This window comes from Streptomyces sp. NPDC006687, assembly GCF_040636215.1.
In the GTDB taxonomy this organism is placed as follows: Bacteria; Actinomycetota; Actinomycetes; order Streptomycetales; family Streptomycetaceae; genus Streptomyces.
Genome location: NZ_JBEYJJ010000024.1, coordinates 1 through 55221 on the forward strand (window position 1 = coordinate 1; position 55221 = coordinate 55221).

At 74.2% G+C, this 55221-nt stretch carries 51 protein-coding genes and 2 tRNA genes (1 of these 53 only partly in view); 23 read left to right on the plus strand and 30 right to left on the minus strand.

What is annotated here, in order from left to right; translation table 11 throughout:
• Positions 1-163: 163 nt before the first annotated feature.
• From mshC to ABZ716_RS23200, 4 genes are all read right to left on the minus strand, one after another.
• A complete protein-coding gene (gene mshC, locus ABZ716_RS23185) occupies positions 164-1393 on the minus strand; it encodes a cysteine--1-D-myo-inosityl 2-amino-2-deoxy-alpha-D-glucopyranoside ligase (protein ID WP_351892273.1) in 1230 nt (409 codons plus the stop codon).
• Positions 1394-1513: 120 nt separating this feature from the next.
• The gene (locus ABZ716_RS23190) at positions 1514-2299 is read right to left on the minus strand and encodes an SCO1664 family protein (RefSeq protein WP_358813747.1); all 786 of its coding nucleotides are present in this window, start codon (positions 2297-2299) and stop codon (positions 1514-1516) included.
• Between the two features lie 14 nt (positions 2300-2313).
• Complete coding sequence (locus ABZ716_RS23195) at positions 2314-2904, minus strand: DUF3090 domain-containing protein (protein WP_351892274.1); 591 nt, start codon at positions 2902-2904, stop codon at positions 2314-2316.
• A gap of 75 nt (positions 2905-2979) precedes the next feature.
• Positions 2980-3687 carry a histidine phosphatase family protein gene (locus tag ABZ716_RS23200; RefSeq protein ID WP_358813737.1) on the minus strand — a complete coding sequence of 236 codons (708 nt, stop codon included), beginning with the start codon at positions 3685-3687 and terminating at the stop codon, positions 2980-2982.
• 54 nt (positions 3688-3741) lie between these two features.
• On the opposite strand from ABZ716_RS23200, the gene corA reads away from it, so the two are divergent.
• Positions 3742-4734, plus strand: a complete 993-nt coding sequence (gene corA / locus ABZ716_RS23205; RefSeq protein ID WP_358961376.1) for a magnesium/cobalt transporter CorA — start codon at positions 3742-3744, stop codon at positions 4732-4734.
• Positions 4735-4743: 9 nt separating this feature from the next.
• On the opposite strand, the gene ABZ716_RS23210 is transcribed toward corA, so the two are convergent.
• The gene (locus ABZ716_RS23210; protein ID WP_358961378.1) at positions 4744-5532 is read right to left on the minus strand and encodes a ferritin-like domain-containing protein; all 789 of its coding nucleotides are present in this window, start codon (positions 5530-5532) and stop codon (positions 4744-4746) included.
• A 195-nt stretch (positions 5533-5727) separates the two neighbouring features.
• Positions 5728-6777, minus strand: a complete 1050-nt coding sequence (locus ABZ716_RS23215) for an LLM class F420-dependent oxidoreductase (protein WP_358961381.1) — start codon at positions 6775-6777, stop codon at positions 5728-5730.
• 109 nt (positions 6778-6886) lie between these two features.
• Between ABZ716_RS23215 and ABZ716_RS23220 the strand changes: the two genes are divergently transcribed.
• Entirely contained in the window at positions 6887-7870 is a 984-nt protein-coding gene (locus tag ABZ716_RS23220; protein WP_358961384.1) for an aldo/keto reductase, read from the plus strand.
• Positions 7867-10065: an ATP-binding domain-containing protein gene (locus tag ABZ716_RS23225; protein WP_358961387.1), complete on the plus strand. Its 2199-nt coding sequence runs from the start codon at positions 7867-7869 to the stop codon at positions 10063-10065. The genes ABZ716_RS23220 and ABZ716_RS23225 overlap by 4 nt, the downstream gene beginning before the upstream one ends.
• Positions 10066-10118: 53 nt before the next feature.
• Here the strand turns inward: ABZ716_RS23225 and ABZ716_RS23230 are convergent, their stop codons facing one another.
• Positions 10119-10796 carry a hypothetical protein gene (locus ABZ716_RS23230; protein WP_358961390.1) on the minus strand — a complete coding sequence of 226 codons (678 nt, stop codon included), beginning with the start codon at positions 10794-10796 and terminating at the stop codon, positions 10119-10121.
• 47 nt (positions 10797-10843) lie between these two features.
• On the opposite strand from ABZ716_RS23230, the gene ABZ716_RS23235 reads away from it, so the two are divergent.
• Positions 10844-11032, plus strand: a complete 189-nt coding sequence (locus tag ABZ716_RS23235) for a DUF5703 family protein (protein ID WP_045950166.1) — start codon at positions 10844-10846, stop codon at positions 11030-11032.
• Positions 11033-11095: 63 nt separating this feature from the next.
• Here ABZ716_RS23235 and ABZ716_RS23240 read toward each other — a convergent pair whose 3' ends face one another.
• The 3 genes from ABZ716_RS23240 to ABZ716_RS23250 all read right to left on the minus strand — a co-directional run bounded on the left by ABZ716_RS23240 (position 11096) and on the right by ABZ716_RS23250 (position 13701).
• On the minus strand, positions 11096-11839 hold the full coding sequence (locus tag ABZ716_RS23240) for a chaplin family protein (protein ID WP_358961392.1): 744 nt from the start codon (positions 11837-11839) through the stop codon (positions 11096-11098).
• A 150-nt stretch (positions 11840-11989) separates the two neighbouring features.
• Entirely contained in the window at positions 11990-12223 is a 234-nt protein-coding gene (locus ABZ716_RS23245) for a chaplin (RefSeq protein WP_351892296.1), read from the minus strand.
• A gap of 137 nt (positions 12224-12360) precedes the next feature.
• Entirely contained in the window at positions 12361-13701 is a 1341-nt protein-coding gene (locus ABZ716_RS23250) for a M20/M25/M40 family metallo-hydrolase (RefSeq protein WP_358813730.1), read from the minus strand.
• 161 nt (positions 13702-13862) lie between these two features.
• Here ABZ716_RS23250 and ABZ716_RS23255 point away from each other — a divergent pair.
• Together ABZ716_RS23255 and ABZ716_RS23260 are read left to right on the plus strand one after the other, a co-directional pair.
• Positions 13863-13947, plus strand: a tRNA-Leu gene (locus ABZ716_RS23255).
• A 161-nt stretch (positions 13948-14108) separates the two neighbouring features.
• A tRNA-Leu gene (locus tag ABZ716_RS23260) sits at positions 14109-14193 on the plus strand.
• A 117-nt stretch (positions 14194-14310) separates the two neighbouring features.
• Here ABZ716_RS23260 and ABZ716_RS23265 read toward each other — a convergent pair.
• The 4 genes from ABZ716_RS23265 to ABZ716_RS23280 all read right to left on the minus strand — a co-directional run bounded on the left by ABZ716_RS23265 (position 14311) and on the right by ABZ716_RS23280 (position 20607).
• A complete protein-coding gene (locus tag ABZ716_RS23265; protein WP_358813729.1) occupies positions 14311-15750 on the minus strand; it encodes an amino acid permease in 1440 nt (479 codons plus the stop codon).
• A gap of 262 nt (positions 15751-16012) precedes the next feature.
• Positions 16013-17563, minus strand: coding sequence for an APC family permease (locus tag ABZ716_RS23270; protein WP_358961394.1), 1551 nt, complete (start codon positions 17561-17563; stop codon positions 16013-16015).
• Between the two features lie 54 nt (positions 17564-17617).
• Positions 17618-18565: a hypothetical protein gene (locus tag ABZ716_RS23275; RefSeq protein ID WP_358961397.1), complete on the minus strand. Its 948-nt coding sequence runs from the start codon at positions 18563-18565 to the stop codon at positions 17618-17620.
• Positions 18566-18951: 386 nt separating this feature from the next.
• Entirely contained in the window at positions 18952-20607 is a 1656-nt protein-coding gene (locus ABZ716_RS23280; RefSeq protein ID WP_358813726.1) for an FAD-binding dehydrogenase, read from the minus strand.
• An 85-nt stretch (positions 20608-20692) separates the two neighbouring features.
• Between ABZ716_RS23280 and ABZ716_RS23285 the strand changes: the two genes are divergently transcribed.
• The 6 genes from ABZ716_RS23285 (at position 20693) to ABZ716_RS23310 (ending at position 25353) form a co-directional block, all read left to right on the plus strand.
• Positions 20693-21235 carry an NUDIX domain-containing protein gene (locus ABZ716_RS23285; RefSeq protein ID WP_358813725.1) on the plus strand — a complete coding sequence of 181 codons (543 nt, stop codon included), beginning with the start codon at positions 20693-20695 and terminating at the stop codon, positions 21233-21235.
• 20 nt (positions 21236-21255) lie between these two features.
• Positions 21256-21654 (plus strand): DUF202 domain-containing protein, encoded by a 399-nt coding sequence (locus tag ABZ716_RS23290; RefSeq protein ID WP_358961399.1) that lies wholly within the window; start codon positions 21256-21258, stop codon positions 21652-21654.
• Complete coding sequence (locus ABZ716_RS23295) at positions 21651-21956, plus strand: DUF202 domain-containing protein (protein WP_358961402.1); 306 nt, start codon at positions 21651-21653, stop codon at positions 21954-21956. The genes ABZ716_RS23290 and ABZ716_RS23295 overlap by 4 nt, the downstream gene beginning before the upstream one ends.
• 88 nt (positions 21957-22044) lie before the next feature.
• Entirely contained in the window at positions 22045-22953 is a 909-nt protein-coding gene (locus ABZ716_RS23300) for an MBL fold metallo-hydrolase (RefSeq protein WP_358961404.1), read from the plus strand.
• Positions 22954-23082: 129 nt separating this feature from the next.
• Complete coding sequence (locus ABZ716_RS23305) at positions 23083-24108, plus strand: phosphotransferase family protein (RefSeq protein WP_358961406.1); 1026 nt, start codon at positions 23083-23085, stop codon at positions 24106-24108.
• Between the two features lie 12 nt (positions 24109-24120).
• Positions 24121-25353 carry an acyl-CoA dehydrogenase family protein gene (locus tag ABZ716_RS23310; protein WP_358961409.1) on the plus strand — a complete coding sequence of 411 codons (1233 nt, stop codon included), beginning with the start codon at positions 24121-24123 and terminating at the stop codon, positions 25351-25353.
• 25 nt (positions 25354-25378) lie between these two features.
• Here ABZ716_RS23310 and ABZ716_RS23315 read toward each other — a convergent pair whose 3' ends face one another.
• From ABZ716_RS23315 to ABZ716_RS23325, 3 genes are read right to left on the minus strand one after another with little or no spacing between them, the layout of a single operon-like run.
• Complete coding sequence (locus ABZ716_RS23315; protein ID WP_358813720.1) at positions 25379-25990, minus strand: TetR/AcrR family transcriptional regulator; 612 nt, start codon at positions 25988-25990, stop codon at positions 25379-25381.
• Positions 25991-26026: 36 nt separating this feature from the next.
• On the minus strand, positions 26027-27790 hold the full coding sequence (locus tag ABZ716_RS23320; protein ID WP_358961412.1) for an AMP-binding protein: 1764 nt from the start codon (positions 27788-27790) through the stop codon (positions 26027-26029).
• Positions 27787-28551, minus strand: coding sequence for an SDR family oxidoreductase (locus tag ABZ716_RS23325; protein WP_358961415.1), 765 nt, complete (start codon positions 28549-28551; stop codon positions 27787-27789). Before ABZ716_RS23325 ends, ABZ716_RS23320 begins: the two co-directional genes overlap by 4 nt.
• Positions 28552-28664: 113 nt before the next feature.
• Between ABZ716_RS23325 and ABZ716_RS23330 the strand changes: the two genes are divergently transcribed.
• The 4 genes from ABZ716_RS23330 to ABZ716_RS23345 all read left to right on the plus strand — a co-directional run bounded on the left by ABZ716_RS23330 (position 28665) and on the right by ABZ716_RS23345 (position 32917).
• Complete coding sequence (locus tag ABZ716_RS23330; RefSeq protein WP_358961418.1) at positions 28665-29915, plus strand: DUF1343 domain-containing protein; 1251 nt, start codon at positions 28665-28667, stop codon at positions 29913-29915.
• A 109-nt stretch (positions 29916-30024) separates the two neighbouring features.
• A complete protein-coding gene (locus ABZ716_RS23335) occupies positions 30025-31323 on the plus strand; it encodes a serine-threonine protein kinase (protein ID WP_358961421.1) in 1299 nt (432 codons plus the stop codon).
• A gap of 158 nt (positions 31324-31481) precedes the next feature.
• Positions 31482-32081, plus strand: coding sequence for a hypothetical protein (locus ABZ716_RS23340; RefSeq protein ID WP_358813715.1), 600 nt, complete (start codon positions 31482-31484; stop codon positions 32079-32081).
• A 107-nt stretch (positions 32082-32188) separates the two neighbouring features.
• A complete protein-coding gene (locus tag ABZ716_RS23345; RefSeq protein ID WP_358961423.1) occupies positions 32189-32917 on the plus strand; it encodes a 3-keto-5-aminohexanoate cleavage protein in 729 nt (242 codons plus the stop codon).
• Here the strand turns inward: ABZ716_RS23345 and soxR are convergent.
• Complete coding sequence (gene soxR / locus ABZ716_RS23350) at positions 32892-33341, minus strand: redox-sensitive transcriptional activator SoxR (RefSeq protein ID WP_358961426.1); 450 nt, start codon at positions 33339-33341, stop codon at positions 32892-32894. The genes ABZ716_RS23345 and soxR overlap by 26 nt on opposite strands.
• Positions 33342-33436: 95 nt before the next feature.
• Here soxR and ABZ716_RS23355 point away from each other — a divergent pair, with 95 nt between their 5' ends.
• A complete protein-coding gene (locus ABZ716_RS23355) occupies positions 33437-33898 on the plus strand; it encodes a MaoC family dehydratase (RefSeq protein ID WP_351885839.1) in 462 nt (153 codons plus the stop codon).
• Here the strand turns inward: ABZ716_RS23355 and ABZ716_RS23360 are convergent.
• Together ABZ716_RS23360 and ABZ716_RS23365 are read right to left on the minus strand one after the other, a co-directional pair.
• Positions 33889-34536: a TetR/AcrR family transcriptional regulator gene (locus tag ABZ716_RS23360; RefSeq protein ID WP_358961429.1), complete on the minus strand. Its 648-nt coding sequence runs from the start codon at positions 34534-34536 to the stop codon at positions 33889-33891. The two genes, ABZ716_RS23355 and ABZ716_RS23360, sit on opposite strands and share 10 nt — an antisense overlap.
• Positions 34537-34616: 80 nt before the next feature.
• Positions 34617-35771 carry an acyl-CoA dehydrogenase family protein gene (locus tag ABZ716_RS23365; RefSeq protein WP_358961432.1) on the minus strand — a complete coding sequence of 385 codons (1155 nt, stop codon included), beginning with the start codon at positions 35769-35771 and terminating at the stop codon, positions 34617-34619.
• 76 nt (positions 35772-35847) lie between these two features.
• On the opposite strand from ABZ716_RS23365, the gene ABZ716_RS23370 reads away from it, so the two are divergent.
• Positions 35848-36516 carry a TetR/AcrR family transcriptional regulator C-terminal domain-containing protein gene (locus ABZ716_RS23370; protein WP_358961434.1) on the plus strand — a complete coding sequence of 223 codons (669 nt, stop codon included), beginning with the start codon at positions 35848-35850 and terminating at the stop codon, positions 36514-36516.
• An 82-nt stretch (positions 36517-36598) separates the two neighbouring features.
• Here the strand turns inward: ABZ716_RS23370 and ABZ716_RS23375 are convergent, their stop codons facing one another.
• The 8 genes from ABZ716_RS23375 to ABZ716_RS23410 form a co-directional block, all read right to left on the minus strand.
• Complete coding sequence (locus ABZ716_RS23375) at positions 36599-37678, minus strand: zinc-binding dehydrogenase (protein WP_358961437.1); 1080 nt, start codon at positions 37676-37678, stop codon at positions 36599-36601.
• Positions 37679-37769: 91 nt separating this feature from the next.
• A complete protein-coding gene (locus ABZ716_RS23380) occupies positions 37770-39182 on the minus strand; it encodes an aldehyde dehydrogenase family protein (RefSeq protein ID WP_358961439.1) in 1413 nt (470 codons plus the stop codon).
• 106 nt (positions 39183-39288) lie between these two features.
• Positions 39289-40719 (minus strand): citrate:proton symporter, encoded by a 1431-nt coding sequence (locus ABZ716_RS23385; RefSeq protein WP_358961442.1) that lies wholly within the window; start codon positions 40717-40719, stop codon positions 39289-39291.
• 73 nt (positions 40720-40792) lie between these two features.
• The gene (locus tag ABZ716_RS23390; RefSeq protein WP_358961444.1) at positions 40793-43036 is read right to left on the minus strand and encodes a molybdopterin oxidoreductase family protein; all 2244 of its coding nucleotides are present in this window, start codon (positions 43034-43036) and stop codon (positions 40793-40795) included.
• A 175-nt stretch (positions 43037-43211) separates the two neighbouring features.
• Positions 43212-43832, minus strand: coding sequence for a TetR/AcrR family transcriptional regulator (locus ABZ716_RS23395; protein ID WP_358813746.1), 621 nt, complete (start codon positions 43830-43832; stop codon positions 43212-43214).
• Positions 43833-43897: 65 nt separating this feature from the next.
• Entirely contained in the window at positions 43898-45202 is a 1305-nt protein-coding gene (locus ABZ716_RS23400) for a hypothetical protein (RefSeq protein ID WP_358961453.1), read from the minus strand.
• Between the two features lie 26 nt (positions 45203-45228).
• Entirely contained in the window at positions 45229-46038 is an 810-nt protein-coding gene (locus ABZ716_RS23405; RefSeq protein ID WP_358961456.1) for a hypothetical protein, read from the minus strand.
• Positions 46039-46115: 77 nt separating this feature from the next.
• Positions 46116-48287, minus strand: coding sequence for a right-handed parallel beta-helix repeat-containing protein (locus ABZ716_RS23410; RefSeq protein WP_358961446.1), 2172 nt, complete (start codon positions 48285-48287; stop codon positions 46116-46118).
• 158 nt (positions 48288-48445) lie between these two features.
• Here ABZ716_RS23410 and hmgA point away from each other — a divergent pair, with 158 nt between their 5' ends.
• Together hmgA and ABZ716_RS23420 are read left to right on the plus strand one after the other, a co-directional pair.
• On the plus strand, positions 48446-49759 hold the full coding sequence (gene hmgA, locus ABZ716_RS23415; RefSeq protein WP_358813702.1) for a homogentisate 1,2-dioxygenase: 1314 nt from the start codon (positions 48446-48448) through the stop codon (positions 49757-49759).
• Between the two features lie 37 nt (positions 49760-49796).
• Positions 49797-50546, plus strand: a complete 750-nt coding sequence (locus ABZ716_RS23420; protein WP_358813701.1) for a GntR family transcriptional regulator — start codon at positions 49797-49799, stop codon at positions 50544-50546.
• A gap of 19 nt (positions 50547-50565) precedes the next feature.
• On the opposite strand, the gene ABZ716_RS23425 is transcribed toward ABZ716_RS23420, so the two are convergent.
• Positions 50566-50736, minus strand: coding sequence for a hypothetical protein (locus ABZ716_RS23425; RefSeq protein WP_358813700.1), 171 nt, complete (start codon positions 50734-50736; stop codon positions 50566-50568).
• A gap of 150 nt (positions 50737-50886) precedes the next feature.
• On the opposite strand from ABZ716_RS23425, the gene ABZ716_RS23430 reads away from it, so the two are divergent.
• Both ABZ716_RS23430 and ABZ716_RS23435 read left to right on the plus strand, forming a co-directional pair.
• Positions 50887-52008 (plus strand): type ISP restriction/modification enzyme, encoded by a 1122-nt coding sequence (locus ABZ716_RS23430; RefSeq protein ID WP_358961458.1) that lies wholly within the window; start codon positions 50887-50889, stop codon positions 52006-52008.
• A gap of 170 nt (positions 52009-52178) precedes the next feature.
• The gene (locus tag ABZ716_RS23435; protein ID WP_358961449.1) at positions 52179-53375 is read left to right on the plus strand and encodes a CaiB/BaiF CoA-transferase family protein; all 1197 of its coding nucleotides are present in this window, start codon (positions 52179-52181) and stop codon (positions 53373-53375) included.
• 107 nt (positions 53376-53482) lie between these two features.
• On the opposite strand, the gene ABZ716_RS23440 is transcribed toward ABZ716_RS23435, so the two are convergent.
• The gene (locus tag ABZ716_RS23440; RefSeq protein WP_351885882.1) at positions 53483-53752 is read right to left on the minus strand and encodes a hypothetical protein; all 270 of its coding nucleotides are present in this window, start codon (positions 53750-53752) and stop codon (positions 53483-53485) included.
• Positions 53753-54024: 272 nt separating this feature from the next.
• Between ABZ716_RS23440 and ABZ716_RS23445 the strand changes: the two genes are divergently transcribed.
• On the plus strand, positions 54025-55221 hold part of the coding region annotated (locus tag ABZ716_RS23445; protein ID WP_358961451.1) for a protein kinase (this coding region is incomplete at its 3' end). Its footprint extends 487 nt past the window's final position; 1197 of 1684 annotated nt are visible.

Genomic DNA, 55221 nt, shown 5'->3' on the forward strand with positions numbered 1-55221 from the left:
CGCGCCTCAATCGCCGGCGAGGCTGAGATCAGCCTCGCCGGCGATTGAGGCGCGGGCGCGGTAGCGCCGTGTCTTGAGCCGCGCCGGCGACTGAGGCGGGAACGGAGGAAGGGCGGGTAGGGGAGCAGCACCGCGCAGCGGCACCGCACCCCCGCCGCCGGAACTACAGGGCTACGCCCAGGAGGGCGTCCACCGTGCGGGAGACCAGGCCGGGGGCCGTCTCGTCCGTTTCGTCGGAGGCGAGCTGCCGCTCGACCCAGCGGTCAACGGCCGCGAGCGCGGCAGGGGCGTCCAGGTCACGGGAAAGGGCCTCGCGGACCTCCTCCACCACCGCGTCCGCCGGAACCCCGTCCGGACGGGACACGGCCGCGCGCCAGCGCGCCAGGCGGGCCTCCGCCTCCGCGAGGACGGCGTCCGTCCACTCCCAGTCCGCCCGGTAGTGGTGGGACAGCAGCGCCAGGCGGATGGCGGCCGGGTCCACCCCGGCGCGCCGCAGGGCCGAGACGAAGACCAGGTTGCCCTTGGACTTCGACATCTTCTCGCCGTTCAGGGCGACCATGCCCGCGTGGACGTACGCCTTGGCCATCGGGAACTCGCCCGTCAGCGCGTGCGCGTGCGAGGCGCCCATCTCGTGGTGCGGGAAGGCGAGGTCGGAGCCGCCGCCCTGGATGTCGAAGCCCATGCCCAGGTGGTCCAGGGCGATGGCCACGCACTCGATGTGCCAGCCCGGCCGGCCGGGCCCCAGCGAGGCGCCGTCCCAGCTCGGTTCGCCCGGACGGGCGGCCATCCACAGCATCGGGTCCAGGGGGTTCTTCTTCCCCGGGCGGTCCGGGTCGCCGCCGCGCTCCGCGGACAGCAGCCGCATCGCCTGGGCGTCGAGGTTCGAGACTCCGCCGAAGTGCGGGTCGGACTCCACCGAGAAGTAGATGTCCCCGTCGAGCTCGTACGCCGCGCCGGCGTCGCGCAGCCGCTCGACCAGCGGCACGATGCCGGGTATGGCCTCGACGGCTCCGATGTAGTGCTGCGGGGGCAGCATCCGCAGGGCGGTCATGTCCTCACGGAAGAGGGCCGTCTCGCGTTCGGCGAGCTCGGTCCAGTCGTGCCCGTCGCGCAGCGCCCGCTCCAGGAGCGGATCGTCCACGTCCGTGACGTTCTGGACGTAGTGGACCTGGCGCTTGTTGTCGAGCCACACGCGCTGCACGAGGTCGAACGCGTTGTAGGTCGCCGCGTGACCGATGTGGGTCGCGTCGTACGGCGTGATGCCGCAGACGTAGAGGCGGGCGACGGGACCGGGGTCGAGGGTGATCGTCCCCTGGGTCGCGGTGTCGTGGATCTGGAGGTCGCGGCCCTTGCCGGGCAGGGCGGGGACCTCAGAAGCGGGCCAGGCATGCATGCCTTGAGACTAACCGGACGACTGTTCCGGAAACGAATGCGAGCAGCACTGTTGGCTTGATCCACACCCTTGCGTTCCGGCTGGAACTGTGCGTTCGCCGCTTCCGTGCGGAGGCCCTGCTCAGACGGGCGGCCAGGGGATCGCGGGCCACTGTCCCGAGGGCTTGGGGTGGGTGCCGTTGCTCAGCAGCAGCGCCACGCGGGCCCGTACGGCGGCCAGCTCGGCCGGGGTGATCAGTTCCGCCAGCCGGGTGGCGAGCGGGGCGCCCTCGGCCAGCTGGGCCTCCAGGGAGGCCAGCACCGAGCGTGCTTCGCCGGTCAGCGGCTCCCCCGCCCAGCCCCAGAGCAGGGTGCGGAGCTTGTCCTCGGAGTGGAAGCTCACACCGTGGTCGATCCCGTAGAGGCGGCCGTCGGGCGCGGGGAGCAGGTGGCCGCCCTTGCGGTCGCCGTTGTTGATGACGGCGTCGAGGACGGCGAGCCGGCGCAGCCGGGGGTCGTCGGCGTGGACGAGCAGGGCGGTGCGGCCCTCCCCCACCTCGGCGAGGGCGACGGGTTTCCAGCCCTCCCCGGCCTCCTCGCCCTCCACCAGCGCGAGCAGCCCGGGCTCCGGCGGTTCTCCGGCGTCGATCCAGTGCTGCACCATGCCTTCTCCGTACGGGCCGTCGCGCAGCACGGTGGTGGGCACGAGCCCCCAGCCGGTGGCCTCGGAGACGAGGTAGGCGGCGCGCTCGCGGCGGGCGAGGTTGCCGTCGGGGAAGTCCCACAGCGGCCGCTCGCCCTTGACGGGCTTGTAGACACACTCCGCGGTGCGGCCCTCGTAGGCGGCGGTGCACAGCAGGACGGCGTTGGACGCCTCGGCTATCCGGCCGCGGACGGTCAGCTCGCCGCGGGTGAGCAGCTCCTCCATCGGGGTCACGGCGCTCACACCTGGCGCCGGTACCCGTTCTGGCGGGGGCACACGTGCCCCTCGGGGTCCAGGGGCAGGCTGCACAGCGGGCAGGGCGGGCGGCCGGCGTTGACCACGTCCAGGGCGCGCTTGGCGAAGGCGCGGGCCTGCGCGCCGGAGAGCCGTACGCGCAGCATGGGCGGGCCGTTCTCCTCGTCCTGGAGGAGCCGCTCCTCGGCCTCGGCGAGGTCTTCCTCGGAGTCGGCGTCGAGTTCGACGAGCGCCTGCGCCTCGACGATCATCCGCTGGTGTTCGCCGTCCCAGGCGAGGGCCATGGTGCCGACGCGGAACTCCTCCTCGACGGGCACGTCGAGGGGGGCGGTGTCGGCGGCCTCCGTGGTGGCGACGGCCGGGACGGGAGCGTTGCCGCCGGTCCGCCGGACCACCTCGTCCAGCAGTTCGTCCATCCGCTCGGCGAGCGCGGCGACCTGCGTCTTCTCCAGGGAGACGCTGGTGATGCGGGGGCCCTGGGATGCCTGGAGGAAGAAGGTGCGACGTCCAGGCAGACCGACGGTGCCCGCCACGAAGCGGTCCGGCGGGTCGTAGAGGAACACCTGACGGGGCACGACCGGTCTCCAAGTCTGGGGCGGGGGCGGGGCTGGGCTGTTGTGCTGGCCCTGCCACCCTACTGCGCCGTCCGATCAGGCCGCGCCCGCGCCGCCCCCCACGACGGCCTCCCCGCCGCCCTCGGCCGCGTTCTCCGCGGGAGGCGCCGCGGCCGGGATGAGGGGGGCGAGGTCGCCGGTGTCGCCGAGGCGCAGCAGGAAGGGCCTGCTGGGGGTGTAGCGGACGGCGGTGACCGAGCAGGGGTCCACGTGGATCCGCTGGAAGAGGTCGAGGTGCATACCGAGGGCGTCGGCGACGAGGGACTTGATGATGTCGCCGTGGGAGCAGACGAGGAAGACGGCGTCGGATCCGTGCTCCTCCTCGATCCGCGCGTTCCATTCGCGGACGGCCTCCACGGCGCGGTGCTGCATGGCGCGCAGGGACTCGCCGCCGGGGAAGGCGGCGGCCGAGGGGTGCTGCTGGACGATCTTCATGAGGGGTTCGTCGGCGAGTTCGGAGAGCTTGCGGCCCGACCAGTCGCCGTAGTGGCATTCGCCGACGCGTTCGTCGGTGTGCAGGGGCAGCCCGGGCCGGGCGGCGAGCAGCGGGGCCAGGGTCTCCTGGCAGCGCTGGAGCGGGCTGCACACGGCGGCCGCGAGCGGCACCCCGTCGAGCCGCCCCGGCAGCGCGGCGGCCTGCGCGGCCCCCCGCTCGTCGAGGGCGACCCCGGGGGTCCAGCCGGCGAGCAGCCCGGCGGTGTTGGCGGTGGACCGCCCGTGTCGTACGAGGATCAGCGTGGCCATGGGAGCAGCCTAAGCGTTGCCCCTGGCGTGCGGGCGGGGGGCGGAGAGAGGAGAATGCCCGGCATGATCGTGGACTGCGCCATGTACCGGGACGGGCGGCGCTCCGAGGCCCCCGGGGACCTGTCGGACGCCCTGGCGCAGGCGCGCGCGGTCGGCGACGCCTTCCTGTGGATCGGCATGCACGAGCCGACGGAGGAGGAGTTCGCGCACGTCAGCCACGAGTTCGGGCTGCACTCGCTGGCCGTGGAGGACGCGCTGACCGCGCACCAGCGGCCGAAGCTGGAGGTGTACGACGACTCCCTCTTCGTGGTCCTCAAGCCGGTGATGTACGACGACGACGCGGACAAGGTGACCACGGGCGAGCTGATGCTGTTCATCGGCGACTCGTTCGTGGTGACCGTCCGGCACGGCGAGGGCGCCGCGCTGGCCGCCGTACGCCGTCGGCTGGAGCACGATCCGGAGGTGCTGCGGCACGGGCCGACGGCGGTGCTGTACGCGGTGTCCGACGCGGTGGTGGACCACTACATCGAGGTGGCGGCCGAGCTCCAGGCGGACCTGGAGGAACTGGAGGCGGAGGTGTTCGCCCCGCAGACCGCGGGCACCAAGAACACCGCGGCGCGGATCTACGGGTTCAAGCGGCAGGTGCTGGAGTTCCGCCGGGCGACGAGCCCGCTGCTCCAGCCGATGGACCGGCTCGCCTTCGGTGAGGTGCCCTTCGTGCACGAGCACGCCAGGCCGTTCTTCCGGGACGTGGCCGACCACCTGACCAAGGCGAACGAGTACATCGAGGGCCTGGACCGGCTGCTGTCGGACGCGCTGTCCGCGCACCTGGCGCAGATGGGGGTCCGGCAGAACGACGACATGCGCAAGATCTCCGCCTGGGCGGCCATGGCGGCCGTGCCGACCATGGTCGCGGGGATCTACGGGATGAACTTCGACCACATGCCGGAGCTGAGGCAGGGGTGGGGCTATCCGGCGGTGCTGCTGCTGATGGCGGCCGTGTGCTTCGGGCTGCACCGGATGTTCAAGCGGCGCGGCTGGCTGTGAGGTCCGGGCTCAGGCGAAGCCGGGTGCGGGGGCCGGCCGGCCTCCCAGGGGATCGGTGCGCTCGGGCTGGTGCAGCCCGATCATGCGGTGCCAGCCGCTGAAGCGCTCGTAGACGTACACCGCGCGGATGCCGGCGGCGAGCGCGGCCGCCTTGGGGGCGGGCCAGCGCAGCAGGCGTCCCATGTGGTCCATGACGGCGAGGCTGACGTCCCGGTAGACGGCGATCTCGGCGAGGGCGCTGGAGCGCAGGAGCCGGTGGATGGTGCGGCCGTGTCCCGCGCGGGCCAGGCGCAGCAGTTCCTCGTGGCAGTAGGCGAGGTGGTTGTCCTCGTCGTGGCTGATCACCCGGATGGCCTTGCCGACCTCGGGGTGGTCGCCGAAGTGCCGCAGCAGCATGTCCATCTGGTCGGCGGCCCGTTGTTCGGTGACCCGGCTGTGGGCGAGGTAGACGACGACGTCCTCCTCGCTCAGCGGCTCCTCGCGGCGCAGCTTGTCGTGGGCGAGGCCGATCCCGCGGCGTTCGAGGAGCATCGTGTAGTCGGTCTCGGGCGGGACGGGCACGACAGGCAGGCCGCGGTTGCGCAGCAGGGCGCGGAAGATCCGGCCGTGCTTGTCCTCGTCGGTGCCGTGCCGGGCGATCTTGGGGGCGAGGCCGCGCAGGGCATCGGGAACGAGGGCGGCGATCCGGGCGTTCTCCCAGCCGCCCTGGGACTCCCCGCTGGCGGCGATGGAGCAGAACAGCTGGAAGGACGCGTCGTCGTCGACGATCTCCTGGAACAGGCTGCGTGCGGAGAGCATGGAACGAGTCAAACGGGGAGGGAGCGGGCGGGCAACCGAGGGGCGGCGGGACTCGCCCGAATGAACGAAAACGCCGCCCGGGCCGCGGGGCGTAACCCCGGGGACGGGCGGCGCGTTGTTCGCTGTGTCGGCCGTGGCGGGGAAGACCCCCGAGCCCCCACCACGGCCGCTGAACCCCTCCAGCCGGAGCGCCGCCTAGGCCAGCCCGGCCCGCTCCAGCGCCTCCACGCCGGCCCGCAGGGCCGTGAGCCGCTCGTCCAGGGTGAATCCGGCCGGGGCGAGCGTGAGGGTGGTGACGCCGGCCTCGGCGTAGGCCCGCATCCCGTCCGCGATGCGCTCCACGGAGCCGAGCAGGGTGGTGGAGTCGATCAGCGAGTGCGGGACGGCGGCCGCCGCGCCCTCCTTGTCGCCGCCCAGGTACTTGGCCTGGATCTCGGCGGCTTCCTTCTCGTAACCCATGCGCTGGGCGAGCTGGTTGTAGAAGTTCTGCTTCGGGCTGCCCATGCCGCCGACGTACAGGGCGGTGTAGGGGCGGAACATGTCGGCGAGGGCGCCGACGTCCTCGCCGACGGCCAGCGGCACGGTCGGGCAGACGTCGAAGCCGTCCATGGTCAGTCCGGCCTTCGCGCGGCCCTCGCGCAGGTGGCGCAGGGCCGTCTCCTCCAGCTGCTCGGCGGCCGGGAAGATCAGCAGGGCGCCGTCGGCGATCTCGCCGGTCTGCTCCAGGTTCTTCGGCCCGATGGCAGCGATGTAGAGCGGGATGTGCTCGCGCTCGGGGTGGACGGTCAGCTTGATCGGCTTGCCGGGTCCGCCGGGCAGCGGAAGGGTCCAGTGCTGCCCTTCGTAGGAGAGGCGCTCACGGCTCATGGCCTTGCGGACGATCTCCACGTACTCGCGGGTGCGGGCGAGCGGCTTGTCGAACTTCACCCCGTACCAGCCCTCGGAGACCTGGGGGCCGGAGACGCCGAGGCCCAGGCGGAAGCGGCCCTTGGTGAGGGAGTCCAGGGTGGCGGCGGTCATGGCCGTCATCGCGGGCTGGCGGGCCGGGATCTGGAAGATGGCCGAGCCGACGTCGATCCGCTCGGTCTGGGCGGCCACCCAGGCCAGTACGGTGGCCGCGTCGGAGCCGTACGCCTCCGCCGCCCAGCAGACGTCGTAGCCGAGGCGGTCGGCCTCCTGGGCGACGGCCAGGTTGTCGGCGTCCATGCCCGCACCCCAGTAGCCGAGATTGATGCCGAGCCGCATGTGTCGTCCCCTAACGATGTGCCGGTTTACTGCTCAGTAACGTGGGTCTGGGCAGGGACTCTAGCGCGCCCGGCGGCCGCGCGGCAGTGCCCCAGTAGTCTCAGCGCTCATGGAGCAGAGGCATCTCGGCCGCACCGGACTGCGCGTCTCCCGGATCGGCCTCGGCACCCTCACCTGGGGCCGCGACACCGGCGAGGAAGCCGCCGCCGAGCAGTTGAAGGCGTTCTGGGAGGCGGGCGGCACGCTCGTCGACACGGCGGACGTGTACGGCGGCGGGGAGTCGGAGTACCTCCTGGGGCGGCTGGTGGGCTCGCTCGTGCCGCGCCGGGAGCTGGTCATCGCGACCAAGGCGGGCAGCGTCCCCGACCCGGACCGCCGCTTCGACGGCTCGCGCGGGCACCTGCTGTCGGCGCTGGACGACTCCCTGGAGCGGCTGGGCACCGACCACGTGGACCTGTGGCAGGTCCACGCCTTCGACCCCCGGACGCCGCTCGACGAGACCCTCCAGGCGCTGGACCTGGCCGTCTCCAGCGGGCGCGCCCGGTACGCGGGGGTGTCGAACTTCAGCGGCTGGCAGCTGGCGAAGGCCGCCACCTGGCAGCTGGCCGCGCCGGGGGTACGGACCCGGCTGGCGTCGACCCAGATGGAGTACTCCCTCCTCCAGCGGGGCGTCGAGCGGGAGGTGCTCCCGGCCGCCCTGGACCTGGGCGTCGGCCTGCTCCCCTCCTCACCGCTGGGCCGGGGGGTCCTCACCGGCAAGTACCGCGAGGGCACCCCGGCGGACTCCCGGGGCGCGTCGGCCTCCCTGGCGGCCTTCGTGGAGCCGTACCTGGACGAGGCGGCGGGCCGGATCGTGGACGCCGTCGCCACGGCGGCGCAGGGCCTGGCGGTCACCCCGCTCCAGGTGGCCCTGGCGTGGGTCCGCGACCGGCCCGGGGTCGCCGCGCCCATCGTCGGGGCCCGCACGGGGGCGCAGCTCGCGGCGGCGCTGTCGGTGGAGGCCCTTAGTCTTCCGGAGGAGATCCGCCGGGCGCTGGACGACGTGTCCGCCCCCGTGCACCGCTACCCCGACCAGGACTGGAGCACCCTGTGAGCACGGCCCCCGCCCCCACCCCGGAGCCCACCCCCCAGGGCCCGGCCCCCGAGCCCCCGGCTCAGACTCCGGGCCACGACGAACCCGGGACCGCGCCCCAGGACCAGCCCGACGGTGCCGAGGCCGGGCCGGAGACCGGTGGGGAGCCGACGGCGGAGCCGGCCGAAGCCCAGGCCGGGCCGCAGGGCCAGCCCGGCGAAGCCGGGGCCGGGCCGGAGGCCGCTGGGGCCGAGTCCGAGGTCGGGGGCGGGGCGGAGCCCGCGGTTGAAGGGGCCGGCGGGGTCAGTGAGGCTCAGGCCGAGTTGGCGGCGCAGCGGGTGGAGCGGGAGCGGATCGCGCGGCGGAAGGCCGAGCGGGCCGAGCCCGTCGAGGCCGGCGGCAAGCTCAGCGGCCGGGCCGCCGACCTGCTGGCCGCCGTACGGGCCGTGGAGAGCGGCGCCAAGCCGCCGGCGCTGACGTTCGACGAGGCACAGGCACCCGCACCCCGCCGCGCGGCCCCCGCTCCCCCGGCGCCCCGCCCGCAGGCCCCGGCCAGGACGGTCGGGGACGTGGCGGCGGTACGGGCCGTCCTGGCACGCGGCGGCGCCCCGGAGGCCCTGGCCGGCCCGGCCGCCGAGGCCCTCGGGGAGGGCGCGGCCGAGCAGCTGACCGAGGACCCCTGGCGGCTGCTGGCCGTCCCCGGGGTCCGCCCGACGCAGGCGGACGGCTTCGCGCAGGCCCTGCTGGGCCCGGCCGCCGGCCCCGCCGACGAGCGCCGGGGCGCCGCCCTGCTGGGCTGGCTGCTGGACCGCGCCGCCGAGCGCGGGCACACCGCCCTGGAGGCCCCCGTACTGGAGAAGGCCCTCGCGCAGTACGGCGTGCCGGCCCCCGCCGAGACCCTGGAGGCGGCGATCGGCGACGGCACGGTGCTGGTGTTCCACGAGCCGCTCGGCGAGCCCGTCGCGGAGGACGAGGAGCAGCCCGTACGCGTCCTGGTGGGCCTGGAGGAGCACGCCCTGGCCGAGGAGAGCCTCGCCGACGGCCTGGCCCGGCTGGCGGCCACCTTCACCGCCCCGGCCGACTGGTCCGCGGTGGCCGTCGGCCCCGGCGCCGAGCTGGTCCGGGCCGTGGCCGGCGCGGGCCTGGTCACCCACAGCGGCGGCGAGGCGGCCCGCGCCGAACCGCTGGCCCTGCTGCGCGCCGCCCAGGGGCTCGGCCTGCGCACCGCCCTGGCGACGCACGCCCCGGCGCCCGGCGCCGTCACCGTCGCGGACCTCCTCGCGGGCGCGGCGGGGCCCGGCCGGGACGCCGACGGCCGCTTCGCGGTGGACCTGCTGATCGTCCTGGACGCACCGCAGCTGGACGTGGAGACGGCGGCGGCCCTGGTGGAGTCGGTACCCGACGGGGCCCGGCTGGTGCTGTCCGGGGACCCCGGGGTGCTGGGCTCGGCGGGACCGGGCCGGGTGTTCGCCGATGTGCTGGCGGCCCGCGCCTTCCCGCACGTGGTCTCCCGCACCCCGGACGCGGGCCCGCTCGGCGAGCTGGTCTCGGGGATCGGCATCGGGGAGCTGAACCAGGTCGACGCCCCCGGCAAGGAGGTCGTCATCGTCCCGGTGCGCGATCCCGGCGAGGCCGTGCACCGCACCGTGCAGCTGGTGGCCGACTCCGTGCCGCGGGCCTTCGGCATTCCGGCGGAGGCCGTCCAGGTCATCACCCCGGGCCACGGCGGCCCCGCGGGGACCCGGGCGCTCAACGCGGCCCTCAAGGAGCGCCTGAACCCCGGCCCCGGCCGGTTCGGCGGCTTCGACCCCGGCGACCGGGTGGTCCACGTACCGGCGCCCGGCCGGGCGCGGCCGGCCCGGGTGGTGTCGGCCGACGCGGAGGGGCTGCACCTGGACGCGGCCGGCGCGCGGATCGTCGTACCCCAGGACCGGGTGGAGGCGCAGGTGCGGCACGGCTGGGCGGTGACGGCGCACCAGGCCGTCGGCTCGCGCTGGCCGGCGGTGGTCGTCGTACTGCCGGGGGACGCGGCGCAGGCCCTGTCCCGGGACTGGGTGTACACGGCGTTCGGGCGGGCCGAGCGTCACCTGTCGGTGGTGCACGGGGTCGAACAGGCTCTGGCGCACGCGGTGGCGCAGGTGCCGCCGAAGCCCCGTACGACCCGTCTCACCGCCCTTCTGAGGGCCCTGGCGGCCGCCCAGCACGAGCAGCCCTAGGGGGCCCGCACGCCGCCTCCGCCCGGGCGGGGCGGGGGCGGCGTGGCGCGTCCTCAGGCCGGGGTCGGCCGGGACGGGGCGGCGGGGCTGTCGTCGGTGCCGTCGTCCTCGTCGTCCTCGAAGAACTCCGCGTCCTCCTCGTCGAAGACGGAACTCACGTCGAACCGGTGCAGGACGTCCTGCTGGTCGGTGTGCCCGAAGGGCGATCCCAGCCAGTCCCCCGGTTCCGCGACCTCCTCCAGCGCCGCGATCCAGAGGGTGGAGTCGCCCTCCTCCAGGCCGAACTCCTTGGAGCGCGAGGCGATCTCGTCGGGTTCGTACTCCCCGAAGAGGACCCCCAGCGCTCCTCCGGTCCCGCCGTCGTCGATGAGTTCGGCGTCGCGGTCGTGGGCGGCGACCCGCTCGGCCTGGGCGATCAGCCGGGCCGGTTCGACGACGGCGTAGTCGCGGCGGATGAGCACGCTGAAGGCGGCGGGCTCGGCGGGGCCGGTGTACGGGGACCCGCTCTCGGGGTTGGGGATCTCGAACGGGGTGACCTCGTCGTAGCGGTCGTAGAGGAGTTCGTCGTACTCCTCGGCAGCGGCGGCGAGTTCGTTGAAGGCGGCGTAGACGGCCGGGTCCTCGTCCCCGACCCTGCTCTCGACCGCGGCGAGGTGACGGTCGAGAGCGGCCTTGACCGCCTCGGCGGCGGCGCGTACCTCGGCAACAGTGGGCAGAGCGGCATCAGACATAGTGCAGACGCTATCCGTAGGGGGCCGGTGCCCGCACAATAGATTCGATGCCGGAATACGAATTCGTCGACGTGTACGTGCCTCGCGGGACGCCCCGCAAGGAGGCGACCCGCCTGCTGACCGACCATGCCGAGTACGGGCATTGGGAGCTCGACCGCCTGACCCTGTACCGGGACGGCAGCCGCCGGGCGCGGCTGCGCCGCCGGATCATCCGCCAGGTCAGAGCCACCTGGTGAAGTGAGCGCGGACACGGCGACGCGGGCCCCGGTGGCCGGGGCCCGCGTCGTGGGTGTCGTCCGTCAGGCGGCGTTGCGGGCGCGCCGGTAGAGGACGGTCCCGGCCAGCAGCAGCCCGCCCGCGAGGGGAAGGCCGGCCGTCATGGCGTCACCGGCGCCCGTAGCGGCGAGCCCCGCGCCGGCGTGGGCCGCCGGGGTGATCGCGGCGCCCGTACCGGATCCGGTGGAGGTGCCCGACGCACCGGTGCCGGTGCCGGGGTTGCCCGGCGTGTGGCTGCCCGGGGTGCCGGGGTTGCCGCCGGGGTGGCCCGGGTTCCCGGGGTGACCGGGGTGGCCCGGGTGGTCCTCGTCGCAGTCGTCGTCGCCCGGGGTACCGGGGTTGCCGGGGTGACCCGGGGTGCCGGGGTTGCCCGGGTGACCCGGGTTACCGGGGTGACCCGGGTTGCCCGGGTGTCCCGGGGTGCCGGGGTTGCCCGGGTGGCCCGGAGTGCCCGGGTTACCGGGGTGTCCCGGAGTGCCGGGGTTGCCCGGGTGACTGGGCTGCTGCGGCCCGTCCGGCGCGTTGGCGCACCGGTTGCCGAACGCCGGGTTCAGCAGCGCGATCACGTTCACGGTGTTGCCACAGGCGTTCACCGGAACGTCCACCGGCGCCTGCACGTTGTTCCCGGACAGCAGTCCCGGAGAGCCCACGGCATGCCCGGCGGCTGTGGAGTCCGCGTGGGCGTAGCCGCCGCCGAGTGCGAGGACACCCCCTGCCGCCGCCATCGTGATCAGCGTCTTCCTCGTGACCTGAACAGGTCGTCGCATCTGTACTCGTCCCCTGGTGAGTGCGTTCGCGCGGCGCACGGGCTGTTTCGGGCACCCCCGCCCGCACGCCTGCATGAGTGGTTCCGGGCCGAAATGCCCGGCGGCCCCGGAGCGCTGGATTGCGCTCCGGGGCCAGAACTTTCAGCAGCGTCAGGCGTTGACGCAGGTGTTGCCGAAGGCCGGGTTCAGCAGCGCGATGACGTTCACGGTGTTGCCGCAGACGTTGACCGGGATGTGGATCGGAACCTGGACGACGTTGCCGGACGCGACACCGGGGGAGCCGATGGCCGCACCCTGGGCGCCCGCGTCGGCGACGGCGAGACCGGCGCCCGCGAGAACCAGACCACCGGTGGCAGCCGCAGCGGCGACAACCTTCTTGAGCATTGTTCCTCCTAGTAGGCAAGTGCGGTCCCAGCCGCGGACCGCACCACCTGTAACGAGGAGGGATCACCGGGGCTACGAGCGTATGAGCGCATTCACTCTTCCCAGTGGAATCCGCACACCTTCGCGAATCCCGGGCGTTAGGAGTGGTCGATGAAACGGTCGAGCACCCGTACGCCGAACTTCAGGCCCTCGACCGGCACCCGCTCGTCGACTCCGTGGAACATGCCCGCGAAGTCCAGCTCCGGGGGCAGCTGGAGCGGGGCGAAGCCGAAGCAGCGGATGCCGAGGTCGTCGAAGGACTTGGCGTCCGTACCGCCGGAGAGCATGTACGGCACGGCGCGCGCGATCGGGTCCTCGGCGCGCAGGGCGCCCTGCATGGCGTCCACGAGCCTGCCGTCGAAGTCGGTCTCCAGGGCCTTGTCGGCGTGCACGTCCTCCCGCTTCACCCGCGGGCCGAGGATCCGGTCGAGGTCCGCGAAGAACTCGTCCTCGTAGCCGGGCAGGAAGCGGCCGTCCACGTGCGCGGTGGCCTGGCCGGGGATGACGTTGACCTTGTAGCCGGCGCCGAGCATGGTCGGGGCGGCCGAGTTGCGCAGCGTCGCGCCGACCATCTTGGCGATGCCGCCGAGCTTGGCGAGCGTGGCGTCCATGTCGTCCGGGTCGAGCGGGGTTCCGAGCGCGTCCGAGAGCTCGTCCAGGAAGTGCCGGACGGTCTTGGTCACCCTGACCGGCCACTGGTGGCGGCCCAGGCGTCCGACGGCCTCGCACAGTTCCGTGATCGCGTTGTCGTTGTTGGTCATGGAGCCGTGGCCGGCGGTGCCGTCGACCGTGAGCCGCATCCAGTGCATGCCCTTCTGGGCGGTCTCCACCAGGTAGAGGCGGAGGTTCTCGTTCACGGTGAAGGAGAAGCCGCCCACCTCGCCGATCGCCTCCGTGACCCCTTCGAAGAGCCCGGGGTGCTTGTCCACGAGGTGCCGGGCGCCGTACGTGCCGCCCGCCTCCTCGTCCGCGAGGAAGGCGAGCACGATGTCGCGCGGGGGCTTGCGCCCGCTGCGCATACGGTCGCGCACGACGGCCAGCGTCATCGCGTCCATGTCCTTCATGTCGACGGCGCCGCGGCCCCACACGCAGCCGTCGGCGATCTCGCCCGAGAAGGGGTCGTAGGTCCAGTCGGCGGCGTTGGCCGGGACCACGTCGGTGTGCCCGTGGATCAGCAGGGCGGGGCGCGAGGGGTCCTCGCCCTCGATCCGGGCCACGGTCGAGGCCCGGCCCTTGTGCGATTCGAAGATCTGCGGTTCCAGCCCGACCTCGGCGAGCTTCTCCGCGACCCACTCGGCCGCCTTCCGCTCGCCGGGGCCCGAGTGGTCCCCGTAGTTGCTGGTGTCGATCCGGATGAGGTCCCGGCAGAGATCGACGACCTCGTCCTGGCCCGAGACGGTCTGGCCCACGCCCGATGCGCTCACGCTGCTTCCTCCCACTGATCATGCTGATCATGTACGGCTGTCCCCCCATCCTCCCGCCCGGGGCCGCTCTCCCCAAGGGCGTTCCGCCGGCCGCGGGGGGCGGGACCGAGGACCCCGGACTGTTTGGTAATGTTTTCCACGTCGGAACGGCCGCGAGGCCGGACGGCACACACCCGGTCCGGGTGGCGGAATGGCAGACGCGCTAGCTTGAGGTGCTAGTGCCCTTTATCGGGCGTGGGGGTTCAAGTCCCCCCTCGGACACACGAAGAGAAGGACCCCGCTCCGGCGGGGTCCTTCCTCGTTTCCCCGGCGGTTCCCGGTGGCCGGAAGCCGCTGGTCGGGGGTGGGACGGGCCGCGCCGGAATGTTTGGTAATGTTTCACCTGTCGCCACGGCCGGTGAGGCCGGGACGACACACACCCCGTCCGGGTGGCGGAATGGCAGACGCGCTAGCTTGAGGTGCTAGTGCCCTTTATCGGGCGTGGGGGTTCAAGTCCCCCCTCGGACACACGAAGAGAAGGACCCCGCTCCGGCGGGGTCCTTCTTCGTTTCCCCGGGGAACGGCGAAGGGCCCCCGGAACGGGCCCGTGCCCGTCCCGGAGGCCCCTGGGGCCCGTGGGGGTCGTCAGTCGCGCGAGGCGGCGATCGCGGCCACCCGGCGGCGGACCAGGAACCAGCCGCCGACCAGGGCCGCGGCGATGCCCGGGAGGATCATCACCGTGGTGCGGCCGACGCCGCCGTCGCACCACATCAGGACCAGGACGGTCACCAGGAAGACCAGGGTGACGATCTGCGTGTACGGCGCCCAGGGCAGCTTGTACGCGGGGCGCTCGACCTGGCCGCTCCGCGCGCGGCGCCAGAAGAACAGCGAGCAGATCATGACCATGGCCCAGGTGCCGAGGATGCCGATGGAGGCCAGGTTGAGGACGATCTCGAACGCCTCGCCGGGCATCCAGTAGTTCAGGCCGACGCCCGCGACGCCGAAGCCGGCGGTGAAGAGGACGCCGCCGTAGGGGACCTTGCCCTTGTTCATGACGCCGGTGAACTTCGGGGCGGAGCCGGCCAGGGCCATCGAGCGCAGGATCCGGCCGGTGGAGTAGAGGCCGGAGTTCAGGCTGGACAGGGCGGCCGTGAGGACGACCAGGTTCATGATGCCGGCGGCGCCGGGCACGCCCAGCTTGTCGAAGACCGTGACGAAGGGGCTCTGGTCGGCGGAGTACTCCGTGTACGGGAGCAGCAGCGCGAGCAGGACCACGGAGCCGACGTAGAACAGGCCCACGCGCCACATGATCGAGTTGATGGCCTTCGGCATGATCTTCTCGGGGTTCTCGGTCTCGCCGGCGGCGACGCCGCAGAGCTCGACGGAGGCGTACGCGAAGACCACGCCCTGGATGACCAGGAGCATCGGGAGCACGCCGGACGGGAAGAGGCCGCCGTGGTCGCTGATGTTGGACAGGCCCGGGGTGCTGCCGCCGATGTCGTGGCTGGTGACGACGAGGTAGATGCCCACGAGCAGGAAGACCGCCAGGGCGGCGACCTTGACCAGGGAGAACCAGAACTCCATCTCGCCGAAGTACTTCACCGAGATCAGGTTCGCGGTGAGGACCACGGCCAGGGCGACGAAGGCGAGCACCCACTGGGGGATGTCGGTGAACATGGCCCAGAAGTGCGCGTAGGTCGCGGCGGCCGTGATGTCGGCCACGGTCGTGGTGGACCAGTTGAGGAAGTAGAGCCAGCCGGCCGTGTAGGCGCCCTTCTCCCCCATGAACTCGCGCGCGTAGCTGACGAAGGCGCCGGAGGACGGGCGGTAGAGGACGAGCTCGCCGAGCGCCCGGACGACGAAGAAGGCGAAGACGCCGCACACCGCGTAGGCGATGGCGAGGGACGGCCCGGCGCCGGCGAGGCGGCCGCCGGCGCCGAGGAACAGGCCGGTGCCTATCGCCCCGCCGATGGCGATCATGTTGATGTGGCGGGACTTGAGGTCCTTGCTGTACCCCTCGTCCCCCGCGTCGACATGGCGGGAGGGCGCCTCGGCGGTGGCCTCGGTCAAGGTGCGATCACTCATATACGGCTTCGCCTTCGTGGGTGGGACAGGCAGGTCCGAAAGCCGCGTGCGGGGGAGCTGGGTGGTATCCCCCGTATCGCGGTTGCGGTGATTTTGTCGCCATAGGAGACCACGAGGCCCGGCAACCCGCAAAAATCGGCCACCGGACGCCGAAGCCCCCGGTGACCATGGAAACGGTCCCTGGGGGCGTCGGGAGGCTGCGTAAACGGGTCTGGGGCGCCTGTCGGGCGTCAGGTCGGGCGTACGGCGCCTCGGGGGCCGCTCAGGCGCCCGGGGCGGCCTCGGCGGCCTGGTCGAGGCGGAACGCCTCGTTCCCCAGGCCGATGCGGGCGTGCGCCTCGGGGCGGCGGGCCTTGAGCACCAGCCCGTGGACCAGTCCGCCGAGGGCGGCCACGCCGATGATCGCGGGCAGCACCCAGCTGAGCGCGGAGCCCTCCTCGGCGGCGACCAGGACGCCGAAGTCCTTGACGGTGTAGACGGCGATGCCGATCAGGGCCAGCCCGGCGAGGCCCGCCGCGACGAGCCGCCAGACCTGGGCGCCCGCGGCGCCCCGGCGGACGAAGAAGGCGATGACGGCGAAGGAGGAGGCCGCCATCAGGACGGTCACGCCGAGAGCCCCGACGCTGCCCATCCAGGTGAACAGGTGCAGGACGGGGGCGGTGGGGTCGCCGGCCGGGGCGCTGTCGGTCAGCGCGAAGGCGAGGACGACCAGGGCGGCGACGACGGTCTGGAGCAGGGAGCCGGTGGCGGGGGCGCCGGTGCCGGGGTTGGTGCGGCCGAAGCGGGCGGGGAGCAGGCCCTCGCGGCCCATGGCGAAGGCGTAGCGGGCGACCACGTTGTGGAAGCTGAGCATGGCCGCGAACATGCCGGTCACGAAGAGCACGTGCAGGACGTCGGTGAAGCCCGCGCCCAGGCGGCTCTGCGTGAGGTCGAAGAGCAGGGCGGGGCCGGCCTCGGCGGACGCCTTGGCGATGCCGGCCGGGCCGGCGGCCACGCTGAGGGCCCAGGCGCTGAAGGCGAAGAAGAGGGCGACGAAGCCGACGGCGAGGAACATCACCCGGGAGACGACGATGTGCGGCTTGCTGGTCTCCTCGGCGTAGACCGGGGACTGCTCGAAGCCGACGAAGGCGGCGATGCAGAAGCACAGGGCGGTGCCGAGGCCCGCTCCGCCGAGGGTGGCGGGGTCGAAGGCGGCCAGGGAGAGGCCCTCGGGCCCGGGCTTGCCCAGGGCGGCGAGGTCGAAGACGACGACGAGGGCGCACTCGATGAGCAGCAGCACGCCGAGGACCTTGGCGTTAAGGTCGATCTTCAGCCAGCCGAGGGCGCCGGTGGCGGCGACCCCGAGCAGGGCGGGGATCCACCAGGCGATCTCGGTGTGCAGGTAGGTGGCGAAGAGCCCGGAGACCTCGAAGCCGAGGATGCCGTACACGCCGACCTGCATCGCGCTGTAGGCGACGAGGGCGACGAGGGAGGCGGAGGCTCCGGCGGTGGGCCCCAGGCCGCGGGCTATGTAGGCGTAGAAGGCGCCGGCGTTGTGGACGTGGCGGCTCATCTCGGCGTAGCCGATGCCGAAGAGGGCCAGGACGACGCCGAGGATCACGAACAGCAGCGGCTGGCCGACGATGCCCATGACCCCGAAGATCGTGGGCATGACACCGGCGACGACCATCAGCGGTGCGCTGGCGGCGAGGACGGAGAGCAGCAGCCCGGCGGTGCCGAGGCGGCCGGCGCGCAGGGCGCGGTCCTGGCCCTTGTAGGTGCGGATCTCGGCCTGGGTGGCGGGGGCCGGCACGGTGGATCTGCCCGTCGGCATGGCAGGGTCCTTTCGGGGGCGACTGGTCGGGTCGCGGTCGGTCGGGGGACGGGGTCAGGCGGTGCCGAGCGCGGCGCTGCGCGCGGCGAGGAATGCCTTGGTGGGGTCGCGGTCCGGGTAGGACCAGGGGGCGCGGGTGGCGTGGGCGCCGATGCGGTGGAAGAGGGCGGCCGCTTCGGCGGGGCGGCCCTCGCACAGCTTGGCGTGGGCGAGGAAGTTGAGGTCGACCCGGTTGCGGGGGTGGTCCTCGCGCTCCCATTCCAGCCACCAGTCGAAGGCGGAGCGCAGCACCTGGCGGGCGCGGCGGCCGGTCCAGTGCTCGGCGGCGGCCCCGGGGGCGGTGCGGCCCTGGGCGGCGGCGAGGACGCGGAAGCGCTCGGCGTGGGCGATGACGGGGAGCACGGCGAGCGGGGAGTCGGCCGGGGACTCCTCGGCGGCCCAGGCGGCGAAGTCGTACACCTCGTGGAGCGGGTCGCGGCCCGCGCCGGGGTCGCGTTCGGCGAGCCGGGCCACCATCAGGTGATGGGCGTGGTGGTGCTCGCGGTGGCGGGCCCTGACCTGGTCGAAGGTGCGGCTGAACTCCTCGTCGGGGCCGAAGGCGCGGGAGAGCATGAGCAGGCCGAGCCAGGGGGTGGGGTCGGCCGGGAGCAGGGCGGCGGCGCGGCGGCACGCCTCGTCGGCGGCCTGGACGGAGCCCTTGCCGCGCAGGGCGGCGTGGACGGAGGCACAGGCGAGGAGGGTGGCGGCGTCGGCGCTGTCGGGTTCGGCGAGGAGCCATTCGCGGGCCCAGGCGGTGGCGGACGGGGTCTCGGCGAGGACGGTGACGCGGTGGCCGCGGCGGTCCCAGTCGTCGCCGGTGGCCACCAGGAGGCTGCGCGCGCGGGCCCAGCGGCCCTGGGTGAACTGGGCTCGGACGGAGACGAGTTCGGCGTCGCAGAGGGCCGGGTCGAAGAGCTGGGCGTCCCGCTTGCGGGTGCGACCGAGGGGCGGCGGCGGGGACATCCGCGGGTTCCCTCCAGAGCGCGGGCGCGGGTGGACGACGTGCGGGCGTACGGGTACGGGCATGCGGGTACGGCGGTGCGCGCGGCGGACGGGGCGCGGCTCGATCACACCGGTGGTCAGGTCGGATGATCACTCACAGCAAACCGGTAGGTACAGCTCCGAGTCAAGGTCCGGATGGCCGGGTGGCCGGATTCAACTGGTGAGCGAACCGGGCAAGTTGGGGCGCAAGCGGCGGCCGGGTCGGCGGGGACCGCACATCGGCGCCGGGAGGCGGGTCCCCGGGTGGTCCGGTGCGTCTCCCGGGGGAAGGGGCGCCGGGGACCGGGCGGGGCGGGGATTTTGGCCGGGCGGCCCTGGCTTTTCCGGGAGCGGGGCGCCGCCGGGGTCTAGGACACCGCTGCGGCCGCCGCGCGGCCCGCGGCCCGGCCGGAGAAGAGGCAGCCGCCCAGGAAGGTGCCCTCCAGGGCGCGGTAGCCGTGGACGCCGCCGCCGCCGAAGCCGGCCGCCTCCCCGGCCGCGTACACGCCGGGCAGGGGCTCGCCCGAGGGGGTCAGGACGCGGGAGGACAGGTCGGTCTCCAGGCCGCCGAGGGACTTGCGCGTCAGGATCGAGAGCCGGACCGCGATCAGCGGCCCCGCCCCGGGGTCGAGGATCCGGTGCGGGGCGGCGGTGCGGATCAGCCGGTCGCCGAGGTACTTGCGGGCCCCGTGGATCGCCGTCACCTGGAGGTCCTTGGTGAACGGGTTGGCGATCTCCCGGTCCCGGGCGGTGATCTCCCGCCGGACCGTGGCCTCGTCCAGCAGGTCCTGTCCGGTGATCTCGTTCATCCGTCGCACCATCGCCGACAGGTCGCGCCCGACGACGAAGTCCGCTCCGCGGTCCATGAACGCCTTGACCGGGCCCGGAACGGCCTGTCTGGCGCGGACCAGCACCTCGCGGACCGACCTGCCGGTCAGGTCGGGGTTCTGCTCCGAGCCGGAGAGGCCGAACTCCTTGCCGATGATGCGCTGGTTGAGCACGAACCAGGTGTGGTCGTGGCCGGTGCGCATGATGTGGTCGAGGGTGCCGAGCGTGTCGAAGCCGGGGAAGAGCGGTACGGGCAGCCGCCGGCCGGTGGCGTCCAGCCACAGGGAGGACGGCCCGGGCAGGATCCGGATGCCGTGGCGGGCCCAGATCGGGTCCCAGTTCTCGATGCCCTCGGTGTAGTGCCACATCCGGTCCTTGTTGATGTGGCTGGCCCCGGCCTTCTCCGCGATCCCGAGCATGAGCCCGTCCACGTGCGCCGGGACTCCGGACAGCAGCCGCGCGGGCGGGGTGCCGAGGCGGGCCGGCCACTGGGCGCGGACCAGGTCGTGGTTGCCGCCGATGCCTCCGCTGGTGACGATCACCGCCTGGGCCCGCAGGGTGAAGGCGCCGGTGCTCTCGCGGCCGCTGGCGGTGCCCCGTACGGCGTCGGAGGGCGCCAGGACCTCCCCGGTGACGGTGTCCACGGCGCCGGCGGTCGAGGCGAGGCCGGTGACCCGGTGGCGGAAGCGCAGGCTGACCAGGCCCCGGGCCACCCCGGCGCGGACCCGCCGCTCGAAGGGCTCCACCAGGCCGGGGCCGGTGCCCCAGGTGATGTGGAAGCGGGGGACGGAGTTGCCGTGCCCGTTGGCGTCGTAGCCGCCGCGTTCGGCCCAGCCGACGACGGGGAAGAACCGCACCCCCTGGGCGTGCAGCCAGGGCCGCTTCTCCCCCGCCGCGAAGTCCACGTACGCCTCGGCCCAGCGGCGCGGCCAGGCGTCCTCCTCGCGGTCGAAGCCGGCGGTTCCCAGCCAGTCCTGCAGGGCGAGGGCGCGGCTGTCCCTGATCCGCATCCGGCGCTGTTCGGGCGAGTCCACGAAGAACAGCCCGCCGAAGGACCAGTGGGCCTGTCCGCCGATCGACTGCTCGGGCTCCTGGTCGAGGAGGATCACCTTCCGCCCGGCGTCGACGAGCTCGGCGGTGGCCACGAGGCCCGCGAGGCCCGCTCCGATCACGATCACGTCAGCGTCGTAGCTCATGCGTCTGCCCGTCCTCCGGTCGGTGGTGGGGCAGATCCTTTGCTACGGAGCGGTAACCCGTCAACAGCGGTGGTTGGATGGACGGGTGAGTGCCGCAGACGAAGTACTGGACGTGGTGGACCGCGAGGACCGGGTCACCGGGCAGGCCCCCAGGGGCGAGGTCTATGCCCGGGGCCTGCTCCACCGGTGTGTGTTCGTGCAGGTCACCGATGGGCTCGGGCGGATCTTCGTGCACCGCCGGACCGCGTCGAAGCTGGTGTTCCCCGCGCGTTACGACATGTTCGTGGGCGGGGTGCTGGGCGCCGGGGAGGAGTACCCGCGGGCCGCGCTGCGGGAGGCGGAGGAGGAGCTCGGGGTGAGCGGGCTGGAGCAGCCGGCGCCGCTGTTCAAGTTCCTCTACGAGGGCCCGGGCGGGTCCTGGTGGTCCTCCGTGTACGAGGTGCGGTGCACGCTGCCGGTGGCTCCGCAGGAGTCGGAGGTGGACTGGCACACCTGGCTGGAGCCGCGGGAGCTGGAGCGGCGGGTGGCCGGCGGGGAGTGGGCGTGGGTGCCGGACGGGCTGGAGGCGTACCGGCGGCTGCGCGCGTTCCGCGCGGACGGGGTCCCGCCGCCCGCGCCGCCCGCCTGAAGGGACCGTAAATTGGACTGGTGATCGACTTCCTCAAGGACGTGCGCCTCTGGTTCGCTCCGCAGCGGCTGCGCGGCGAGGGCGAGACCCCGGACTACCGCTTCTCCCTGGCCAACGAGCGGACCTTCCTGGCCTGGATCCGGACCGCGCTGGCGCTGGTGGGCGGCGGGTTCGCGGTGGACCAGTTCCTGCCGGACCTGCGGTGGGGGGTGCGGGTCGGGATGGCGCTCGCCCTGCTGGGGGTGGGGGCGGCCTGCGCGCTGCGGGCGGTGCACCACTGGGTGCGGTGCGAACGGGCGATGCGGCGGGGCGAGGACCTGCCGCTCTCGCCGTTCCCGGTGCTGCTCAGTCTGGGGGTGGGACTGGTCGCGGTGGCGATGGTGCTGGTGGTGCTGCTGGGCTGGACGGACCGGCCGTGACCCGGCCCGACGCCGGGCTCCAGCCGGAGCGGACCCGCCTGGCGTGGCGGCGCACCACCCTGGCGTGCTCGGTCACCGCCGTGCTGGCGCTGCGGCAGGCACTGCGCGGGTCCGGGTCGCCGCTGGAGATCACGGGGGTGGCCGTGATCGCGCTGGTGTGGGTGGCGTTCCTCAGGGTGGCGCACCTGCGCATCCGCCAGCTCGCGGCCGCCCGCCCGGCGGCCCTGTCGCCCCGCGTGGCGACGGGGGCGGTGGCCTGCACGGTGGCGCTGGCGGTGTTCGCGATGGCCCTGGTGCTCTGACGTCCGGCCCCCAGCCCCCGCTCTCCCCCGGCACCGGTCGGCTGACAGGATGCTGACCGTCTGTCACACCGAGCCGGGGAGAGCACCCATGACCGTCGAGAAGCCCTACACCGTCAAGCCGGCGGCCGGGGTGTACGCCTACGTCCAGCCCGACGGCGGCTGGTGCCTGAACAACGCGGGCTGGATCCACGACGGCGGGCAGACCCTGCTGGTGGACACCGCCGCGACCGAGCGGCGGGCGCTGGCCCTGCGCGACGCGGTCCTGGACTCCGGGGCGGCGCGGCCCCGGACCGTGGTCAACACCCACCACCACGGCGACCACACCTACGGCAACGCCGTCTTCGCCCCGGCCCTGATCGTCGGCCACGACAACGCGCGGGCCGAGCAGCTCGCCGCCGGGCACCAGCTGGAGCTGATCTGGCCCGCGACCGACTTCGGCGCGGTGGAGATCACCCCGCCCGGCCTCACCTACAACGACCGGCTGACCCTGCACGTCGGGGACACCGAGGTACGGGTGCTCCACCCGGGCGTGGCGCACACCACCGGCGACTCGGTGGTGTGGCTGCCCGCGCGGCGGGTGGTGTTCACCGGGGACCTGGTCTTCGCCGGCGGCACCCCGTTCCTGGCGATGGGCTCGCTGGCCGGTTCGCTGCGGGCGCTGGAGCTGCTGCGCTCGCTGGACGCGGAGACCGTCGTACCGGGCCACGGGCCGCTGACGGATCCTTCGGCGTACGAGGCCACCGAGCGCTACCTGCGCTACGTGGAGGAGCTGGCGCGCGAGGGCCGGGAGGCGGGGCGGAGCCCGCTGGAGACCGCGCGGGGGGCCGACCTCGGGGAGTTCGCGGCCTGGCGGGAGAGCGAGCGGCTGGTGGCGAACCTGCACCGGGCGTACGCGGAGCTGGCCGGGGAGCCGGAGGGGGCCCCGCTGGACATCATGGCCGTGCTGCGCGACATGACCGTGATGAACGGCGGCACCCCGATCCTGTGCCACGCCTGAGGTGGTAGGACGGCGGGCCGGAGGGGTTCTTCCGGCCTGCCCTCTGGACGGCATACCGACTGGTCGGCATGATGGCTCGGGACACCCGACGCACCCGTCGTCAGCCCGACTTCGTACGGAGGCCCGTCCATGACCTCAGCCGACCCCCGCGGCCTCGATCTGGAGCGGCTGCGCGGCCACCTCGACTCCGCGCGCCCCGGGCTGGTGGCCGGGCCGCTGACCGGCCGGCTGATCGAGGGGGGCCGGTCAAACCTGACGTACGCGGTCACCGACGGCGTCTCCCGCTGGGTGGTGCGCCGCCCTCCGCTCGGGCACGTCCTGGCCACCGCCCACGACATGCGGCGCGAGCACCGGGTCATCGCCGCCCTGCACGACACGGCCGTCCCCGTGCCGGAGCCGCTGCTGCTGTGCGAGGACGAGGAGGTGCTGGGGGCACCGTTCTACGTCATGGAGCACGTGGACGGGGTCCCGTACCGGACGGCCGGCCAGCTCGCGGAGATCGGCCCCGAGCGCACCCGGCGGGCGGTGCTCGGCCTGGTGGACACCCTCGTCGACCTGCACGCGGTGGACCCGGAGGCGGTGGGCCTCGGCGACTTCGGCCGGCCCGAGGGCTTCCTGGACCGGCAGCTGCGCCGCTGGGGCAAGCAGCTCGCGGCCTCGCGCGGCCGGGAGCTCGCCGGGATCGACGCCCTGCACGGGGCGCTGGGCCGGGCCCTACCCGCCTCGCCCGCCCCGACGGTGGTGCACGGGGACTTCCGGCTGGACAACGTACTGATCGGCGGGCCCGGCGACACGATCCGGGCGGTGCTGGACTGGGAGATGTCCACCCTGGGAGATCCGCTGACCGACCTCGGGCTGCTGGTGATGTACAGCTCGGACCTGGGCCTGGAGGACTCCCCCGTCAGCACGACGAGCGGCGCGCCGGGCCATCCGGCCCCCGCCGAACTGGTCGAGCGGTACGCCGCCCGCTCGGGCCGGGACACCGGGGCGATCGCCTGGTACACGGCCTTCGCCTGGTTCAAGCTCGCGGTGATCCTCGAAGGCATCCACTACCGCTACACGCTCGGCCAGACGGTGGGCGCGGGCTTCGACCGGATCGGCGAGCTGGTCCCGGTCTTCATCGCACACGGTCTGACCACCCTCCAGGAAGGCTGAGGAGCCGCGCAGATGGATTTCGCATTCGACACCCGGACCGAGGAACTCCGCGGGCGGCTGCTCGCGTTCATGGAGGAGTACGTCTATCCGGCGGAAGCCCTCGCCGCCGAGCAGCGCGCACGGCTGGCCTCACCCTGGGACACCCCGGCCGTCTTCGGTGAACTGAAGGCCGAGGCGCGCCGCCAGGGGTTGTGGAACCTGTTCTTCGTCGACCAGCACAGCTTGCCCGACGGGGAGTACGGCGCCGGGCTGACCAACCTCCAGTACGCCCCGCTCGCGGAGATCACCGGCCGCAGCCCGCACCTGGCGCCGATGGCCACCAACTGCGCGGCCCCCGACACCGGGAACATGGAGCTGCTCGCCCAGTTCGGGGACGAGCGGCAGAAGAAGCAGTGGCTGGAGCCCCTGCTGGCCGGGGAGATCCGCTCCGCCTTCGCCATGACCGAACCCGAGGTGGCCTCCTCGGACGCCACGAACATCGAGACCCGGATCGAGCGGGACGGCGACGCGTACGTGGTCACCGGCCGCAAGTGGTACATCTCCGGGGCGATGAACCCGGACTGCAAGGTCTTCATCGTCATGGGCAAGACCGACCCGGACGGCGCCGATCCGCGCCGCCAGCAGTCGATGGTCCTGGTCCCCCGCGACACCCCCGGGGTGGAGGTGCGCCGGGCGATGACGGTGTACGGGTACGCCGACCACGACCACGGCGGCCACGCCGAGGTGGTCTTCGACGGGGCCCGGGTGCCGGCGGCGAACCTGATCGGCGAGGAGGGCGCCGGCTTCGCCATCGCCCAGGCGCGGCTGGGCCCGGGCCGCATCCACCACTGCATGCGGCTGATCGGGATGGCGGAGCGGGCCGTCGAGCTGATGTGCCGGCGCGCCCTGGACCGTAGCGCCTTCGGCAAGGAGCTGGCCGCGCAGGGGGTGGTGCAGAACTGGATCGCGGACGCCCGGGTCACCATCGAGCAGCTGCGGCTGCTGGTGCTGAAGACGGCCTGGCTGATGGACACCGTCGGCAACCGGGGCGCGCACACCGAGATCCAGGCCATCAAGATCGCCACCCCGCGCGCGGTGGTGGGGATCCTGGACCAGGCGGTGCAGCTGCACGGGGCGGGCGGGGTCAGCCAGGACTTCCCGCTGGCCGAGCTGTGGGCGGCGGCGCGGACGCTGCGTCTGGCGGACGGCCCGGACGAGGTCCACCAGCGCTCCCTGGCCCACCGCGAGCTGAAGCGCTACCGCTGAGCGGCTGCTTGGGCCGCCGGCCTGCTCAGGGGCGCAGGGAGCGCAGGAGCAGGTCGGCGAGGTGGCCGGCCACCTGCTGGGGGGTGAGGGGGCCGTCGGCCCGGTACCAGGTGGAGAGGTGGTGCACGGAGCCGAAGTAGTAGTCCACCACCAGGTCGGCGGGGGTGGCCGTGGAGAACACCCCGGCGGCCATCCCCTCTTCGACCAGCGCGCGGAACCGCTCGTGGTAGCGGCGGCGCGCGGCCCGGACCTGCTTGTACTTCTCCGGGCTGAGCTGGTGCATCGACCGGAAGAAGATCATCGCGTCGTCGAGGTTCTCGATGGTGGTGACGACGACGTCGGCCGCCGCGGCCCGCAGCCGCTCCTCGACGGGGGCGCCGGATCCGGCCACCGCGTCGAGCCGCTGCTGCTGGAGGCGCAGCATCCGGGCGTACACCTCGTGCAGCAGGTCGTCCTTGGAGCCGAAGTAGTGGTACAGGGCGCCCTTGGTGACCCCGGCGGCCTCGACGATCTCCTGGACGGACGTGCGGTCGTAACCGCGCTCGGCGAACAGCCGGGTGGCGACGGCCAGCAGTCGCTGCGGCACCGGGGTGTCGCGGTCGCCGGCCTCGGGTCCGGCGGTGTTCCTGGCGGCCATGGTGCTCGCCTTCCTCTCCTGAGCCTCCGACTGTTTTCAGCCGCGCTCGCGCAGTTCTCGACGCAGGATCTTGCCACTGGTGGTCTGCGGAAGCACAGGCAGGACCTCCACCTGGCGCGGGTACTTGTAGGCGGCGAGGCGCTCGGCGCAGTACGCGACGAGTTCGGCCGGCTCGGCGCGGGTGCCGGGGCGCAGGCTGACGTACGCCTTGACGGTCTCGCCCCGGTAGGCGTCGGGGACGCCGACCACGGCCGCCTCGCGGACGGCGGGGTGGCTGTAGAGGACGTCCTCGACCTCGCGCGGCCAGACCTTGAAGCCGGAGGCGCTGATCATGTCCTTCTTGCGGTCGACGACGTAGAGCCAGCCGTCGGCATCCATGAACCCGACGTCCCCGGTGCGCAGTTCGCCGTCCGGGAAGGTCCGGGCGGTCTCCTCGGGCAGGCCCCAGTAGCCGGGAACGACCTGCGGTCCGCGGACGGCTATCTCGCCGGTCTGCCCGAGCGGGAGCTCGGCGCCGTGCTCGTCGAGGATCCGTACGAGGGTCTGCGCGCCCGGGACCCCGACGGAGAGGGTGCCGCTGCCGGGGTCGACGGGGGCTTCGCGGTGCGCGGGGACGGAGGCGCAGGGGGCGGTGCACTCGGTGAGGCCGTAGCCGTTGCGGAGGTAGAACCCGAAGTCGGCGCGGAGGCGTTCGACGAGGGCGGGCGGGAGCGGGGCGCCGCCGGAGGAGACCACCTGGAAGGAGGCGAAGTGCTCGCGGGTGGCGGCGGGGTGCGCGGCCAGGGCGGTGAAGGCGGTGGCGGGCCCGATGGTGTAGGCGGGGCGGTGCTCCAGGAAGGCGTCGAGGACGGTCCCGGCGTCGAACCGGTGGGTCAGGACGAGGGTCCCGGCGTTGACGAGGCAGGCGGTGAGCTCGCAGACCAGCCCGGTGATGTGGAACAGCGGCGCGAGCGCGAAGTACCCGGCCCCCTCGGCGACGGGGTGGCCGGTGACCTGCCGGACGGCGTTGTAGGTGAGCGCGCCGTGCGGGTTCATGGCCCCCTTGGGGGTGCCGGAGGTGCCGGAGGTGTAGCTGAGCAGCGCGATGTCTTCGGCCCGCAGCCGGGGGTCGGGCGGGGCGGGGTGGCCCTGGCGGGCGACGCCGAGCAGATCGCCGGGAACCGGGGCCGGGACCGGGGCCGGGTGCGGCGTCGTAGCCGGGGCCAGGACCGGGGCCGGGGCCGGGCCGGGGGCCGGGTGGGGCGCCGGGGCCGGGCCGGGGGCCGGCCTCGGGGTCCCGAAGACGCGGGGGTCGTCGCGGGTCTGGAAGTCCCGGGGGCCGGCCGTCAGGACGGTGCGGACCGCCGTTCCGCGGGACGCCTCCCGCAGGTAGCCCTGCCAGGCCCCGGGCTCGCACACCAGCGCGACCGCGCCCGAGTCGCCGAGCACGTGCCGCGTCTCGGCGGACCGGTACATCGGGTTGACCGGCACGACCGTCCCGCCCGCCTTCCACACCGCGAGCACGGCCAGCACGAAGTGCGGGGTGTTCTGGAGCATGACCGCGACCCGGTCGCCCCGCCGCACCCCCCGCCCCGCGAGGTACCCGGCCAGGGAGTCGGAGAGGGCGTCGGCCTCGGCGTAGCCGATCCGTCCGTCGAAGTACGCCAGCGCGGCCCGCCGCGGCGCCCGCGCCACGGCGGCCCGGAAGGCGTCCAGCGCGCTGGCCGGCGGAGCCACCGGCGCCCGTTGCGCGGCGCTCAGCTGCCGCAGCCAGGGCCGGCCGGCGTACGGGGACCCGTCCGGCACACCCGGGGAGGTCAAGAGGACTCCCACTTCTGCTGGAGGTGGTTCATGGCGCCCAGCCACCGCTCGGGATCGCTCGCGCGCATGGCGTAGTAGTCCGCCACCTCGGGGTGCGGGAGGATCAAGAACCGGCCCTTCTCCATGCCGTCGAACAGGGCGTCCGCGACCGCTTCCGGCTCGATCGCGGTCGGCGCCAGGACGAGCTCGCCCGCCGAGCCCGCGGCGGTCAGCATGTCGGTGCGCACGCCCTGCGGGCAGACGGCATGGACCCGCACACCCCGGTGGCGGTAGGTCAGCGAGAGCCATTCCGCGTAGGCGAGGGCACCGTGCTTGGTGACACTGTACGGCGCCGCCCCGATCATCGTGAGCAGCCCGGCGGCCGAGACGGTCGACACGAACCGTCCCGCGCCCCGCTCCAGCCAGTCGGGCAGCAGGGCGCGGCTCGCCCGCACGTGGGCCATGACGTTGGTGTCCCAGGCCGCCTCCCAGACGGTCTCCGGCGCGAAGGCGTCGCCGCCCGAGGCGAGTCCGGCGTTGGCGCAGTACACGTCCACCCGTCCGCCGAGGGCCTCGCGGGCCTCCTCCACGATCGCCGAGGCGTCCCCGGGGACGGCGATCGCGCGGCTTCCGATGGCGTCGGCGATGGCGGCGGCCCGGTCCGCGTCGAGGTCGTTGACGACGACGGCGGCCCCCTCGGCGGCGAAGCGGTGGGCGAGGGCCGCCCCGATGCCGCCGCCCGCGCCGGTGACGACGACTCGCTGGTCCTGGTACGCGCTCACGGGGATCACCTTTCGCCGCTGCTGCCTGCCCGGGCCCGTCGGGCCGCCGGATCCCGGCAGACTAACCGGTCGGTATGTCGGGGCGGAAGGGGGCCGCACCCCAGCATGGCGGGATGACACTGTCGCGCCGCGGGCTGCTGGGACTGGCGGGGGCCGCAGGGGCCGCCGGCGCCGTCGGAGCGGGGAGCCCGGCCGTCCCCCGGCTCCCCGGCCGGGTGCGCACCGGCTTCGAGCGGCTGGCCGCCGACGGGTACGCGGAGCTCGTCGGCCGGCGGGTCGGGGTGGTGACCAACCCGACCGGGATCACCGCCGACGCCCGCCACCTGGTCGACGTGCTCCACGCCGACGAACGGGTCGGCCTGGTGGCGGTGTTCGCCCCCGAGCACGGCTTCCGGGGCACCGCGCAGGCGGGCGGCTCGGAGGGGTCCGGGCGGGATCCGGCGACGGGACTGCCCGTGTACGACACGTACGGCCTGAGCGGCCGCAAGCTCGCGGACCTCTTCACCTCGGCGGGGATCGACACGCTGGTCTTCGACGTCCAGGACGTGGGAGCGCGCTTCTACACCTACAACTGGACCCTCTACGACTGCATGCGCGCGGCCGCCCTGGCCGGTACGGCGGTGGTGGTGCTGGACCGGCCCAACCCGGTGGGCGGGCTGCGGGCCGCCGGGCCCGTCCTGGACCGGGCGTACGCGAGCTTCGTGGGCCGGGAGCCGATCGCGCTCGCGCACGGGATGACGGTGGCCGAGCTGGCCCGGCTCTTCCGCGGCGAGTTCCTGCGCGGCGGCGCCGGGCCCCGGCTGCGGACCGTGCCGATGACGGGGTGGCGGCGCGGGGCGTTCTTCGGGGAGACCGGCCTGCCGTGGGTGCCGCCGAGCCCCAACGTACCGACCCCGGACACGGCCCTCGCGTACGCCGGCACCTGCCTGTTCGAGGGGACCAACCTGTCGGAGGGCCGCGGTACGACCACCCCCTTCGAGGTGGTCGGCGCGGAGGGGGTGGACCGGCGGTGGGCGGAGGCGGCCGACGGGCTGGGGCTGGCGGGGGTGTGGTTCCGGGAGGCGTGGTTCACCCCCTCCTTCTCCAAGCACGCCGGGAAGGTGTGCGGCGGGGTCCGGCTGGTCGTGCACGACCGGGAGGCTTTCGACCCGGTCCGGGCGGGGATCGGGCTGCTGGTCACGGCGCGCCGGGTGTGGAGCGGGTTCGCGTGGCGGCCGGACCACTGGATCGACCGGCTGACCGGGTCGGACCGGGTGCGGACGCTGGTGGACGCGGGGGCGGGGGTGGAGGAGATCGCGGGCGACTGGGCGGAGGGGCTGGCGCGGTTCGCGGCGGTCCGGGAGGAGTACCTGCTCTACCCCTGACCCCCGGAGGAGCCTTGCCGCAACGGGTGCTGCCGCGGGTATGGCCGTCGCGGCCGCGCGGCAGGATGCTGCGACCGTCCCGGGCAGGCGCGCGCGGAAGGGGTACGTCATGGCGGACGGCGGAGCGGGGATCGGGGTCGGGCCGTACCAGGAGCTGACCTTCGACGCCCAGGGGGACGCGGACCCGGCCACGCGGGCCGCGGTGGCCCGGATGGAGGCCACCGACCTGCTGGTCTTCGCCCACGGATGGAACAGCGACCGCTCGACGGCGACCCGGCTGTTCGACCGCTTCTTCGCCCCCTTCCCGGGGCTGGTGGGGGCGGGGGTGCGGCTGGGGTACGTGGGGGTGGTGTGGCCGTCGATGCGGTTCTCCGACGAGCCGATCCCGGACTTCGACCCGCACGGCACGCCGGCGGCGGCTGCCGCGGGTCCGGCCCTGGACGCGGACACCCGGGCGGCGCTGGCCGGGTTCTGGCCCGGCCGGGAGCCGGAGCTGGAGCGGGTCGCGGCGCTGCTGGCGGAACGGCCGGAGTCGGAGGCGGCGTTGGGGGAGTTCGCGGCGCTGGTCCGGCAGCTCGTCGGGGCGGAGGGGGCGGCCGGTCCGGCGGGGGCTGCGGCGCCCGGGGTGCCGGACCTCTTCGTGCGGGACGCGGTCACGGTCTGCCGGACCCTGACCACCGCCCTGGCGGCGGCGGGGGCCGCGGCCGGGGAGCCGGCGGGACCGGACTTCACCGCGGGCGACGGGCTGCGCGCCCTGTGGGGCGGTGCCAAGGAACTGCTGCGCCAGGCCACGTACTACGAGATGAAGAAGCGGGCCGGGGTGGTCGGCGAGCACGGGCTCGGACCGGTGCTGACGGACCTCGCGGGGCGGCATCCCGCACTGCGCTTCCATCTCGTCGGCCACAGCTTCGGGGCGCGGGTGGTGTCGTTCTCACTGCGGGCCGTACCCGAGGGGGCCCGGTACGTGAAGTCGCTGACCCTGCTTCAGGGAGCCTTCTCCCATTACGCGTTCAGCGACCGGCTCCCCCACGACCCGGGGCGGGGCGGGGGCCTGCGCGGCCTCCAGCGCCGGGTGGACGGACCGGTGGTGGCCTGCCATTCCTCCCACGACTCCGCACTCGGGGTGTTCTACCCGCTTGCCTCCCGGATGGCGGGGGATTCGGCCGGTCTGCTCGGCCTCGACGAGCGGTGGGGCGCCCTCGGGCACGACGGGGTGCAGGCGGTGCCGGGCACCCCCCGGCTGTCCCTGGACGGGGCCCTGAACGGGGGCCTCCCGGGGGCGGGCTGCGTCAGCGTGGACGCGGGTTCCGTGGTCCGCCGGGGCGGTCCCCCGTCGGGGGCGCACAGCGACATCTGCCATGAGGAGCTGGCCCGGATCGTGGTCGGCGCGGGGCGCATGGGGCGCTGACTTCCGGCCATGTGCCACCCGTACGCCTCGACCGCCCCCGCATACGCCCGCATCCCGTCGGGCATGTTGGGCACGTCGGGGCGGGTCGCTTCGTTCTACGCGGTGACGCGGGGCGGAACGGCGGGTACGGGCAGGGACACGGCGGAGGTGAAGGTACAGTGGCGGGTTTTCGGAGTCTGGCCTACCAGGTGCGTGACGCGCGCAACGACCGGGCCCTGCGGCGCCATTCGCTGCGCCGCTGCCTGGAGCGGTTCGCGCCCTACGGGCACCGGGCGACGTGGTGGCATCTGTGCGACCGGCACGGGATCGCCCCCGAGGACCGGGGGGCGGATCCGCTGCGGCTGGTGGCGGCGCTGGAGGAGCTGGAGGACGCCCGGGCGGTCTGGCTGGAGTACGAGAGGCAGTTCGCGGCGCGGCGCAGACGGGAGAAGCACGACGGGGTGCGGCGGCCGGAGTGGGCCTGGGGCGGCACCGGGGACGCGGTGGTGCGGTGCGCCGATCCGGGGGTACGGCCGGAGGGGACGCTCGGCGAGGTGCTGAGACGGCTGGTGCGGGCCCTGGAGTCGGAGCCGGGGACGGCGTGCCCGGTCTGCGGTGAGCGGGAGCTGCGGTGGCCTTCGGCGCTGTCGGGGCCGGTGGCGTGGGGCGGGGCCTGGGCGTGGGACGGGCCGGTGTGCGAGGGCTGCGGGATCGTGGTCCCCCGCCCGGCCCTGGCGGACGCCCCGGTGGTGCACGAGGCACCGGCGGACGCGGCGTGAGGGTCGGCGGGGACGGTGGGACCGGGCGGGGCGCGGCCGGGGGGCGGGGCGGGGCCGGGGGCGGCCTGGTCGGCAGCGGTGGGGGCGGGGCCGGGCGGGGGCCCTTGGTGCAGGTCGCGCTGAACGGGGCGCGGGGGGCCGGGGACGGGGGCGCGGTGCCGTTGTCGCCGGGGGACCTGGCGGAGTCGGCGCTGGCGGCGGTCGCGGCCGGGGCCGGTGAGGTGCTGGTGCATCCCAGGACCCCGTGCGGGCGGGAGAGCCTCTCGCCCCGGGTGGTCGGGCCGCTGCTGGCGCAGCTGCGGGGCGCGGGGGTCCTCGTACCGCTGGTGGTGCCGGCCGGTGTCGCGGCCGAGCCGGATCCGGCCGGGCGGCTGGAGCGGGTGCGGTCCTGGACGGTGCTGCCGGACCGGGCGGTGGTGCCCTTCGCCGATCCGGGGGCGCGGGAGCTGGGGCGCGCCCTGCTGGAGCGGGGGGTGGGGGTGGACGCGGTGGTGCCGCTGGGCGGCGGGGCCGGACCGGAGCCGCTGGCCCGGTTCCTGGCGTGGAGCCCTCCGGGGTACGGGCGGGTCCGGCTGGTGGTGGAGCTGGCGGAGGCCGACCCGGCGCTGGTCGCCGGGATGCGCTGGCTGCCGCCGGTGCCGCTCCTGCTCTATGGGCGCGAGGGCGCGGCCTGGCCCGTGCTGCGGCTGGCCGCGCGGTGCGGCGCGGGCGCGCGGATCGGGGTGGGCGAGGTGCTGACCCTGCCCGACGGGCGGCCCGCGCGCTCGAACGCCGAACTGGTCGCGGCCGCCCTGGAGTCGTGGGACGACGTCAGGACGACAGCCGGGAGCCGGTGAGCTTCTCGCCGAAGACGTCGTCCGGGTTGGACAGCGCGCAGTTCTTCAGCGAGAGGCAGCCACAGCCGATGCAGTCGGACAAGTGGTCGCGCAGTTTGCCGAGTTGGCGGATGCGCTGGTCGAGCTCGGCGCGCCAGGTCTCGGAGAGCCGCGCCCAGTCCTCGGGGGTGGGCGTGCGCTCCTCCGGCAGCTGGGCCAGCGCTTCGCGGATGCTGGCCAGCGGGATGCCCACCCGCTGGGCGGCGCGTACGAAGGCGACCCGGCGCAGCGTCTCGCGGGCGTAGCGCCGCTGGTTGCCGGAGGTGCGGCGGCTGCGGATCAGGCCCTTGGTCTCGTAGAAGTGCAGCGCGGAGACGGCCGCTCCGCTGCGCGCGGACAGCTGTCCGACGGTGAGCTCGTGGACGTTCTCGTGAATCTGCGGCACGCCTCCGAGGGTAGTCGGAGCTCCGTTGACAGACGTGTCGGCCCCCACCATTCTGAGCAAGCGCTTATTCACCGTCGGGAGACAGGGGCAGGGGCATGGCCGAACCGAGGATCTTCACGTCCGCCGAGGAGCTGCGCGCCGCGACCGGCGAGCCGCTCGGGCCGAGCGGGTGGCTGGAGGTGGACCAGAAGCGGATCGACCTGTTCGCCGACGCGACCGGCGACCACCAGTGGATCCACGTGGACCCCGAGCGGGCCGCCACCGGTCCCTTCGGCACCACCATCGCGCACGGCTATCTGACCCTCTCCCTGCTGCCGAGCCTGGTGCCGCAGATCATGCGGGTGGAGGGCATGCGGATGGGCATCAACTACGGCCTGGGCAAGGTGCGTTTCCCCGCCCCGGTGCCGGTCGGCTCGCGGTTGCGTGCCACCGCCGTGATCACGGAGGTGACGGAGGCGGGCGGCGGCGTGCAGGTGGCGGCGACGGTGACGGTCGAGCGCGAGGGCGGCGAGAAGCCGGTGTGCGTCGCGGAGTCGCTGTCCCGCTACTACTTCTGAGCGGCGGCCGCGGGCGCCGGACGGGCTCCCACCATCCGCAGGACGAGGTCGGCGTAGAGCGCGCCGACCTCGTCGGGGGTGCGCTGCCCTTCCGCGTTGAACCAGCGGGCCACGTCGATGCACAGGGACAGGACGGCGAGGGTGGTACCGGGCACGTCGGGGACGTCGAACTCCCCCGCGCTCACGCCGTCGGAGAGGATGCGCCGTACGGCGGCGTCGCTGCGGCGGCGCAGGGCGACGATCTCGGAGCGGTGCCCGGGGCCGAGGGCGTCGAGCTCGTACTGGACCACGCGCGCGGTGGTGTGGTGCGCGGCGTGCCAGCGCACGAAGGACCGTACGGCGGCGTCGAGCCGCCCGGCCGCCGGTCCGGGGCCGCGGGCGGCGGTCTCCAGGATCTCCAGGGCCTTGTCGTGGCCGATGCGGCTGATGCGGTGGAGCAGCTCTTCCTTGGTCTTGTAGTGGATGTAGAGGGCGGCGGGGCTCATGCCGGCGCGGCCCGCGATGTCGCGGGTGGTGGTGGCGTGGTAGCCGCGCTCGGCGAACGCCTCGACGGCCGCCACGAGCAGGCGCCGCGCGGCGTCCGGGGTGACCTCCGACCACGCCTGGTAGCCGTCGGTGGTCTCCGCCGCGCTGTCCATCGCTCACCTCTCCGCCTGTAGGAAAGGAACAGCTTACCGGAGGGTGAGCAAGCGCTTAGGGACCGCGCGGGGCGGGGTTCTCAGAAGGCGGAGACCCCGGTACGGGCGCGGCCGATGAGCAGCTTCTGGATCTGGCTGGTGCCTTCGTAGAGGGTCATCACGCGGGCGTCGCGCAGCAGCTTCCCGGCCGGGTACTCGTCGACGTAGCCGTAGCCGCCGTGCACCTGGAGGGCGTTGCTCGCGGCGCGCACGGCGGCCTCGGAGGCGAAGAGCTTGGCGGTGGACGCCTCGGTGGCGAAGGGCCGTCCCCGGTCGATGAGGTCGGCGACCCGCCAGGTCAGCAGCCGGGCGGCGTCCACGTCGACCGAGATGTCGGCGATCAGCTCCTGGACCAGCTGGTGGTGGGCGATCGGCTTGCCGAACTGCTCGCGCTGCGCGGCGTACGAGACGGCCGCGTCCAGGGCGGCCTGGGCGATGCCGACGCAGCCGGCGGCCACCGACATCCGGCCCTTGGCGAGGGCCGACATGGCGACGGAGAAGCCCTTGCCCTCGGGGCCGAGCATCGCGGAGGCCGGGACGCGGACCCCGTCGAGGGTGAGTTCGGCGGTGGCCTGGCCGCGCAGGCCGAGCTTGCCGTGGACCTCGCGGCGGGTCAGGCCGGGGGTGTCGGCGGGGACGAGGAAGGCGGAGATCCCGCGGTGGCCGGGGTCGGCGGGGTCGGTGCGGGCGAAGAGCAGGACCAGGTCGGCCCAGGTCCCGTTGGTGATGAACATCTTGCTGCCGGTGATGACGTACGCGTCCCCGTCGCGCACGGCGCGGGTGGTGAGGGCGGCCGCGTCGGAGCCGGTGCCGGGCTCGGTCAGGCCGAAGCAGCCGAGCGCTTCGCCCGAGCAGAGGCGGGGCAGCCAGGCGCGCTTCTGCCCCTCGGTGCCCCAGGCGGCGAGGGTCTTGGCGACCAGGCCGAGGGAGACGGAGACGATGCCGCGCACGGCGGAGTCCCCGCGGCCGAGCTCCTCGGTGACCAGCACGTAGGACAGGTGGTCGCCGCCGGAGCCGCCGTACTCCTCGGGGACGGTGAGGCCGAGGAAGCCGAGGTCCCCGAGCTTCTTGACGATCGAGCGGTCCACGCTCTCGGCGCGGTCCCAGGCGGCGGCGTACGGGGAGACCTCGCGGTCGGTGAACGCGCGGGCGAGCCTGCGTACGGCCTCCTGCTCCTCGCTGAGCTCCAGGTTCACGGGGTCCCTCCGGGGCGTGGGCGCGGGGTTAACTAGCAGCGCTAGTTTATGGCGGGCAGGGCCTACTATGTGGCGCATGGCCAGACCGCGCAAGCCCCTCCTCAGCCGGGAACGCATCGTCGAGGCGGCGGGCGCGCTGGTGGACGCGGAGGGCCTGGAGGCTCTGTCGACACGGCGGCTGGCGGCGGCGCTGGGGGTGAGCGGCCCGTCCCTCTACAATCACTTCCGGACGAAGGACGCGATCCTGGAGGCGGTCGCGGACGCGGTGAGCGCGCGGGTCGACCTGTCGATGTTCGACGGGGCGCGGGCCGGAGCGAACGCGGACTGGCGGGGCGCGCTGCACGCCTGGGCCCACTCCTACCGGGACGCCCTGGCCGACCACCCGAACATCGTGCCGGTCCTGGCCCGGGGGCCGGGCCGCCGCCCGGCGGGGCTGCGGCTGGCGGACGCGGTCTTCGGCGCCATGACAGCGGCGGGCTGGCCCCCCGCGCACGCGACGCGGATCGGCGCCCTGATGCGGTACTTCATCCTGGGCTCGGCGGTGGGTTCCTTCGCCCGGGGTTTCGTGGACGACGAGACGGCGTACGACCCGGCGGACTACCCCCACCTGGGTCAGGCCCACCTCCTGGCGGACCGCCAGCGCGAGGTGGACGAGGGCGCGTTCGAGACGGGCCTGACCGCCCTCCTGGACGGCCTGAGCCTCCAGTACGAGCGCCTCCGCCGGACCCCGCCGGACACCGCCTAGCGGGGCCGGGCCGGCGTCGGCGGTCCGTGCAGGCGGTGGCGGTCCGGGCCGGCGGTGGTGAGCCGGCGTCGGTGGTCCGGCGCTAGAACACGACCAGGGAGCGGCCGCCCTTGCCCGCGAGCATCGCTTCGAAGGCGGCGGGGATGCCGTCGAGGCCGATGCGGTCGGTGACCATCGCGCCGAGGTCCAGGCGGCCCGCCCGGACGTGCTCGGCGATGACCGGCAGGTCCCGGGCCGGGTCGCTGTTGCCGTACACGCAGCCGCTGAGGGTCCGTGCGAAGTGGAAGATCTCCAGCGCGTGGAACTCCACCCGCTGCTCCTTCCCTCCGATGCCGACGACCGTCGTCCGGCCGCCCCGCCGGGTCGACTCCCAGGCCGCCCGGATGGTCTCCGCCCGCCCCACGCACTCGACGGCCACGTCCGCGCCCCGCCCTTCCGTGAGCGCGCGGATCTCCCTGGCGGTGGTGTCGCAGGCCCGTACGAAGGCGGTGGCTCCGGCGGCCAGCGCCAGTTCCTCCTTGGCCGGGGAGACGTCGACGGCCACGACCGTCCCCGCCCCGGCGATCCGCGCGGCCTGGAGGGCGGCGAGGCCGACGCCGCCGACGCCGAACACCGCCACCGACTCCCCCGCCCGGACCCGGGCGCTGTGGTGCACGGCCCCGTAACCGGTCAGCACCGCGCAGCCGAGCAGGGCCGCCTCCTCCAGCGGGATCCCGGCGGGCGCGGGCAGCACGCAGTTCGCCGCGACGACGGTCTCCTCGGCGAACGCGGCGACGTTCAGCCCGGGGTGCAGCTCCACGCCCTCGGTGTCGTGGGCGTGGACCGCACCGACCCCGGACAGGGCCTTGACGCAGAGCCAGACCTCGCCGATCCGGCAGTGGTGGCACTCCCCGCAGGACGGCGCCCAGTTGAGCACCACCCCGTCGCCCGGGGTGACATGGGTCACCCCGGCGCCGACGGCGAGGACCGTCCCCGCGCCCTCGTGTCCGAGCACGGCGGGGACGGGCACCCGCATGGTGCCGTCGGTGAGGGAGAGGTCGGAGTGGCAGACCCCGGCCGCGGCGAGCCGCACCCGGACCTGTCCGGGGCCGGGGTCGGGCAGCACGATCTCCCTGATCTCCAGCGGGGCTCCGACGGCGGGCAGGATGGCGGCGCGGACCATGGTCGTCGTCTCCGAGTGGTGTCTTCGGCGGGTACGGGCGAAGGCGGGGCGGGCGAAGGGGCGGTTCGGGCGAAGGGGCGGGGCAGCCGGCTCAGAACTGCAGGGACTTGGTCTGGAGGTACTCCCCCAGGCCGTGCGGGCCCAGCTCGCGGCCGACGCCCGACTGCTTGTAGCCGCCGAAGGGCGCGAGCACGTTGAAGCGCCCGCCGTTGATGTCCACCTGCCCGGTGTCCATCCGGCGCGCGAACGCCACGGCCGTCTCGGCGTCCGCCGCCCACACCGCGCCGCCCAGGCCGTAGACGGTGCCGTTGGCGATGTGCAGGGCGTCGTCCTCGTCCTCGTAGGGGAGGATCGCCAGCACGGGGCCGAAGATCTCCTCCTGGGCGATGGTCATGTCGGGCGTGACGTCGGCGAAGACGGTCGGCGCGACGAAGTACCCCCGCTCGTGGGGCGCGTCGGGGCCGCCCGCGACCAGGCGCGCGCCTTCCTCGACGCCCTTGCGGATGTATCCGCGTACCCGCTCGCGCTGGGTGGCGTTGACGACCGGCCCGAGGCGGGTGCCCGGGTCGCGGGGGTCGCCCGAGGGGTACTTGGCGACGGCGGCGGCCGCGAGGGCGACGGCCTCCTCGTACTGGTCCCGGTGGACGAGCATGCGGGTGAGTGCGTTGCAGCTCTGGCCGGTGTTGTTCATGACGTGCCCGACGCCCGCCGCGACGGCCTTGGCCAGGTCGGCCCCGGGCAGGATGACGTTCGCCGACTTGCCGCCGAGTTCGAGGGCGACGCGCTTGACGGCGGCGCCGGCGAGGGCGCCGATCTTCTTTCCGACGGCGGTCGAGCCGGTGAAGGAGACGAGGTCGACCCCTTCGTGCTCGGCCAGCGCCTGCCCGGCGACCGGGCCGGTACCGGTCACCAGATTGAAGACTCCGGCCGGGATGCCCGCCTCGTGCACGGCTTCGGCGAAGAGCTGTGCGGTCAGTGGGGTGTCCTCGGCCGGCTTGAGGACGATCGTGCAGCCGGCGGCGAGAGCGGGTGCCACCTTGGCAACGACCTGGTGCAGCGGATAGTTCCAGGGGGTGATCGCCCCGACCACGCCGACGGGCTCGTGGAACACCGTGGAGTTGCCGAGCCGCTCCTCGAAGGCGTAGGAGGCGGCGAGCTCGGCGTACGAGGAGGCCACCGCGATCGGCGCGCCGGCGTGTACGGCCTCGGCGAAGCCGAGCGGGGAGCCGAGTTCGGCGGTGACGGTCTCGGCGATCTCGGCCTTGCGGGCGACGAGCACGTCCCGCAGGGCCCCGATCAGCGCGCCCCGCTCGGCCGGCGGGGTGGCCGCCCAGCCGGGGAGGGCCGCGCGGGCGGCGCGGACGGCCGCGTCGACGTCCTCGGCCGTACCGGCCGGGACACCGGCGATGACCCGCTCGTCGGCAGGGTTGACCACCTCGATGCGGCCGGATCCGGCGGCGGGCCGCCACTCCCCGCCGATGTACATCCCGTCGTGGGCCTTCATCGCATTCCTCCCGAGCACGCACCGGCGCCTGGACGCACGGACTGACGTTCGCCCACACCCTACAAACTAGCGCCGGTAGTTTTCGGACGGCCAGGGGTCGTACGGGTCAGATGATGCCGAAAAGCATCCCTGCCCCCAGGACCACGAGGGAGGTGAGGGCCGCCCATTTCACGGTGAAGCGGGTGTGGTCGCCGAACTCGACCCCGGCCATGCCGACGAGGACGTAGACGGCCGGAACCAGCGGGCTGGACATGTGCAGGGCCTGCCCGACCAGGGCGGCCCGGGCGATTTCGAGCGGCGGGACCCCGTGGGCGGCGCCCGCCTCGGCCAGGACCGGCAGGACACCGAAGTAGAAGCCGTCGTTCGACATGAAGTAGGTGAGCGGCAGGCTCAGCAGGCCGGTGACCAGGGCCATGTGCGGCCCCATGCCCTCGGGGACGGCTCCGACCAGCCAGTCGGCCATGTGCTTGACCATGCCGGTGCCGGCGAGGACACCGGTGAAGACGGCGGCGGCGAAGACCATGCCGGCGACGTTGAGCACGTTCTCGGCGTGGGCGGCGATCCGCGCCTTCTGGTCGGGCATGTGCGGGAAGTTCACGGTCAGGGCGAGGGCGGCGCCGAGCAGGAACAGCACCGGGATGGGCAGCAGCTCCATGATCATCGCGGTGAGCAGGGCGGCGGTGAGGGCGGCGTTGAACCAGTAGAGGCGGGGGCGGAGGGTGGGGCGGTGGGGGTCCAGGCCCCGGACGGCCCCGGAGGTGTCGCCGTCACGGCCGGATCCGGGGGCGGGGTCCGCGTCCGGGGCGGCGGCGCCGCCCGTGCCAGGGGTACCGGAGCCCCCGGCGGCCGCCTTCGCGCCGGCTCCGGCGGTGACGAGCTCCCCGGCCTCCTGCGCGGGCTCCTCCTCCCCCGGCATCACCAGGGAGCCGACCCGGCGGCGTTCGCGCAGGCCCAGCACGTACGCCAGGACGAACACGAAGACCAGGCCCACGGCCAGGGCCGGGATCATCGGGACGAAGATGTCGGCCGCGTCCAGCTTGAGCGCGGTGGCGGCGCGGGCCGTCGGGCCGCCCCAGGGAAGGGTGTTCATGACCCCGTTGGCGGTCGCGGCGACCCCGGTCATGACCACCAGGCTCAGACCGAGCCGCTTGTAGAGCGGGTACATGGCCGAGACGGTGATCATGAACGTGGTCGAGCCGTCCCCGTCGAGGGAGACGATCGCCGCGAGGACGGCCGTGCCGACCACCACCCGCACGGGGTCGGCCTTGCAGAACCGCAGGATGCCCCGGACGACCGGGTCGAAGAGGCCGACGTCGATCATCACGCCGAAGTAGACGATGGCGAACATGAGCATCGCCGCGGTCGGCGCGAGCTTGCCGACGCCGTCGATGACGTAGTCCCCCAGGTGCGCGCCCTTTCCGGCGAACACGCAGAAGAGCGCGGGGACGAGGACGAGCGCCGCGACGGGCGACATTTTCTTCAGCATGATCAGGACCAGGAAGGTCGCGATCATGGCGAAGCCGAGGAAGGTCAGCATGGGGGGAAGGTAGGTGCCGCCTCCCGGGGCCAACAAGATGTCCGGGCGTGAGCAATACGAGCAAAACCCCAGCTCAGGGCAGGGGTGTCAGGGTGACGGGGAAACCGTTGAGCACCGCGGTGCCCGACAGCGGGTCCAGGCGGCTGCCGTCGAGGAGCTGGTTGACGTTCACCCCGGGGGCGGCGCCGGCCACCGCGAGCCGGGTGCCGTCGCGGTCGTGGCCCCAGCCGTGCGGGAGGCTGACGACGCCGGTGCGGACGGTGTCGGTGACCTCCACCGGGACCTCCAGGCTGCCGCCGTCGGCGGTGACCCTGGCCCGGCCGCCGTCGGCGAGGCCGAGGCGCTCGGCGTCCTGCGGGTGGACCTGGAGGGTGCACCGGTTGGAACCTCCGGTGAGGGCCGGGACGTTGTGCAACCAGCTGTTGTTGGACCGCAGATGGCGGCGGCCCACGAGTACCAGGGCGGCGGGGCGGTCGGCGAGCGCCGCGCGCAGCCGGGGCAGCTCGGCCGCGATCGGGTCCGGCAGCAGCTCGATCCTGCCGCTGCGGGTTCTCAGCAGTCCGGGGAGCCGGGGCCGCAGCGGGCCGAGGTCGATGCCGTGCGGGTGGGCGAGGAGCTTGTCCAGGCTGAGCCCGTCCCGCGCCCGCTCGGGTCCGGCCGCGCCGAACAGGTCACCGTACGGGCCGAGCCGCAGCATCAGGTCGAGCCTGCGCTCGGGGCCGTTCTCGCCGGTCAGCAGTCCGGCGAGGTGCTCGGGGTCGGCCGCGTGCAGGGGGGAGTGCCGGTCGGCGGTCTCCTTGGCGAGGGCGGCGCGGATCGCCGTCTCGTCCACGGCGGCCGGCTCGGCGGAGCCGTGCAGGCCGGAGACGGCCAGCACGAGGCGGGCGAGGATCTCGCACTCGTCCAGCCGGTCCGCCTCCAGGGGGACGGCGGGCCGGGTGTAGCGGACCTGGTTGCGGACGGCGAACCCGTTGAAGGCGAAGTCGTGGTGCGCGCTCTGGGAGGGCGGCGGCGGGGGCAGGACGACATGGGCGTGGCGGGAGGTCTCGTTCAGGTAGGGGTCGACGCTGACCATGAAGTCGAGCCCGGCCAGGGCAGCGTCGAGCCGCCTGCCGTCCGGGGCGGACAGCACGGGGTTGGCCGCGATCGCGATCAGGGCACGGATGCGCCCCTCCCCCGGCGTTTCGATCTCCTCGGCCAGGGCGGCGGTGGGCAGTTCGCTCTTGGCCTCGGGGTGACCGCTGACCCTGCTGTGCCAGCGGCCGAGGGAGAAGCCCTTGCCGGGCCCGGCGGGGCGGGGCCGCGGGCCGGCGGCGGGGAGCGGGAAGAGGGCCCCGCCGGGGCGGTCGAGGTTGCCGGTGAGGATGTTCAGGACGTCGACGAGCCAGCTGGCGAGCGTCCCGTACTCGACGGTGCAGCTGCCGATCCGCCCGTAGACGGCGGCGGTCGGCGAGGCCGCGAGCTCCCGGGCGAGGGTGCGGATCTCCCCGGCGGGCAGGTCGCAGGCGGGGGCGACGGCCTCAGGAGTGAAACTCCCGAGGGCGTCGGCGAGTTCCCCGAGTCCTTCGGTGTGCCCCGCGAGGGCGCCCGGGGCGTCCAGGCCCTCCTCCAGGAGGGTGTGCGCGAGGGCCGCCAGGAGCAGGGCGTCGCTGCCGGGGCGCGGCGCGAGGTGCCGGTCGGCGAGCCGGGCGGTACGGGTGCGGCGCGGGTCGACGACGACGAGCGTGCCGCCCCTGGCCCGCAGGGCCTTCAGCCGGCCGGGGAAGTCGGGGGCGGTGCACAGGGAGCCGTTGGACTCGACGGGGTTGGCGCCGATGAGCAGGAGGAAGTCCGTGCGGTCCAGGTCGGGTACCGGGATGGCGAAGGGGTCGCCGAACAGCAGCCCGCTGGAGACGTGTTTGGGCATCTGGTCGAGGGTGCTGGCGGTGAAGAGGTTGCGGGTGCCGAGGGCGCCGAGGAGGAGCGGCGGGTAGAGGGCTCCGGCCATCGTGTGGACGTTGGGATTGCCGAGGACGACGCCCACGGACTGGGCGCCGTGCTCCCGTACGAGGGCGGGCACGGCGGCGGCGATCGTCTCGTACGCCTCGTCCCAGCCGGCTTCCCGCAGCCGTCCGCCGCGGCGGACGAGGGGGGTGCGCAGCCGGTCGGGGTCGCCGTCGAGGGCGCCGAAGGCGGCGCCCTTGGGGCAGATGAAGCCGCGGCTGAAGACGTCGTCGTGGTCGCCGCGGGCTCCGGTGACGGTGGTGCCCTCAAGGGTGAGGGTGAGGCCGCAGGTGGCCTCGCAGAGGGGGCAGATACGCAGGGCGGTGCGGGGCATGGACCCTCCCGGGGGCGGCAGGCGACGGCACGGGCGCGGACCGGCGGGGTCCCGCCACGCGGCGCGCCCGCGGGCGGCCCCGAGCATACCGACCGGTAGGGACGGCGGGGAGGGGGTTGCAGCGTTGCGGCGGCCGTCCGGGCCGCCTGACGGGAGCGGCCGGGCGGGGGCCGTGTCAGTCGAGGACGCGGGCCAGGTAGGCGTGCATCATCGCCCGGGTCTCGTCGATGATCCCGGGGTCCCCGGCCGGATCGGCGCGGAAGGCCAGCTGGACGAGGGCGTCGGTGGCCTCGACGGCCACCAGCACCGCACGCCCGAGGTCCGGCCCGGGGGTGAGCCCGAGGTGGGCGCACAGGAGCCCGGCGAGGCGCTCGGCGACCTGGTGGTTGGGGTCGGCGGCGGGCCCTTCGGCGGGGGGCGCGGGCACTCCGAAGTCCACGAGGGCGAAGCCGGGGACGGTCCGTTTCATGGCCAGGTACTCGTCCAGCACGGCGTCGACGACGGGCCGCCAGTCGGTCGCGGGGAGCCCGGCGAGGCGCGCGGTGATGCCCTCGGCGTAGCGGTCGAGGTTGCGCTGGGCCAGGGCGGCGGCCATGGCGCGCTTGTTGCCGAAGAAGCGGTAGACGGAGCCGATGGGGACGCCGGCGCGGACGGCGACGGTGCGGGTGCTGAGGTTCTCGTAGCCGGTCTCGTCGAGGAGTTCGGCGCAGGCGTCGAGTATCCGGGCGAGGCGGTCGGCGCTGCGCTGCTGGACCGGGGTGCGGCGCAGGGGGTGGGCGGGAGGCACGGGATCCATCATGCCCTTCCCGGCGGCGCCCGGTTCCGCTCAGCGCAGTTCGGTTCAGTTCGGTTCAGTTCAGTTCAGTTCAGGAGCAGGGTGAGCCCGCCGATGGTGTACGTGATCATCAGCGCGAGGAGCGGCAGCTGTCCGGCGACGGCCCTCGCCGGGGGGAAGAGGCGTACGGAACGGTCGTGCGCGGCGACCACACCGAGGACGTGGCCGGTGACGACGGCGATCACCTGGAGGGCGGCGAGAGCGCCGGGACCCAAGGGGGGACTGGGCTCGGGGCCGTTGTCAGTGCCGAGTGCCATGCTTACTGTGCGTGGTCCTTCGGTGACGAGGAGGGAGAAGTAGTGGGCGATGAGATAGCCGAGGGCGATCGGCACGAGTGAGTGCGCGAAGGCGGTCAGCGGGCGGGGGTGCGGGCCGCTGACGAGGCGGGTGGCTCCGGCGCACAGGCAGTAGAGGGCCGCGACGAGGGCGATGGAGCCGAGGAGTCCGAGCGTGGCCGTGGGGACGCGGCCGAGGGGGGAGGTCTGAGTGGCGTTGATCCAGGAGGGGTTGTCGGAGTAGCCGTCGTAGGCGGTGGAGCCGAGGAGGACGCAGACAGTGGCGACGAGTCCGGGCCGCTCGGGTGTCGCGTCGAGTCCGTGGAAGGGGTTGCGCAGGACGAGGCGGCCGTCGTCGCGGCGGCCGAGGGGGGAGAGGCGGGCCAGGAGTACGGAGTAGGTCTCGAAGGGGTCGGCACTGGTGAACCACGCCTCGCCGAAGCGGGCGGCGAGCAGCAGGTGCAGGGCGGTGTAGCAGATGAGGGCGGTCAGGAGGGTGGTGGTGGATGCGGGATCGGGAGAGACCAGTTCGAGCCAGGTGAAGGCCAACAGCCCGGCGGCGGCGGGCCATTGGCCGAGGCCGGGCGGCAGGGGGCGGCCCGCTTCCGGCGGGCGGCGGCGGGCCCCGCTCAGGAGGCGGTGCAGGGTGCGGAGCGGGTTGAGCAGGCGCCAGACGGGGCCCAGGAGGAGGGAGGCGGGCACGAGTCCGACCCACAACAGGACGTAGACGGCGCCGGGAGCGGGGTTGCGGGCGGGGTCGTCGGGACCGAGGAGGAGGTGGAGGAGTACGGCGAGGGCTGCGGCGAGACCCAGTCCGCGCAGGGCGGTGCGGGTGGCCGGCGCGTCGGCCACCCGCTGGAGCCCGGCGGGCAGGGCGAGTCCGGAGCGGTCGCCGCGGAAGCGGGACGTGGACCACAGCAGGCCGAGTGCCAGGAAGGAGACGAAGAGCGCGGCGAAGGCGCCGGCGAAGGCGTAGAAGGGGGAGACCGGCAGGTCGTGCTGGGAGCCGATCCCGTGCGCCAGGAGGACCGGCGGACCGGCCGGACGGGGGTTCATGGGAAGGGGGGCCAGGGGAAGGGGGGTCATCGGACGAGGAGCTGGGTCAGGACGAGTGCGGACGCGTGGGTCTCGACCTCGAAGAGACCCGTGCGGTCGGCGGTGAGGACCAGGGTGGCCTCCTGGCCCGCCGACAGGGCCAGTTCCTTGTCGTAGCCGTGGACGTGCAGGGTGTCGGCGCGGTCGCTGGTGACGTGCAGGGCGATCCGCTCGCCCCGCCTGAGCTCGGTGCGGCCGGTGGGCGGGAACACCTTGCCGTCGCGGACGGTGAGGGTGAGGGTCCGGTCGGCCTCGGGTGTCGCCGGGGTGCCGGTCGGGGCCGGCGGGGTGTGGCTGTGGGAGTCCTGGCCCGGGGGGCCCGCGGTCAGCTGTACCGCCGTCTCGACCGGCTTGCCGGCCACGGCCCAGGCGGTGTGGTCGTCCGCGTAGAGGCGGACGGTCAGGGTGTGCGGGCCCGGGGGCACCTGCGCCGCGGGCAGGTGGAACCAGGGGCCGTACAGGCGGGCCAGCATGTGGCCGTCGAGGTCCAGGTGGGCGTGGCCGGCTCCGGGGAGGGCGGCGCCGCCGGTGCTGTCGGGGGTGAAGCGGAAGCCGGTCACGGCCAGCTGGAGGTTCCAGCCGTCCTCGGAGTCGGGGCGGACCGTGAGCCGTACCTGGGGCGCGCCCTGGGCGGGGACCTCGCGCAGGCGGTGTCCGCTGCCGTCCGGGGTGTCGAGCAGGGTGCCGGTGTCGCCGGTGGCCTGTTCGTGGGTGGTGCCGGGTTTGTGGTGGGTGGTGGCCCGGCCTCCGCAGCCGGTGGCCGCGCCGCCCGTGAGCAGGAGCAGGAGTGCCACCAGTGCCGTCGTACGGGCGGAGCGGCGGGGCGGGCGCGCGGCGGGGGCGGCGGCCGGGCAGGCGTCGCAGCGGGCGGCGGTCACTGTTCGTCTCCCGGACGGGGGGTCGCGGGCCAGGCCGTGGTGGGGCGGGCCGAGCGCCGGGCCGAGGCGTCGCGGGCCGGGGCCGGGTCCACGGGGCCGGGGGTGCGGTCACCGGCCGGGGCTTCGCCCGGGCCCGAGGGGCGGGCCGGGGCGGGCGGGCCGGGCCGGGCGGAGGCGACAACCGCCCACAGCACCCACACCACCGCGACCAGGGACCGTATCCAGGCGGGGCTGAGCGGGATCCAGGGGATCATCAGGACGGCCTTGTCGAAGGCGTCCAGCAGGGTCAGGGCGCCCAGCAGCAGGGTGAGGCGGGCCAGCCAGGGCCGGCCGGGGCGCAGGGCCAGGCCGGTGCCGGTCCACCACAGGCCGAGCAGGAGCAGGGCGAGGGCGGGAACGGCGGTGTGTGTGAGGGACATCGTGGAGCCGGCGACGTCCAGGGTCAGCCCGGCCAGACCCAGCAGGGCGGCCGCCGTGCCCAGCCGGGAGCGGCGCAGCCGGCGCGCCCACAGGACCCCGCCGACCAGCAGCAGCACCGCCGCCACCGCGAGGGCGATCTGGGTCTCGACCCGCTCCAGGCCCCGGGCCCCGTACCAGTCGCAGCCGGCCGGGAGCTTGCGGGCCTGGACGTTGTAGTCGGCGCAGACCAGCAACTGCGTCAGCTTGACCGGCTCGCCCACGAGCCGGGCCGAGCCGCCGCTGACCTCGCCGCGCGCCGTCCCGCACCGCGGGAGCGTGCCGGGGGTGGAGCCGTCGGGTCCGTCCTGCCAGCAGTTGCCCCGGCCCTGCCCGTCCCACCACACATCGCTGCCGTTGGGGCGGGAGGCTCCGGAGGCGTCCTTGCCGAGGATGTTTCCGGCGTAGCGGTTGTGGTGGGAGGTGTCGGTCTGCTTGGACCACTTCTCCTCACCGCGGATGAAGGCGGGCACCGCGCTGAGGAAGAACCCGGCGCGCCGGTGCCCGTAGACCCAGTTGTTCTCGTAGACGTTCCAGTTGCCGCCGGCGGTGATGATGCCGGTGCCCGGCGGCATGGATATCTGCGGGCAGACCACGCCCTGTTCGTAGCCGCGGGCGGCGGGCGGCTTGGCGCAGGTGCCGTCGGCGACGTAGTGGTAGTAGTCGGCGTTGTTGTCGTGGATCAGGTTCCGCTCGAAGCGGGCGTGGTTCTGCGGCAGGCCGGGGTGGCCGGGGAAGGCGCTGTCCATCGAGGCGCCGCCCATGTTCTGGTCGAACTCGTTGTCGTGGACCCAGACCGAGTCCCCCGCGGTCCCGGAGTAGCCAACCATGTTGTGGTGGCTGCGGCAGCCGGTGATCTCGATGGAGTAGCGGGGCACGTCGTAGCCGCGGCCGTCGTTGATGTTCGAGGCGCTGCCGGGGTAGATGCCGGAGTCGCCGTTGCCGTAGGACTCGCAGTTCCTGTAGAGCCCGTGGTCGCTGGCGAAGGTCAGGAAGCCGTACTCGTCGTTCCAGCGGGTGAGGACGTCGTCGATGACGAAGCCGTCGGCCGCGAGCACGTACAGGGAGTTGAAGGTCGTGCGCTGCGCGGTGAAGTTGCGGAAGTAGACGCCGTCGGACCGGTCGGCGCGGATGGCGTTGAGCTTCTGGTACTTGGCGTCGATGACCACGTCCGTGCGGGCGGCGCCGGTGCCCTCGATCTGGAGGTCCTTCTTGCCGAGGATCGCGACGAGGTTCTGGTTGTGGCGGCACCGCACCTGCTGCTCGTAGGACAGGATCTGGTAGCCGAGCGCGGAGTCGGGGGCCTTGAGGTGCGCGCACTCCCCCGTCGGCCGGGGCAGCGAGGGCTCCTCCTCGTAGAGGCCGGGCAGGACCGCGATGTTCATCCCCGGCCGGTCGACGGCGTCCACGGCCTCCTGGAGGTGGCGGTAGCCACTGCTCTGGCAGCGCTCGTAGAGGGTGAGGTTGTGCTGTCTGAGCTGCTCGGGGAAGCCGGCGGTGCGGCGCTCGAAGTCGGCCCGGTCGGTCTTGCAGACCAGCAGGTCGGGCTCGGCGGCGCGGTAGCGCGGGAAGGATCCGGAGCCGTCGGGGAGGGTGACGGGGCGCTCCTCGTGCGCGCGGGCGGCGGGCGCGGCGGCGAGGAGGGAAAGGAGAGCGAGGAGGGCGGCGAGGAGCGCCGCCGGCATGGCAGGGAACCTGCGGGTCCACGACATGCGCGAGAGAGTAGAGCAATGTTCACCTTTTGGGATCCCCCCGCGCACGCCCCAGCACGCGGCCCCGGACGGGCCTGGCCGGAAACACGTCGTTGACGTGCGGGTCGCGGAATCCTACTGTCAACCATAGGATTCCTTCGACGGAGCGGGAGCAGCCCATGAGTGAGCAGGCCAGGAAGACGGCGCAGGCGCTGGAGTACCTCACCGGCTTCGGCAACGAGCACAGCTCGGAGGCCGTGCCCGGCGCCCTGCCGCTCGGCCGCAACTCCCCCCAACGCGCCCCCCTCGGCCTCTACGCCGAGCAGCTCAGCGGCTCCGCCTTCACCGAGCCGCGCCGCCACAACCGGCGCTCCTGGCTCTACCGGATCCGCCCCTCCGCCGCGCACCCGGCCTTCACCCGCGTCGACAACGGCGCCCTGCGCACCGGCCCCTTCACCGAGACCGTCCCCGACCCCAACCGGCTGCGCTGGAACCCGCTGCCCGACCCGGCCCCCGGCACCGACTTCCTCTCCGGCCTGTGGACCCTGGGCGGCAACGGCGACGCCACCCAGCGCACGGGCATGGCCGTCCACCTCTACTCCGCCAACGCCGACATGACCGACCGGGTGTTCAGCGACTCGGACGGCGAGCTGCTGATCGTCCCCGAGCGCGGCGGCCTGCTGCTGCGCACCGAGCTCGGCCTGCTCAGCGCCGGCCCCGGCGAGGTGGCCCTGATCCCGCGCGGCGTCCGCTTCCGCGTCGAGCTCCTGGACGGCGACGCCCGCGGCTACGTCTGCGAGAACTACGGCCGGCCCTTCGAGCTGCCGGACCTCGGCCCCATCGGCGCCAACGGCCTGGCCGCCGCCCGCGACTTCCGGGCGCCGGTCGCCGCGTACGAGGACAGCGAGCGCCCGACCGAGGTGGTCAACAAGTTCTGCGGGAACCTCTGGGCCGCGACCTACGACCACTCCCCCCTCGACGTGGTCGCCTGGCACGGCACGCACGTCCCGTACGTCTACGACCTGCGGAAGTTCAACGTCATCGGGTCCATCAGCTACGACCACCCGGACCCGTCCATCTTCACGGTCCTGACCTCGCCCTCCGACACCGCGGGCCTGGCGGGGGTGGACTTCGTGGTCTTCGCGCCCCGCTGGCTGGTCGGCGAGGACACCTTCCGCCCGCCGTACTTCCACCGGAACGTGATGAGCGAGTACATGGGCCTGATCGAGGGCGCCTACGACGCGAAGGCCGAGGGCTTCGTCCCCGGCGGCGGCTCGCTGCACAACATGATGTCCGCGCACGGACCCGACCGGGAGACCTTCGACAAGGCGAGCGCCGCCGAGCTGAAGCCGCAGCGGATCGACGACGGCCTGGCCTTCATGTTCGAGACCCGCTGGCCCATCACCGCCACCGCCCAGGCGGCCGGCGCCGAACACCTCCAGCGCGGGTACGACGGTGTCTGGGAGGGTCTGGAGCGGCACTTCCGCGCCTAGTATTCCCCCAGCCCCCTGCTCCGACGGAGAACCACCCGTGACCGCCTTCGCCCCCGACTCCCTGGTACTGAACCGGAAGCTGCCGCTCTGGTACCAGGTGTCACAGTCGTTGCGCGCCTCGATACTCGGCCGCACCCCGGACGCCTCGCTGCGCCTGCCGACCGAGGAACAGCTCGCCGAGCACTACGGGGTCAGCGTGCTGACGATGCGCCAGGCGCTCAAGGAGCTGGAGGGCGAGGGCCTCATCAGCCGGCACCGGCGGCGCGGGACCTTCATCGAGCCCGGCGCCCGCCGCAGCGCCCCGGTGCGGCTGCTGGGCTCGCTCGACGCGATCGTGGCGCAGCAGTCGGGTGAGGCGACGACGGTCCTCGGCCATGAGCGGACGCCGGTGTCCGGGGAGCTGCTGGAGCACTTCCCGGACCTGCCGGAGGTGGTCACCTACCGCCGCCTGCGGCGCGACGGCCGCGGCGGGGAGCCGACGAACTGGGCGGAGAACGCGGTGCGCCCCGAGTTCGCCGAAGCGGTGGACCTCGCGGACCTGGAGCGCTGGCCCATGACCAAGGTCCTGCGCGACGTGGTCGGGGTGCGGATCAGCCGGATCACGGACACCGTCGAGGCGCGCCTCGCCGACCCGGAGACGGCCGAGCTGCTCCAGGTGCCGCTGCTGAGCCCGATCCTGCACTACACGGGCGTGTCCTACGGGGAGGACGGCCGGGTGGTCGACGTGGCCCGTATCCGGTACCGGGGCGACCGGTTCTCCTTCACGGTCACCGTCGACGCACCCTGAGCCGCCGCTTCGGAACGCTTCACTTCTGCTGTTCGTTCTCCTCCGCGAGGCGCTCGCCCTCCGCCTGCGAGGGCGTGGTGCGCATCGTCTGAGGGTGGTGGAGCTGCTCCCGCTGCTTGTCGTCCATGTCCTCGTCGAGCCGTTCTCCCTCGGCCTGCGAGGGGGTCGAATACTCGTCGTACTGACTCATGGCCCGCTCCTCGGTCGGTACCGATGCGTACATACATGACCTATACGTACATAAGGAGCGTAACGCTTCGGCCGGGACGCGGCCCGGCCCCGGCCGGCCGTCGCTACCATCTGCCGGGTGAGCGACGACGTACCGCTGCTGGACGATCTGATGCCCTGGGCCGTGAGCGGCCTGCGCCTGGGCCGCGCCTGGGTGGCGGCCCCCGATCCGGCCGTGCTGCGCGCCCGCTGGGCGGCCCTGACCGGGGCCGAAGGGCAGGAGCGGGAGCGGCTGTTCCGGCCGAGCCGGGTCCGTACGCCCTCCGCCGGCGCGGCCGCCCTGCCGGGGCAGCGCTCGGCCACCGCCCGCTTCACCGACGACCCCGGCCCCTTCCCCGAGCCGGTACGGGTGCTGCGCGCGCCCTTCGACGAGCAGTGGCTTCTCCCCGACCAGCGGCTCATCGACGCGGCCCGGCCCGAGCTGTGGAGGGTCCTGGACGCCGGGCAGATGTTCCTGCTGGAGGCCCCCGGCCTGCTGGTCACCCCGCACCTCCCGGCCGGCCGGCTCGGCCGGATCCGCCCGCTGCACCGGCGCCCGGGCGGCGTGGAGGCGAACCTGGCGCCGGGGCTGCTCGCGCTGCTCGGCGGCCGCTACGGCGCCCCGGTCACCCCGCAGGACATGCTGTGCTGGATCCTCGCGGCGGGCCGCCCCGGCCCCCGGGGGTACGAGGTCCCCCTCGCCGCCGACCCCGGGCGCTGGCGGGCCGGGCTGGAGCTGGGCCACCGCCTGCTCGCCGTCCAGCTGCGCGGGGCGCACGACGGGCAGCCGCCCCGGCTGCCGGGCGGGCGGCGCCCGTACGTGCGGGCGGCGGTCACGGCCTGGCCGCGGGAGCTCGGGTACGACCCGGAGACCCAGACGCTGACGGTCGGGGACGGGGCCGTCTCCCCCGTTCCGCCGGGGGCGTGGGAGTACGAGGCGCAGGGGGTCCGGGTGCTGGACTCCTGGTTCGCGGCCCGGTGCGCGCACCGGGAGCCGCAGGCGCAGGGCCTGGAGGGCCTCGGGCCTGCCGAGTGGCCGCAGAGCTGGACCTCGGAGCTGCTCGCCCTGGTGACCACCCTGGCGCTGCTGGCCGATCTGGCGCCGGAGCGGGCCGCGTTCGAGCCGGGCCCGCCGCTCCCGGCCGCGGACCTGACGGCTGCCGGGGTGCTGCCGCCGCCCCACTGGTCCCGCCGCCCGGCGTCGGTCCTGGACCACCAGGAGGAGGGCCCCGGGGGCCAGTTCGCCCTGCTCTGAGCCGGCCGAGGCGCCGGCCCGGGCCTTCGCACCCCTGGCGGCCCCGCGACCGCGCGGCCGGGAGACGAGGCGGCCGGAGCCCAAGAACGTACCCCCGTGAACCGGGCATTCCACCCCGCATCCGCCCCCGGGCAGTGACAGACCCCGCCAACGCCCGGTAGGCAAGGCCCATGACCACCGAACCGCTCCCCCTGGCCGGGCTCACCGTCGTCGCCGTCGAGCAGGCCGTCTCCGCCCCCTTCGCCACCCGTCAGCTCGCCGACCTGGGAGCCAGGGTGATCAAGGTGGAGCGGCCCGACGGCGGTGACTTCGCCCGCGGCTACGACACCGCCGCCCACGGCCTGGCCTCGCACTTCGTCTGGGCCAACCGGGGCAAGGAGTCCCTCGCCCTGGACCTGAAGGACCCGCGCGGGCGGGAGGTGCTGCACGCGCTGCTGGACGGCGCCGACGTGTTCGTGCAGAACCTCGCCCAGGGGGCCGCCGCCCGCCTCGGGCTCGACGCGGCCGCGCTGTGCGCCCGCTACCCCCGGCTGGTCGCCGTGGACATCTCCGGCTACGGCGCGCAGGGCCCGTACGCCCACAAGCGGGCCTACGACATGCTCGTGCAGTGCGAGGCGGGGCTGGTGTCGGTGACCGGGACGCCGGAGCGGCCCGTGAAGGCGGGGATCCCGGCCGCCGATATCGCGGCCGCCATGTACGCCTTCTCCGGGGTGCTCGCGGCGCTGCTGCGGCGCGGGACCACGGGACGCGGCGGGCCGGTGGAGGTGTCGATGCTGGACGCGCTCGCCGAGTGGATGGGGCATCCGCTGCACCACACGATGCACGGCGGGGAGCAGCCCGTCCGCACGGGCCTGGCGCACGCGGTGATCGCCCCGTACGACGCGTACCCGACGGCCGACGGGGACCAGGTCCTGCTGTCGGTGCAGAACGACCGCGAGTGGCGGCGGCTGGCCCGCGAGGTGCTGGAGCGGCCCGAGCTGGCCGAGGACCCGGCGTTCGCGACGAACGCGGCCCGCACGCGGGGCCGGGAGGACACCGACGCGGTGGTGGCCGGGGTGCTCGGCAAGCTGTCGGCGGCGCAGGCCCTGGAGCGGCTGGAGGCGGCAGGGATCGCCTGCGCCCGGATCAACTCGGTGGCGCAGCTGGCCGGGCATCCCCAGCTGGCGGCCCGGGACCGGTGGCGGGAGGTGGATTCGCCGGCGGGCCCGCTGCGGGCGCTGCTGCCGCCGATCGGGCTGCCGGGTGGCGCGCAGGCACGGATGGGAGCGGTGCCCGCGCTCGGCGAGCACACCGACGCCCTGTTGCGCGCCCTGGGGATGACGGACGCGCGCATCGCGGAACTGCGCGGGGACGGTGTGGTCGCCTGAGGCCGGGGCGTCGGGACGCCGACGCGGGGTACGCCGGAGGAAGGGGACGGGAGCCGGGTGCAGCCGGACGGGCCGGCTGCGCTACGGGGACGGTCGCCGGGGGACGGTTACGAGCGACGGCTGCCGAACAGGGTGCGCCGCAGCCTGCGCAGCGGGGCGAACAGCGCGACGCGCGCGCTCCGGCTCCGCTGGACGTGGGTGTGGTCGCGGGAGGTGAGCTCGCGCATCAGCAGGGTCGCCTCGGCCACTTCGTGGTGCGGGGCGGCGGGTCCGCCCAGCACGGCGAGGTGGCGGTCGAGGCGCGAGCTGACCGCGCTGCTCCCGCAGGTGATGGCAGGCACGCGGGGCGGCCTGCTGCGCATTGCTATCTGTTCCATGTCTCTCCCCACCCGTACGAGGGCACCCGGCCCGGGCAGGGTAACCCTATCGCCTGCCGAATGCCCTCGGGTATCCCGGTGGTGTGAATTACCCCTGTGAGTACGGGTAGTTGACGATTACTCAGCGGAGTTGCCCGTCACTCTCCGTGCGAGGAGCGGCACTTGGGAACACGCTCCGTGAGGGGCTCCAGGGAGTGTCGTCACGACAGGGGCCACCGCGGCCCCGCTGCGCTAACTTGGAGTGATCACCCGATGACAGCAGGGGGAATCGCGTGAGTGCCGACGTAAGCGGGGAGTCCGGGCGTGTCATCTCCGGGCGGTACCGGCTGCTCGCTCCACTGGGCCGCGGCGCCGCCGGCGTCGTGTGGCGCGCCCGGGACGAGGTCCTCGCCCGGGAGGTCGCCGTCAAGGAGGTGCGCGCCCCCGCCGGGCTGGACGCGGCCGGGACCGCGCGGCTGTACCGGCGGCTGGAGCGGGAGGCGTGGGCGGCCGCCCGGGTCTCCCACCGCGGGGTCGTCACGGTCTACGACGTGGCCTCCGAGGACGGCCGGCCCTGGATCGTGATGGAGCTGGTGCGCGGGCTCTCCCTGGCGGAGGTGCTGGAGGGCGAGGGGCCGATGACCCCGCAGCGCACCGCGCACCTGGGCGAGCAGGTCCTGGCGGCGCTGAGCGCGGCGCACGGGTCCGGGGTGCTGCACCGGGACGTGAAGCCCGCCAACGTGCTGGTCGCCAACGACGGGCGGGTGCTGCTGAGCGACTTCGGGACCGCCGCCGTGACGGGCTCCGCACCGGAGACGATGACCGGCGAGCTGCTCGGCTCCCCCGAGTTCCTCGCCCCCGAGCGGGTGCTGGGGCACGAGCCCGGCCCCGAGGCGGACCTGTGGTCGCTCGGGGTGCTGCTGTACACGGCCGTGGAGGGGGTCTCGCCCTTCCTGCGGGACGGCCCGGCGGCCACCCTGGAGGCCGTGGTGGACGGGGAGCCGCCCCCGCCGCGTCGGGCCGGCCCGCTGGAGCCCGTACTGGAGGGGCTGCTGCGCAAGGACCCGGCCGCGCGGCTGCCCGCGGCGGAGGCCGCCCGGATGCTGCGGATCGTCGGCGCGGGGGGCGCCGTACGGGATCCGGGCGGCCCGGTGTGGGACCCCGGGGCGCCGACGGCGGTCCTGGCGGGGCCGTACGAAGCGGGGCCGCACCAGGGGCCGTACGAGTACGAGCGGGAGCACGGGCCGGCGCCGGTCCCGTCGGAACCCTTGCTCGCACAGCCGGAACAGGGCGGGAGCGGGGCGGGCGTGGTGCTGGCCGTCGCCGTCGTGGCGCTGCTGGCGGTGCTGGTCCTGCTGCTGTGGCTGCTGCTGCGCGACACCGGGGGCGGGGCGGGCGGGCCGGCCGGGAGCCCGGGCACCTCGACGCCGCATTCGCCGTCGGCGCCGGCCTCGGATCCGGCTCCGTCCTCCCCGCCGGCGAGTACGGGG

Excerpts from the sequence above, each read along its gene's own strand:
- ABZ716_RS23305 (WP_358961406.1), top strand. The coding sequence starts at position 23,083 with ATGACCTCAGCCGACCCCCGCGGCCTCGATCTGGAGCGGCTGCGCGGC.
- ABZ716_RS23355 (WP_351885839.1), top strand. The coding sequence starts at position 33,437 with ATGGCCGAACCGAGGATCTTCACGTCCGCCGAGGAGCTGCGCGCCGCG.
- ABZ716_RS23190 (WP_358813747.1), bottom strand. The coding sequence starts at position 2,299 with ATGGAGGAGCTGCTCACCCGCGGCGAGCTGACCGTCCGCGGCCGGATA.
- ABZ716_RS23330 (WP_358961418.1), top strand. The coding sequence starts at position 28,665 with ATGACACTGTCGCGCCGCGGGCTGCTGGGACTGGCGGGGGCCGCAGGG.
- ABZ716_RS23310 (WP_358961409.1), top strand. The coding sequence starts at position 24,121 with ATGGATTTCGCATTCGACACCCGGACCGAGGAACTCCGCGGGCGGCTG.
- ABZ716_RS23240 (WP_358961392.1), bottom strand. The coding sequence starts at position 11,839 with ATGCGACGACCTGTTCAGGTCACGAGGAAGACGCTGATCACGATGGCG.
- hmgA (WP_358813702.1), top strand. The coding sequence starts at position 48,446 with ATGAGTGAGCAGGCCAGGAAGACGGCGCAGGCGCTGGAGTACCTCACC.
- ABZ716_RS23385 (WP_358961442.1), bottom strand. The coding sequence starts at position 40,719 with ATGCTGACCTTCCTCGGCTTCGCCATGATCGCGACCTTCCTGGTCCTG.
- ABZ716_RS23335 (WP_358961421.1), top strand. The coding sequence starts at position 30,025 with ATGGCGGACGGCGGAGCGGGGATCGGGGTCGGGCCGTACCAGGAGCTG.
- ABZ716_RS23315 (WP_358813720.1), bottom strand. The coding sequence starts at position 25,990 with ATGGCCGCCAGGAACACCGCCGGACCCGAGGCCGGCGACCGCGACACC.
- ABZ716_RS23215 (WP_358961381.1), bottom strand. The coding sequence starts at position 6,777 with ATGCGGCTCGGCATCAATCTCGGCTACTGGGGTGCGGGCATGGACGCC.
- ABZ716_RS23400 (WP_358961453.1), bottom strand. The coding sequence starts at position 45,202 with ATGAACCCCCGTCCGGCCGGTCCGCCGGTCCTCCTGGCGCACGGGATC.
- ABZ716_RS23220 (WP_358961384.1), top strand. The coding sequence starts at position 6,887 with ATGGAGCAGAGGCATCTCGGCCGCACCGGACTGCGCGTCTCCCGGATC.
- ABZ716_RS23370 (WP_358961434.1), top strand. The coding sequence starts at position 35,848 with ATGGCCAGACCGCGCAAGCCCCTCCTCAGCCGGGAACGCATCGTCGAG.
- corA (WP_358961376.1), top strand. The coding sequence starts at position 3,742 with ATGCCCGGCATGATCGTGGACTGCGCCATGTACCGGGACGGGCGGCGC.
- ABZ716_RS23200 (WP_358813737.1), bottom strand. The coding sequence starts at position 3,687 with ATGGCCACGCTGATCCTCGTACGACACGGGCGGTCCACCGCCAACACC.
- ABZ716_RS23395 (WP_358813746.1), bottom strand. The coding sequence starts at position 43,832 with ATGGATCCCGTGCCTCCCGCCCACCCCCTGCGCCGCACCCCGGTCCAG.
- ABZ716_RS23435 (WP_358961449.1), top strand. The coding sequence starts at position 52,179 with ATGACCACCGAACCGCTCCCCCTGGCCGGGCTCACCGTCGTCGCCGTC.
- ABZ716_RS23300 (WP_358961404.1), top strand. The coding sequence starts at position 22,045 with ATGACCGTCGAGAAGCCCTACACCGTCAAGCCGGCGGCCGGGGTGTAC.
- ABZ716_RS23245 (WP_351892296.1), bottom strand. The coding sequence starts at position 12,223 with ATGCTCAAGAAGGTTGTCGCCGCTGCGGCTGCCACCGGTGGTCTGGTT.
- ABZ716_RS23235 (WP_045950166.1), top strand. The coding sequence starts at position 10,844 with ATGCCGGAATACGAATTCGTCGACGTGTACGTGCCTCGCGGGACGCCC.
- ABZ716_RS23230 (WP_358961390.1), bottom strand. The coding sequence starts at position 10,796 with ATGTCTGATGCCGCTCTGCCCACTGTTGCCGAGGTACGCGCCGCCGCC.
- ABZ716_RS23390 (WP_358961444.1), bottom strand. The coding sequence starts at position 43,036 with ATGCCCCGCACCGCCCTGCGTATCTGCCCCCTCTGCGAGGCCACCTGC.
- ABZ716_RS23430 (WP_358961458.1), top strand. The coding sequence starts at position 50,887 with ATGCCCTGGGCCGTGAGCGGCCTGCGCCTGGGCCGCGCCTGGGTGGCG.
- mshC (WP_351892273.1), bottom strand. The coding sequence starts at position 1,393 with ATGCATGCCTGGCCCGCTTCTGAGGTCCCCGCCCTGCCCGGCAAGGGC.
- ABZ716_RS23280 (WP_358813726.1), bottom strand. The coding sequence starts at position 20,607 with ATGAGCTACGACGCTGACGTGATCGTGATCGGAGCGGGCCTCGCGGGC.
- ABZ716_RS23270 (WP_358961394.1), bottom strand. The coding sequence starts at position 17,563 with ATGCCGACGGGCAGATCCACCGTGCCGGCCCCCGCCACCCAGGCCGAG.
- ABZ716_RS23210 (WP_358961378.1), bottom strand. The coding sequence starts at position 5,532 with ATGCTCTCCGCACGCAGCCTGTTCCAGGAGATCGTCGACGACGACGCG.
- ABZ716_RS23275 (WP_358961397.1), bottom strand. The coding sequence starts at position 18,565 with ATGTCCCCGCCGCCGCCCCTCGGTCGCACCCGCAAGCGGGACGCCCAG.
- ABZ716_RS23360 (WP_358961429.1), bottom strand. The coding sequence starts at position 34,536 with ATGGACAGCGCGGCGGAGACCACCGACGGCTACCAGGCGTGGTCGGAG.
- ABZ716_RS23380 (WP_358961439.1), bottom strand. The coding sequence starts at position 39,182 with ATGAAGGCCCACGACGGGATGTACATCGGCGGGGAGTGGCGGCCCGCC.
- ABZ716_RS23375 (WP_358961437.1), bottom strand. The coding sequence starts at position 37,678 with ATGGTCCGCGCCGCCATCCTGCCCGCCGTCGGAGCCCCGCTGGAGATC.
- ABZ716_RS23410 (WP_358961446.1), bottom strand. The coding sequence starts at position 48,287 with ATGTCGTGGACCCGCAGGTTCCCTGCCATGCCGGCGGCGCTCCTCGCC.
- ABZ716_RS23425 (WP_358813700.1), bottom strand. The coding sequence starts at position 50,736 with ATGAGTCAGTACGACGAGTATTCGACCCCCTCGCAGGCCGAGGGAGAA.
- ABZ716_RS23265 (WP_358813729.1), bottom strand. The coding sequence starts at position 15,750 with ATGAGTGATCGCACCTTGACCGAGGCCACCGCCGAGGCGCCCTCCCGC.
- ABZ716_RS23440 (WP_351885882.1), bottom strand. The coding sequence starts at position 53,752 with ATGGAACAGATAGCAATGCGCAGCAGGCCGCCCCGCGTGCCTGCCATC.